The 55,046-nt window shown below is 68.4% G+C and carries 56 protein-coding genes and 1 pseudogene (1 of these 57 only partly in view); 19 read left to right on the forward strand and 38 right to left on the reverse strand.

Annotation, left to right across the window (positions count from 1 at the left end):
- From era to rpoZ, 8 genes are all read right to left on the reverse strand, one after another.
- Positions 1-404 carry the start of a GTPase Era gene (gene era / locus H0B54_RS06355; protein WP_094302565.1) on the reverse strand. The gene continues 613 nt to the left of window position 1, outside the view, so only the first 404 of its 1,017 coding nucleotides appear in the window; its start codon is at positions 402-404; its stop codon lies beyond the left edge, outside the window.
- The gene (rnc, locus tag H0B54_RS06360; protein ID WP_188259670.1) at positions 397-1,146 is read right to left on the reverse strand and encodes a ribonuclease III; all 750 of its coding nucleotides are present in this window, start codon (positions 1,144-1,146) and stop codon (positions 397-399) included. The genes era and rnc overlap by 8 nt, the downstream gene beginning before the upstream one ends.
- Positions 1,147-1,207: 61 nt before the next feature.
- Complete coding sequence (lepB, locus tag H0B54_RS06365) at positions 1,208-1,978, reverse strand: signal peptidase I (protein ID WP_094302567.1); 771 nt, start codon at positions 1,976-1,978, stop codon at positions 1,208-1,210.
- Positions 1,975-2,442, reverse strand: a complete 468-nt coding sequence (gene acpS, locus H0B54_RS06370; protein WP_188259671.1) for a holo-ACP synthase — start codon at positions 2,440-2,442, stop codon at positions 1,975-1,977. The genes lepB and acpS overlap by 4 nt, the downstream gene beginning before the upstream one ends.
- Positions 2,439-3,191: a pyridoxine 5'-phosphate synthase gene (locus H0B54_RS06375; RefSeq protein WP_188259672.1), complete on the reverse strand. Its 753-nt coding sequence runs from the start codon at positions 3,189-3,191 to the stop codon at positions 2,439-2,441. Before H0B54_RS06375 ends, acpS begins: the two co-directional genes overlap by 4 nt.
- Before the next feature lie 99 nt (positions 3,192-3,290).
- Positions 3,291-3,701, reverse strand: coding sequence for an HIT family protein (locus H0B54_RS06380; protein ID WP_188259673.1), 411 nt, complete (start codon positions 3,699-3,701; stop codon positions 3,291-3,293).
- A 54-nt stretch (positions 3,702-3,755) separates the two neighbouring features.
- Positions 3,756-5,927, reverse strand: coding sequence for a RelA/SpoT family protein (locus tag H0B54_RS06385; protein WP_094302571.1), 2,172 nt, complete (start codon positions 5,925-5,927; stop codon positions 3,756-3,758).
- Positions 5,928-6,032: 105 nt separating this feature from the next.
- Positions 6,033-6,479, reverse strand: a complete 447-nt coding sequence (gene rpoZ, locus H0B54_RS06390; RefSeq protein WP_094302572.1) for a DNA-directed RNA polymerase subunit omega — start codon at positions 6,477-6,479, stop codon at positions 6,033-6,035.
- A gap of 297 nt (positions 6,480-6,776) precedes the next feature.
- On the opposite strand from rpoZ, the gene H0B54_RS06395 reads away from it, so the two are divergent.
- Positions 6,777-7,358, forward strand: a complete 582-nt coding sequence (locus tag H0B54_RS06395) for a LabA-like NYN domain-containing protein (protein ID WP_094302573.1) — start codon at positions 6,777-6,779, stop codon at positions 7,356-7,358.
- A gap of 33 nt (positions 7,359-7,391) precedes the next feature.
- Here H0B54_RS06395 and H0B54_RS06400 read toward each other — a convergent pair whose 3' ends face one another.
- Positions 7,392-8,414: an esterase-like activity of phytase family protein gene (locus H0B54_RS06400; protein ID WP_188259674.1), complete on the reverse strand. Its 1,023-nt coding sequence runs from the start codon at positions 8,412-8,414 to the stop codon at positions 7,392-7,394.
- 244 nt (positions 8,415-8,658) lie between these two features.
- On the opposite strand from H0B54_RS06400, the gene H0B54_RS06405 reads away from it, so the two are divergent.
- The gene (locus tag H0B54_RS06405) at positions 8,659-9,351 is read left to right on the forward strand and encodes a sensor histidine kinase (RefSeq protein ID WP_094302574.1); all 693 of its coding nucleotides are present in this window, start codon (positions 8,659-8,661) and stop codon (positions 9,349-9,351) included.
- Positions 9,352-9,355: 4 nt separating this feature from the next.
- Here H0B54_RS06405 and H0B54_RS06410 read toward each other — a convergent pair whose 3' ends face one another.
- From H0B54_RS06410 to H0B54_RS06465, 12 genes are all read right to left on the reverse strand, one after another.
- Positions 9,356-9,760, reverse strand: a complete 405-nt coding sequence (locus H0B54_RS06410; RefSeq protein ID WP_188259675.1) for a NifB/NifX family molybdenum-iron cluster-binding protein — start codon at positions 9,758-9,760, stop codon at positions 9,356-9,358.
- Positions 9,761-9,838: 78 nt separating this feature from the next.
- Entirely contained in the window at positions 9,839-10,372 is a 534-nt protein-coding gene (locus H0B54_RS06415; protein WP_014198729.1) for a MarR family transcriptional regulator, read from the reverse strand.
- Between the two features lie 158 nt (positions 10,373-10,530).
- Positions 10,531-11,382 (reverse strand): DUF2076 domain-containing protein, encoded by an 852-nt coding sequence (locus tag H0B54_RS06420; protein WP_188259676.1) that lies wholly within the window; start codon positions 11,380-11,382, stop codon positions 10,531-10,533.
- 91 nt (positions 11,383-11,473) lie between these two features.
- Positions 11,474-13,891 carry an endopeptidase La gene (lon, locus tag H0B54_RS06425; RefSeq protein WP_246472359.1) on the reverse strand — a complete coding sequence of 806 codons (2,418 nt, stop codon included), beginning with the start codon at positions 13,889-13,891 and terminating at the stop codon, positions 11,474-11,476.
- An 11-nt stretch (positions 13,892-13,902) separates the two neighbouring features.
- A complete protein-coding gene (locus H0B54_RS06430) occupies positions 13,903-14,310 on the reverse strand; it encodes an Hsp20/alpha crystallin family protein (protein WP_188259678.1) in 408 nt (135 codons plus the stop codon).
- Between the two features lie 33 nt (positions 14,311-14,343).
- Positions 14,344-14,535 (reverse strand): DUF2934 domain-containing protein, encoded by a 192-nt coding sequence (locus H0B54_RS06435; RefSeq protein WP_094302578.1) that lies wholly within the window; start codon positions 14,533-14,535, stop codon positions 14,344-14,346.
- Positions 14,536-14,702: 167 nt separating this feature from the next.
- Entirely contained in the window at positions 14,703-14,954 is a 252-nt protein-coding gene (locus H0B54_RS06440; RefSeq protein WP_188259679.1) for a hypothetical protein, read from the reverse strand.
- A gap of 205 nt (positions 14,955-15,159) precedes the next feature.
- Positions 15,160-15,987 carry a universal stress protein gene (locus tag H0B54_RS06445; protein WP_188259680.1) on the reverse strand — a complete coding sequence of 276 codons (828 nt, stop codon included), beginning with the start codon at positions 15,985-15,987 and terminating at the stop codon, positions 15,160-15,162.
- A gap of 145 nt (positions 15,988-16,132) precedes the next feature.
- A complete protein-coding gene (locus H0B54_RS29665) occupies positions 16,133-17,920 on the reverse strand; it encodes an autotransporter domain-containing protein (protein ID WP_246472360.1) in 1,788 nt (595 codons plus the stop codon).
- Positions 17,921-18,194: 274 nt separating this feature from the next.
- Entirely contained in the window at positions 18,195-18,770 is a 576-nt protein-coding gene (locus H0B54_RS06455) for a cytochrome b (RefSeq protein WP_188259681.1), read from the reverse strand.
- Positions 18,771-18,974: 204 nt separating this feature from the next.
- On the reverse strand, positions 18,975-20,963 hold the full coding sequence (locus tag H0B54_RS06460; protein ID WP_188259682.1) for a PP2C family protein-serine/threonine phosphatase: 1,989 nt from the start codon (positions 20,961-20,963) through the stop codon (positions 18,975-18,977).
- Between the two features lie 159 nt (positions 20,964-21,122).
- Positions 21,123-22,127 (reverse strand): zinc metalloprotease HtpX, encoded by a 1,005-nt coding sequence (locus H0B54_RS06465; protein WP_188259683.1) that lies wholly within the window; start codon positions 22,125-22,127, stop codon positions 21,123-21,125.
- Between the two features lie 233 nt (positions 22,128-22,360).
- On the opposite strand from H0B54_RS06465, the gene H0B54_RS06470 reads away from it, so the two are divergent.
- Both H0B54_RS06470 and H0B54_RS06475 read left to right on the forward strand, forming a co-directional pair.
- Complete coding sequence (locus H0B54_RS06470) at positions 22,361-23,272, forward strand: DnaJ C-terminal domain-containing protein (RefSeq protein WP_188259684.1); 912 nt, start codon at positions 22,361-22,363, stop codon at positions 23,270-23,272.
- A gap of 1 nt (position 23,273) precedes the next feature.
- Complete coding sequence (locus tag H0B54_RS06475) at positions 23,274-23,642, forward strand: chaperone modulator CbpM (protein WP_094302585.1); 369 nt, start codon at positions 23,274-23,276, stop codon at positions 23,640-23,642.
- 1 nt (position 23,643) lies between these two features.
- On the opposite strand, the gene H0B54_RS06480 is transcribed toward H0B54_RS06475, so the two are convergent.
- Both H0B54_RS06480 and H0B54_RS06485 read right to left on the reverse strand, forming a co-directional pair.
- On the reverse strand, positions 23,644-23,835 hold the full coding sequence (locus H0B54_RS06480; RefSeq protein WP_094302586.1) for a hypothetical protein: 192 nt from the start codon (positions 23,833-23,835) through the stop codon (positions 23,644-23,646).
- 325 nt (positions 23,836-24,160) lie between these two features.
- The gene (locus H0B54_RS06485; RefSeq protein WP_246472361.1) at positions 24,161-25,162 is read right to left on the reverse strand and encodes an NAD(P)/FAD-dependent oxidoreductase; all 1,002 of its coding nucleotides are present in this window, start codon (positions 25,160-25,162) and stop codon (positions 24,161-24,163) included.
- A gap of 180 nt (positions 25,163-25,342) precedes the next feature.
- On the opposite strand from H0B54_RS06485, the gene H0B54_RS06490 reads away from it, so the two are divergent.
- From H0B54_RS06490 to H0B54_RS06500, 3 genes are all read left to right on the forward strand, one after another.
- Positions 25,343-25,657, forward strand: a complete 315-nt coding sequence (locus tag H0B54_RS06490; RefSeq protein WP_246472362.1) for an Hpt domain-containing protein — start codon at positions 25,343-25,345, stop codon at positions 25,655-25,657.
- A gap of 74 nt (positions 25,658-25,731) precedes the next feature.
- Positions 25,732-26,103, forward strand: a complete 372-nt coding sequence (locus H0B54_RS06495) for a response regulator (RefSeq protein WP_343068910.1) — start codon at positions 25,732-25,734, stop codon at positions 26,101-26,103.
- Between the two features lie 98 nt (positions 26,104-26,201).
- On the forward strand, positions 26,202-26,582 hold the full coding sequence (locus H0B54_RS06500) for a hypothetical protein (protein WP_040134170.1): 381 nt from the start codon (positions 26,202-26,204) through the stop codon (positions 26,580-26,582).
- 21 nt (positions 26,583-26,603) lie between these two features.
- Here H0B54_RS06500 and H0B54_RS06505 read toward each other — a convergent pair whose 3' ends face one another.
- Both H0B54_RS06505 and wrbA read right to left on the reverse strand, forming a co-directional pair.
- Positions 26,604-27,551, reverse strand: a complete 948-nt coding sequence (locus H0B54_RS06505) for a glutathione S-transferase family protein (RefSeq protein ID WP_188259687.1) — start codon at positions 27,549-27,551, stop codon at positions 26,604-26,606.
- Positions 27,552-27,618: 67 nt separating this feature from the next.
- Positions 27,619-28,221 carry an NAD(P)H:quinone oxidoreductase gene (gene wrbA, locus H0B54_RS06510; RefSeq protein ID WP_094302591.1) on the reverse strand — a complete coding sequence of 201 codons (603 nt, stop codon included), beginning with the start codon at positions 28,219-28,221 and terminating at the stop codon, positions 27,619-27,621.
- Between the two features lie 127 nt (positions 28,222-28,348).
- Between wrbA and H0B54_RS06515 the strand changes: the two genes are divergently transcribed.
- The gene (locus tag H0B54_RS06515; RefSeq protein WP_094302592.1) at positions 28,349-29,287 is read left to right on the forward strand and encodes a LysR family transcriptional regulator; all 939 of its coding nucleotides are present in this window, start codon (positions 28,349-28,351) and stop codon (positions 29,285-29,287) included.
- 30 nt (positions 29,288-29,317) lie between these two features.
- On the opposite strand, the gene H0B54_RS06520 is transcribed toward H0B54_RS06515, so the two are convergent.
- Positions 29,318-30,682, reverse strand: coding sequence for a tetratricopeptide repeat protein (locus H0B54_RS06520; protein WP_188259688.1), 1,365 nt, complete (start codon positions 30,680-30,682; stop codon positions 29,318-29,320).
- A gap of 522 nt (positions 30,683-31,204) precedes the next feature.
- On the opposite strand from H0B54_RS06520, the gene H0B54_RS06525 reads away from it, so the two are divergent.
- The 5 genes from H0B54_RS06525 to H0B54_RS06545 all read left to right on the forward strand — a co-directional run bounded on the left by H0B54_RS06525 (position 31,205) and on the right by H0B54_RS06545 (position 35,703).
- Complete coding sequence (locus H0B54_RS06525; RefSeq protein WP_247895033.1) at positions 31,205-31,849, forward strand: transglycosylase SLT domain-containing protein; 645 nt, start codon at positions 31,205-31,207, stop codon at positions 31,847-31,849.
- A 57-nt stretch (positions 31,850-31,906) separates the two neighbouring features.
- Entirely contained in the window at positions 31,907-32,746 is an 840-nt protein-coding gene (locus tag H0B54_RS06530) for a 23S rRNA (adenine(2030)-N(6))-methyltransferase RlmJ (RefSeq protein ID WP_188259689.1), read from the forward strand.
- Positions 32,747-32,856: 110 nt separating this feature from the next.
- On the forward strand, positions 32,857-33,852 hold the full coding sequence (locus tag H0B54_RS06535; RefSeq protein ID WP_188259690.1) for a hypothetical protein: 996 nt from the start codon (positions 32,857-32,859) through the stop codon (positions 33,850-33,852).
- 31 nt (positions 33,853-33,883) lie between these two features.
- Positions 33,884-34,885, forward strand: a complete 1,002-nt coding sequence (locus H0B54_RS06540) for a hypothetical protein (RefSeq protein WP_188259691.1) — start codon at positions 33,884-33,886, stop codon at positions 34,883-34,885.
- Between the two features lie 92 nt (positions 34,886-34,977).
- Positions 34,978-35,703, forward strand: coding sequence for a protein tyrosine phosphatase family protein (locus tag H0B54_RS06545; RefSeq protein ID WP_343068911.1), 726 nt, complete (start codon positions 34,978-34,980; stop codon positions 35,701-35,703).
- Positions 35,704-35,713: 10 nt separating this feature from the next.
- On the opposite strand, the gene H0B54_RS06550 is transcribed toward H0B54_RS06545, so the two are convergent.
- Positions 35,714-36,040 carry a hypothetical protein gene (locus H0B54_RS06550; RefSeq protein ID WP_188259692.1) on the reverse strand — a complete coding sequence of 109 codons (327 nt, stop codon included), beginning with the start codon at positions 36,038-36,040 and terminating at the stop codon, positions 35,714-35,716.
- Positions 36,041-36,542: 502 nt separating this feature from the next.
- Here H0B54_RS06550 and H0B54_RS06555 point away from each other — a divergent pair.
- Positions 36,543-39,143 (forward strand): hybrid sensor histidine kinase/response regulator, encoded by a 2,601-nt coding sequence (locus H0B54_RS06555; RefSeq protein WP_188259693.1) that lies wholly within the window; start codon positions 36,543-36,545, stop codon positions 39,141-39,143.
- Between the two features lie 35 nt (positions 39,144-39,178).
- On the opposite strand, the gene H0B54_RS06560 is transcribed toward H0B54_RS06555, so the two are convergent.
- Positions 39,179-40,963: an ABC transporter ATP-binding protein gene (locus H0B54_RS06560; RefSeq protein ID WP_211109230.1), complete on the reverse strand. Its 1,785-nt coding sequence runs from the start codon at positions 40,961-40,963 to the stop codon at positions 39,179-39,181.
- A 197-nt stretch (positions 40,964-41,160) separates the two neighbouring features.
- Between H0B54_RS06560 and H0B54_RS06565 the strand changes: the two genes are divergently transcribed.
- Entirely contained in the window at positions 41,161-42,177 is a 1,017-nt protein-coding gene (locus H0B54_RS06565) for a patatin-like phospholipase family protein (RefSeq protein WP_188259695.1), read from the forward strand.
- 6 nt (positions 42,178-42,183) lie between these two features.
- Here H0B54_RS06565 and H0B54_RS06570 read toward each other — a convergent pair whose 3' ends face one another.
- Complete coding sequence (locus tag H0B54_RS06570; protein WP_188259696.1) at positions 42,184-42,498, reverse strand: hypothetical protein; 315 nt, start codon at positions 42,496-42,498, stop codon at positions 42,184-42,186.
- A 390-nt stretch (positions 42,499-42,888) separates the two neighbouring features.
- On the opposite strand from H0B54_RS06570, the pseudogene H0B54_RS30395 reads away from it, so the two are divergent.
- Positions 42,889-43,050: pseudogene (locus H0B54_RS30395) on the forward strand (hypothetical protein); the annotation flags it as partial.
- 253 nt (positions 43,051-43,303) lie between these two features.
- On the opposite strand, the gene H0B54_RS06580 reads toward H0B54_RS30395, so the two are convergent.
- On the reverse strand, positions 43,304-43,483 hold the full coding sequence (locus H0B54_RS06580) for a hypothetical protein (RefSeq protein WP_014198692.1): 180 nt from the start codon (positions 43,481-43,483) through the stop codon (positions 43,304-43,306).
- Positions 43,484-43,622: 139 nt separating this feature from the next.
- Positions 43,623-44,459: a porin gene (locus H0B54_RS06585; RefSeq protein WP_188259697.1), complete on the reverse strand. Its 837-nt coding sequence runs from the start codon at positions 44,457-44,459 to the stop codon at positions 43,623-43,625.
- A gap of 190 nt (positions 44,460-44,649) precedes the next feature.
- On the opposite strand from H0B54_RS06585, the gene H0B54_RS06590 reads away from it, so the two are divergent.
- On the forward strand, positions 44,650-46,539 hold the full coding sequence (locus tag H0B54_RS06590) for a potassium/proton antiporter (protein WP_188259698.1): 1,890 nt from the start codon (positions 44,650-44,652) through the stop codon (positions 46,537-46,539).
- Positions 46,540-46,564: 25 nt separating this feature from the next.
- Here H0B54_RS06590 and H0B54_RS06595 read toward each other — a convergent pair whose 3' ends face one another.
- Both H0B54_RS06595 and rpoH read right to left on the reverse strand, forming a co-directional pair.
- Entirely contained in the window at positions 46,565-48,643 is a 2,079-nt protein-coding gene (locus tag H0B54_RS06595; protein ID WP_188259699.1) for a putative bifunctional diguanylate cyclase/phosphodiesterase, read from the reverse strand.
- Between the two features lie 344 nt (positions 48,644-48,987).
- Complete coding sequence (rpoH, locus tag H0B54_RS06600; RefSeq protein ID WP_188259700.1) at positions 48,988-49,863, reverse strand: RNA polymerase sigma factor RpoH; 876 nt, start codon at positions 49,861-49,863, stop codon at positions 48,988-48,990.
- Between the two features lie 253 nt (positions 49,864-50,116).
- On the opposite strand from rpoH, the gene H0B54_RS06605 reads away from it, so the two are divergent.
- Both H0B54_RS06605 and H0B54_RS06610 read left to right on the forward strand, forming a co-directional pair.
- A complete protein-coding gene (locus H0B54_RS06605; RefSeq protein ID WP_188259701.1) occupies positions 50,117-50,491 on the forward strand; it encodes a response regulator in 375 nt (124 codons plus the stop codon).
- A gap of 131 nt (positions 50,492-50,622) precedes the next feature.
- Positions 50,623-51,633 (forward strand): M23 family metallopeptidase, encoded by a 1,011-nt coding sequence (locus H0B54_RS06610; RefSeq protein WP_188259702.1) that lies wholly within the window; start codon positions 50,623-50,625, stop codon positions 51,631-51,633.
- 15 nt (positions 51,634-51,648) lie between these two features.
- Here H0B54_RS06610 and H0B54_RS06615 read toward each other — a convergent pair whose 3' ends face one another.
- The 5 genes from H0B54_RS06615 to H0B54_RS06635 form a co-directional block, all read right to left on the reverse strand.
- Entirely contained in the window at positions 51,649-52,101 is a 453-nt protein-coding gene (locus tag H0B54_RS06615; protein ID WP_188259703.1) for a hypothetical protein, read from the reverse strand.
- 190 nt (positions 52,102-52,291) lie between these two features.
- Entirely contained in the window at positions 52,292-52,780 is a 489-nt protein-coding gene (locus tag H0B54_RS06620; protein WP_188259704.1) for a YajQ family cyclic di-GMP-binding protein, read from the reverse strand.
- 125 nt (positions 52,781-52,905) lie between these two features.
- Entirely contained in the window at positions 52,906-53,442 is a 537-nt protein-coding gene (locus tag H0B54_RS06625; protein WP_094306974.1) for a hypothetical protein, read from the reverse strand.
- A 22-nt stretch (positions 53,443-53,464) separates the two neighbouring features.
- Positions 53,465-54,100 (reverse strand): hypothetical protein, encoded by a 636-nt coding sequence (locus H0B54_RS06630; protein WP_094306973.1) that lies wholly within the window; start codon positions 54,098-54,100, stop codon positions 53,465-53,467.
- On the reverse strand, positions 54,097-54,648 hold the full coding sequence (locus H0B54_RS06635) for a MotA/TolQ/ExbB proton channel family protein (RefSeq protein WP_246472363.1): 552 nt from the start codon (positions 54,646-54,648) through the stop codon (positions 54,097-54,099). The genes H0B54_RS06630 and H0B54_RS06635 overlap by 4 nt, the downstream gene beginning before the upstream one ends.
- Positions 54,649-55,046 lie beyond the last annotated feature (398 nt).

Raw genomic sequence — 55,046 nt, forward strand, 5'->3', positions numbered from 1 at the left:
CGCGACACGTCGAACAGCAGGCCGACCAGATCGGCGTCCTCCGCCCCCTGCCAAGCCGCCGCGACCATGGCGCGGTCCAGACGGCGCTTCGGCTTGAAGATGCCGGGCGTGTCCACGAAGATGATCTGGCTGTCGCCGGCGATGGTGATGCCGAGCACGCGCGTGCGGGTCGTCTGCACCTTGGAGCTGACGATCGATACCTTGGAGCCGACCATCGCGTTCAGCAGGGTGGATTTGCCGGCGTTCGGCGCGCCGACCAGGGCAACGAAGCCGCAGCGCGGATTTTCGGGCACATAGGCAGCCTCTTCGGCGCCTTCTTCGGCACCCTCGTCCACGCTCTCGCTCACGCCCTCGTCCTTATCGTCGAAATCGTCGTCTTCAAACTTGTCGCGGCCGTCAGTCATCGACCTGCACTCCCAATTGGCGCAGCAAAGCGCTGGCCGCTTTCCGTTCGGCGACCCGCTTGGACGGGCCTGTGGCCGTCACCGGCTCCATGCCCTTCAGCCGGACCGCGATGCGGAACACCGGCTCGTGCGCCGGGCCGCTCTGCTCGATCAGTTCATAGGTGGGAAGGGGCCGCTTGTTGCCCTGCGCCCATTCCTGCAACGCCGTCTTGGAATCCAGCGGCGGCGGGTCCGCGCGGTCGATCTGACCGGCCCAGGCGGAGCGGATGAAGTCCCGCGCCTTGTCCATGCCGCCGTCCAGATAGAGCGCCCCGATCACCGCCTCGCAGGCGTCGGCCAGGATGGTGTTGTTGCTGCGTCCGCCGCCCTGCGCCTCCGACGGGGACAGGCGCAGGTAGCGCCCCAGTTGCAAGGCGTCAGCGACACGGCTCAGCGCCTCCCGCCGGACCAGCGAAACGTGCCGCTTGGCGAGCGCGCCCTCGCGCTCGTTGGGGAAGCGTTCCAGAAGCCATTCCGCGATGACGAGGCCAAGCACCCGGTCGCCCAGGAACTCCAGCCGCTCATACGCCAGGCCGGGCCCCTGCTCGGGCCGTCCGCCGCGGACATTGCGCTCCAGCCCCATCAGGCTTGGATGGGTGACCGCGTCGGCCAGCCGCTGCGGGTCGGCAAAGCGGTGGCCGATGGCCGCGGCCAGTTCCGCAAGGTCGGCGGAATCGGCGCTCACGTCCAGATCGGACGCCATGGGGGTCCCCCGTTCTTCAGGGCTCACAATACAGTCTCCGCGCCCCAGTGCTGTGCGGGGCTCACTTCACGGCGTTGAACAGGCGGCTGAACCGCAGGTCCGCCGGCCAGCGCCACACCTCGAAGAAGCGCGTCCCGTCCTCCAGCGAGAAGAACAGGAATTCGGCGCGTCCGACCAGATTCTCCATCGGGACATACCCCACCTGCGACGGGACGCGGCTGTCCAGCGAGTTGTCGCGGTTGTCGCCCATCATGAACAGGTTGCCCGCCGGCACCTTGAAGGCCGGGGTGTTGTCGAGCGGACCGTTGTCCGACTCCTCGATGATGCGGTGGCTGCGTCCGCCCGGCAATGTCTCGACATACTGGGCGATGCGGACCTCGCGGCCCAGCGCGTCGCGGGACACATAGTCCTCGATGCGCTCGCGCTTCACCGGCTGGCCGTTGATGTGCAGCACGCCGCCGGTCACCTGGACGGTGTCGCCCGGCAGGCCGATGACGCGCTTGATGTAGTCGGTCTTGTTGTCGCGCGGCAGCTTGAACACGGCGACGTCGCCGCGCTCCGGCGCGTGGCCCATGATGCGGCCCTCGAACAGCGGCAGACCGAAGCCGACCGTGTACTTGCTGTATCCATAGGAGAATTTGGACACGAACAGGTAGTCGCCGATCAGCAGCGTCGGGATCATCGACCCGGACGGGATGTTGAAGGGCTCGAAGGCGAAGGTCCGCACGCCGAAGGCGATGATAACCGCGTAGAAGACCGTCTTCACCGTCTCGGCAAAGCCGCCTGTCTCTTTGGTTTTGCCGGTCAAGGCGGTCTCTCTGTTCATGGTCATGCGCGGGGTGCCGTGGAGGTGGTGATGGAGGTGGTGGCGGACGTGTCGGCCGGTTCGGCGCTGATGATGACGAAGGCCTCCGCCATCGGGTACTCGTCGGTCAGCGTCACGTGAATGCGCGCCTGCATGCCCGGCGGGGTGATCGCCTGCAGCCGCTCCAGCGCCCCGCCGGTCAGGCGCATGGTCGGCTGGCCGGAGGGCAGGTTCACCACCCCCATGTCGCGCCAGAACACGCCGTCGCGGAAGCCGGTGCCCAGCGCCTTGGAGCAGGCCTCCTTGGCGGCGAAACGCTTGGCGTAGGTCGCGGCCCGCGCGCTGTGCTTGCCGGCGGCGCCGGCTCGGCGCTCGGACTTGGCGCGCTCCACATCGGTGAAGATGCGGGCGACGAAACGGTCCCCGAAACGGTCCAGCGACTGCTCGATCCGGCGGATGTCGATCAGGTCGTTCCCGATGCCGAGGATCATGAGACGCCTCCGCTTGCCAAGCGGGCGTCCTTCATGACGGCGCGCATGCGCTGGAGCGTGTTGCCCAGCCCGACGAAGATCGCCTCGCCGATCAGGAAATGACCGATGTTCAGCTCGACGATGGTCGGAATGGCGGCGACCGCCCCGACCGTCTCGTAATTCAGCCCGTGGCCGGCGTGGCACTCCAGCCCGATGGCCTCGGCGTGGGCCGCCGCCCGGACGATGCGCTCCAGCTCCGCCGCGCGCTCCGTCCCGGCGGGCGCGTCGCAATAGGCGCCGGTGTGCAGTTCCACCACAGGCGCGCCCAGAGCCTTCGCCGCGTCGAGCTGTGCCGGTTCCGGGTCGATGAACAGAGAAACCCGGATGCCCGCGGCGCCAAGCTCGCCGACGTAGCGCTTCAGGTTCTCCATCTGCCCGGCGACGTCCAGCCCGCCTTCGGTGGTGACCTCGGTGCGCTTCTCCGGGACGAGGCAGCAGGCGTGCGGCTTGTGGCGCAGCGCGATCCCGAGCATCTCGTCCGTCGCCGCCATCTCCAGGTTCAGCGGCAACCGGATCTCCGCCATCAGCCGCGCGATGTCGGAATCGATGATGTGGCGGCGGTCTTCGCGCAGATGGGCGGTGATGCCGTCGGCCCCGGCTTCGGCGGCGAGCTTCGCGGCGCGCACGGGATCGGGATGACGCCCGCCCCGCGCGTTGCGGATGGTCGCCACATGGTCGATGTTCACGCCGAGGCGCAGAGGGCGGGGCATAGGCTCGAAACTCCGATGTCGCGCCGGCCCCGCATCCTGCATCCGGCGGGCACCGGTTCTCCCTGCTATATAGCGGTGGCGTGGCGTCGCGTCACGCCGTCATTCGACGGCGATCCTCGCGGCAAGCGCCTTCAACTCCTCGATGGGCGGGTCATGGCGCGGCCAGACCAGATCGGCGCCATCGTTCTCGTAGCGCGGCACCACATGCACGTGGATGTGTGGCACGGTCTGCCAACCCGCCGGCTTGTTCGTCTGGAGAAGCGTGATCCCCTCCGGCGAAAAGGCCGCCTGGACGGCGCGGGCGACCTTGTGGACGGTGCGGAACAGGGCGGCCGCCTCGACCTCCGTCACGTCGAGGATGGTCGGGGCCGGACGCTTCAGCGCCACCAGCACATGGCCGGGGTTGACCTGCCCGGCATCCATGAAGGCGAAGGTGTCCGCATCTTCGTAGACCACGGCGCAGGGCAGTTCCCCGGCGATCAGGCGGCTGAAGATGGTCGGGCTGGACATGCTTCCCTCGCTTCCGATAGGCGCTCTGGGCGGGCGCGACCGCGCGGGACACCCTTACCGCCCGCGGGCGCGCTCCACCGCGTTGATGGCGGGGGTGGCGCGCAGGGCCGCCATGATGTTGGTCAGATGCTTGGCGTCCTTCACGTCGATGTCGATCAGCAACTCGAAGAAGTCGGTGTTGCGGCTGGTGATCTTCAGGTTCGTGATGTTGCCGCCGTTCTTGCCGATGACCGTGGACAGCGTGCCGAGCGAGCCCGGCTCGTTGTTGACCACCAGCGAAATGCGCCCGACATGCTCCTCAGGGCTGTCCGGCCCGATGTCCCAGGCGACGTCGATCCAGCGCTCCGGCGACTCGTGGAAGCTCTCCAACGTCTCGCAATCGATGGTGTGGATGGTCACGCCCTTGCCGGTGGTCACGATGCCAACGATGCGATCGCCCGGCAGCGGATGACAGCAACGGGCGTAGTGGACGGCCATGCCGGGGATCAGGCCGCGGATCGGCAGCGGCGCGTTGTTGCCCTTCGCCTTCGGCTTGGGCTTCGGCACCGTGATGGCGTTCTTGTCGTCGCCTTCCTTGGGCGTCGCCACATGCGGCTTGTGGCCGGGGAAGACGGCGTGGAAGACCTCGCGGCCGGAATGCAGGCCGGACCCGACGCTGGCCAGCAGGTCGTCGGCGCTCGGCTGCTGGAAGATCTTGATGACGCCTTCCAGCGCCTTTTCCGAGAACTCGTAGCCTTCCGACTTGAACTGGCGCTGCAGGATGGCGCGGCCCAGCTCGATGTACTGGGTGCGCTGCTGGGTGCGCAGGAACTTGCGGATGCGCGCCCGCGCCTTGCCGGTGACGACGAAGCGTTCCCAGCCCGGAACCGGGGTCTGGGCTTTCGAGGTGATGATGTCGACCTGGTCGCCGTTTTGCAGCTGTGTGCGCAGCGGCAGCATCCGCCCGTTGATCTTGGCGCCGACGCAGTGGTCGCCGACCTCCGAATGAACGGCGTAGGCGAAGTCCACCGGGGTCGCCCCGCGCGGCAGCGCGATCAGATCGCCCTTCGGCGTGAAGCAGAAGACCTGGTCCTGGAACAGCTCGAGCTTGGTGTGCTCGAGGAACTCCTCGGGCTTCTGGGCGTGCTCCAGGATGTCCAGAAGCTCGCGCAGCCAGCGGTACTCGCGCCCCTGCTGGGTGCGCGGCTCGCCCTGCTTGTAGGCCCAGTGGGCGGCGACGCCGAGTTCGCAGATCTCGTGCATGTCGCTGGTGCGGATCTGCACCTCGATCCGGTTGCGCTCCGGACCGATCACCCCGGTGTGGAGCGAGCGGTAGCCGTTGGGCTTGGGCGTCGAGATGTAGTCCTTGAAGCGCCCCGGAACGACCGGGTAGTGGGCGTGGATGACGCCCAGCGCCTGATAGCATTCCGGCACCGTGTCCACCATGATCCGGAAGGCCATGATGTCCGACAGCTGCTCGAAACTGACATTCTTGCGCTGCAGCTTGCGCCAGATCGAATAGGCTGTCTTCTCGCGCCCGGTGACCCCGGCGTTGGGCAGCCCCTCCTCCGCCAGCGTGCCGCGGAGTTCCTGGATGATCCGCTGGACGCGGTTCTCGCCCTCGGTGCGCAGACGGGAGAGCTGGGCCAGGATGCTGTCGCGGGCGTCCGGATTCAGCTCCGCGAAGGAGAGATCCTCCAGCTCGTCCTTGACCTGATGCATACCGATGCGCTCGGCCAGGGGAGCGTAGATCTCGATCGTTTCGCGGGCGATGCGCTTGCGCTTGTCCGGGTTCTTCAGATGGAACAGCGTGCGCATGTTGTGCAGCCGGTCGGCCAGCTTGACCAGGAGGACGCGGATGTCCTCCGACATCGCCAGCACCAGCTTGCGGAAATTCTCGGCCTGCTTGGCCTGCTCGCTGTGCAGCTCCAGGCGCGACAGCTTGGTCACGCCGTCGACCAGACGGGCGATCTCCTTGCCGAAGTGCTTTTCGATGTCCTCCAGCGTGGCGACCGTGTCTTCGACCGTGTCGTGCAGCAGCGCCGTCGCGATGGTCCCGGCGTCCAGCTTGAGCTGGGTGAGGATGCCGGCGACCTCCAGCGGATGGAGGAAGTAGGGATCGCCCGAGGCGCGGGTCTGCGAGCCGTGCGCCTTCATGGAGAAGACGTAGGCGCGGTTGAGCAACTCCTCGTCCGCCGAGGGGTCGTACGCCTTGACGCGTTCGACAAGCTCATATTGCCGGATCATGCCACCCGACCCGGCGCAGCGTGCGCCATGAAGTTTCGCAAATGTCTTGGTTCTGGACGGAAAGGGGGGCCATCGCCCCCCAAGGCCGGTCGCTATCGGTCAGCGTCAGAGGTCTCCGTCCGCATCGCGGCCGACGACGTCGTCCTCGGTCATGCCGAAGGCCGCCGCCGGATCGCTCTCCATGTCGGACAGCAGGTCGTCGCCTTCGCCGACCTCCTCCGCCTCGCTCATCCCGTCCTCGTCCTCCAGCGACGTGTCGCCGCGGGCGGCCCAGTCGTGCTCGCCGGCCATCAGCTCAACGATCTCTTCTTCCGGCTCGTCCGGCTCGACATGCTTCTGGTGGCCCTTGATCAGGGCGTTCTTGAGATGCTCCAGCATCACCGTCTCATCGGCGATCTCGCGCAGGGCAACGACCGGGTTCTTGTCGTTGTCGCGGTCGATCGACAGCGGGGCACCGGACGCGATCTCACGCGCGCGCTGGGCCGCCATCATGACCAGTTCAAACCGGTTCGGAACCTTGAGGACGCAATCTTCGACGGTAACGCGGGCCATACCAAACCAACTCCGGGATCTGCGAAGGCAACCGAATATATTGATGCGTTCGCGCCTGCGCAAGCGCTTCGAGCCATGTCGGGTCCGCCCGCCGTACCCCACCCGCGGCGCGCCCGCGCCCGCGCGCCCCCTTGCTCGCACGTAGACGAACCCCTACGTTACTTATCTGGTGAATCGCAATTTCGCGTATGCCTGACATATAATTCAATCCATCGTAGAAGGATTACGGAATTGGATCGGAATACGACTTTGCCAAAGGATGTTACGAAGCTCTTTTATAAGGAAGAGCGTCTGGCGATGTTCATCGACGGCGCCAATTTGTACGCTGCCGCCCGGTCGTTGGGCTTCGATATCGACTACAAGCGTCTTCGCGACGGCTTCGCCTCCGAAGGACGACTGGTGCGCGCCTTCTATTACACCGCCTTGGTGGAGGATCAGGAATATTCGCCGATCCGCCCGCTGGTCGATTGGCTGGACTACAACGGCTACACCATGGTGACCAAGCCGACCAAAGAGTTCACCGACGCCTCGGGCCGGCGCAAGATCAAGGGCAACATGGACATCGAATTGGCCATCGACGTGATGGAGATGGCCGAGCGGGTGGACCACATCCTGCTGTTCTCCGGCGACGGCGATTTCCGCCGACTGGTCGAGGCGGTGCAGCGCAAGGGCGTGCGGGTCAGCGTCATCAGCACCGTGCGCTCCCAGCCGCCGATGGTCGCCGACGAATTGCGCCGTCAGGCCGACAATTTCATCGAGCTTCAGGACCTCGCCCCCAGCATCGCCCGCGTCCATCATCACCGCGAGCCGATGGGGAACCCGGGCGCTCCGGGCGCGCCCGACATGCCCGGCCAGGGCGGCCCCTACGCCAACTTCTGACCGGTGTTGTTCACCGCGGGGCGCACTTTCCGGTCAGCGCCCCGCAACGGTGGGTTTCAGGGCGCCGGCCGGAAGTTGGAACATCATCAGATAGGTCCGCTGGAGCGGGCTGCGGTTGTCGTCGGAGACGATATAGACCAGCAGATCGCCATCCGGACCGGGCCGCACCGACAGTCCTTCAAAGTTGTCGGTCGGCAGTGGCGGCTCCAGCCGGGCCAGTTCCACCCCATCCATCGTCGCGCCGCCGCGCAGCGAGTCCGCCGGCACATGGACGATGCGCGCCCCCCAACCGCCCAGCAGAGTGACCCGCCGCTCCAGCACCAGCACGCCGCCGTCTGGCAGAGGCGCTGCCGCCGTGGGACGGAAACGCGGTGCCGCGCGGTAGGTCAGTGGCTGCCAGTCCCCGCGCGCCTTCGGATCGGCGGGCGCGATCCAGGCGTGACGCTCCCGGACACCGTCGTCGTCCCCTTCCTCAATGGCCAGAATGCGGCCATCCGACAGCGCCGCCAGCGCCTCGACCCCGCCGTTCGACGACGCCCTCTCCAGGCCGGGAGGCACCGGAAGCTTCCGCGGCGTTCCCTCGGGCCGGACAGCGCCGCCGTAGCGCAGGATGCGGTGGGTGCGCTCGAACGGCACCAGCCAACCGCCGTCGGGCAGGCGGATGATGTCCTCCGAGTCATTGAGGCGGCCGCGGTAGCCCGCGTCCTTGTCGATGACCAGGCGCCGGACATCATAGTGTCCGGCGCCGACCAGTTGCCCCTGGGCGTCGTAGAACAGCCGCCCCGTGACGCTCTTTCCGTTGTCGGAGACCGCGACGAAACGGTCGCCCGAGTCGCTGACCCACAGGCCGGACAAGCCCCCCACCTCCGCGCCATCGGGCAGACGCAGGGCGCCACGGAGTCGCAGAGCGCCGACCTCCGTCAGAGACGGACGGTCCGGGTCCAGCGCAATCGGAACGGAGGACGCGGCCGGCCTGCCGTTTCCGGCCACCGCGGCGCAGCCGCCGGCCACAGCCAGCAGGGCGCAAATGGGAATCAGCAGGGTTCTCAAACGCATGGCGGCACTCATGCCACGACCGCGCGGCCGGGGAAACGCATTTTCCGGCTTGCCCCTCCTGCCCGCGATTCCGACCGTTCGTCCGCCGGGATCATAAGCCCTGCCTCTCCGTCCGAACGTGAACGAACGAATTGGATATGCGCAGAGGGTTACTTCCTCAGAACCAATTCGGGAGTGGGTTCAAGCGCATAAATTGTTCTGTACCTAAGTAAAACATTGCCCCGCCTCAGCCGAGAATTGCGTGATGCCCAATCCCCTCCGGTCCCAGCCGGTCGCCCTGCCTGCTGATCGCCCCGCCACCGGTTCGGGAGCGCCGGAGGACCCAATCGCGGAACGCATCCGGGAGCTGGAGGCCGAACTGCGCGAGCTTCAGCACCGGGCCAAGAACAGCCTTCAGCTGGTCATCAGCCTGCTGAAGCTGCAGACGGGCCGCATCCGCGACCCGGACGCCCGCGCCGCCTACGAGCAGACGCTGGTCCGCATCGAAGCGCTGGCGATCCTCTACCGCCAGCTCCACGAATCGGGCACCGGCACCCATGTGAATTTGGGCCGCTACATCGAATCCCTTGCCGACGCGGTGAAGCACGGGACTCCCGGCGGCCTCGCCAACGTGCCCATCGAGGTGAAGAGCGATCCCATCCAGATCGGCCTGTACGAGGCCATGCCCCTCGGCCTGATCACCGCGGAGCTGATCACCAACAGCCTGCACCATGCCTATCCGGAGCAGGGCTGGATACGCGTATCGGTGACGCAGGAGCAAAACGGCCGCGCCCGCCTGATTGTCGAGGACAACGGGCGCGCCCTGCCCGCCGGTTTCGACACGACGGCGGAAGACGGGCTGATGCTGGCCGAGGCGCTGGCCGCCCAGCTCGGCGACACGCTGAACACGGAAAGCGACGCCGCTGGAACGACCGCCAGCGTGTCCTTTCCTGTGTGACGACTCAGGCCGGCCCCCCGTGGCGCTCCTGCGGGGCGTCCTCGGGGCCGTGGTCGTGATGGTCGTGCGGATGCTGGGGCGGAGGGGCCGTCTTGACGGTTCCGGCGAACCAGTCGTGGATCGCCTGCACCGGGTCGGTCTCCAGCGTGGTCACCGGCTCGATGCCGCGGCGCTTCATGTGGTTGATGAAGCCCTCGCCGGAGGAGCCGGTGATGACCACCCGCACCGCGTCGATGGGGTGCGGGCGCCCGTCGCCGGCGAGGTGGAGCACCTCGTCCTCCGCCAGTTCGATCCGCGCGACCTCGACAGGGCGGCCGCCCGCCTCGGCCTCGAAGACCAGGAAGCGGCGGGTGCGGCCGCCATGGGTGGCGATGCTGCGGTAGTCCTGGGTGCCGACGGCGAACTTCATCCCACATCCCCCTCAAGGCTCTGCGGCCTTACCGTGGCACGGCGCATCGCCGCGCACACTGAGGGAGGTCAATGCGCGTTACAGGATTTCCGTTTCGTCGGAGCGGATGACGTCCGTCCATTTGCGCTCCAGACGGCGGAGCGTGCGGTAGGTGACCTCGAAGTCCTGGCTGTCGCCGTCGGTGCGGATCAGACCGTCGGAATGGACGGACGCCATGTGGCGCAGCCGCTCGCACAGCTCCAAGCCCCTGGCCGACAGCTTCAGCCGGGCGGCGCGCTTGTCACGCGGCGAGGCGGAGCGGTCCACATAGCCGCTGTCCACCAGTTGCTTCAGGTTGTAGGAAGCGTTGGAGCCGAGATAGTAACCGCGCTCAATCAGGTCGCGCACGCTGATCTCGCCGTTGGAGATGTTCAGCAGCATCATGACCTGCACCGGGCTGATGTCGTCGATGCCGATGCGGGACAGCTCGATTCGCAGAACGTCGAGAAACCGGCGGTGCATCCGTTCGATGATCCGCGCCACCTCATGGTACATCTGGGTGGCGGAGGCCTTGCGCTCAGCGTCGCTGCGCTCGGCGTCTTCGGTCGGCTGGGGCTGAACGAGCGTCGTCATGGGCCTCGGGTCTGCGTGGGGATCGGGAAAATGGCCTGCCTTGCCCAACGCACCGTAGGGACCTAACTGTTTAATTTATATTAACTGTGATGGCGGCGCGAAGGCGCACCGGACTTTCCCGAAGGGTTGGCGCGCCTTCCGCAAAGGACTGGATAAGGTCAGATCCAGCTGTCGTCCCCGCCGCCGTCGCCGCCGTCATCGAACGAGGAACCGTCCGTCTGATAATCGACGTTCTGAAGGTTGTTGTCCTCCGGCGGGAAGCCCTGGTCCGCGCCCTGGTCGGCGGAGTCGCCGTAGTAGTTGTTGATGACCGTCTCGCCATGGCTGGCCGTCTGGCCCGCAGCCGCCGCGGCCTCGCCGAACGGTCCCGGCGAATGGCTGAGCATCGAGGAGATGGCGCTGGCCGCCAGCATACCGCCGGCGACGCCCGCCGCGGTCTGGGCAGCGCCGCTCAGGAATCCTCCACCGCGCGGCGCGTAGCCCTGCGGGCCGAATCCGGGCTGCGGTGCGTAACCGGGCTGGGGCGCATAGGCGGGCTGGCCGTAGCCGGGTTGCCCACCGGCTTGCGGAGCGGCGCCCCACGGGCTGCGCGACGGGGCCGCAGGGGACGGCATCGGCGGCTGCATCGGGTTGTAGGCCGGCCCCTGGGGTGGCTGGGGCACCGGAGTGGGCCGCTGCTCCGCCGGACGGTTGCCGCCACCGGCCCACGGGCTGCGCCCCAGCCCGAGCGCGTTGGACAGGAAGCTGCCGCCGGACGGCTGGGGCTGGGTCTGCTGGGCGCGGGACTGCGCCTCCTTCACCTGCCGCTCCAGATCCTCGATGCGCTGCTGGGCGGCGGTCAGCGCCTGCTGCTGCACCAGGACCGACTGCGCCATGTAGTAGGCGGCGGCGGGCTGGCCCTGGATCATCTGCTGGATGAAGCGTTCCGCCTCCGGATCGCGGGGGTGGTTCTCCACCTCGCGCAGATGCGTGAACAGATCGGAAAGGAGGGTGCGTTCCTCGGGCGTCATGATCGTCTCCTGTGCGCGCTCCACGCGGGCGCGCTTTTCATGTGGCGCACCGCACCCCCGGTGCGCAAGGGTCCCGGCCCCGGCGAAGACGCTACCCGGCCTTGCGCTCCGCCGCCTCCGCGGAAGGCTCCGACGCCAGGGCTGCGCGGACGGCGTCGTCCACCCGCTCCAGCCAGACGAAGTTCAGCCGCTCGCGCACCGCCGCGGGAATGTCGTCGAAATCCTTGCGGTTGCGGGCGGGCAGCATGACCGTCTTCAGGCCGGCGCGCTGGGCGGCCACCACCTTCTCGCGGATGCCGCCGACCGGCAGGACCAGCCCACGCAGGCTGATCTCGCCGGTCATCGCCGTGTCGGAGCGGATGCAGCGCCCGGACAGGAGCGACACCAGGGCCGTGAAGATCGCCACCCCGGCGGACGGCCCGTCCTTCGGGATGGCCCCCGCCGGGACGTGGATGTGGATGTCGAAGCGATCCAGCCCCTCCGGGTCGAGGCCGAGGTCCTTCACCCGCGATTTGACGAGGCTGAGGGCGGCCTGCGCGCTCTCCTTCATCACCTCGCCCAGTTGGCCGGTCAGGATCAGCCGCCCCGAGCCGGAAAAGCGGCTGGCCTCGATGAACAGGATGTCGCCGCCGACCGGGGTCCAGGCGAGGCCGGTCGCCACGCCGGGCACGCTGGTGCGCATCGCCACGTCGTTCTCGAATCGCGGCGGCCCGAGAATCGCCGTCAGGTCCTCCGGCTCGACCCGCATCCGCTCGACCGCGCCCTCGGCGATGCGCACGGCGGCGTAGCGCCCGACCGCGCCGATCAGCCGTTCCAGATGGCGGTTCCCGGCTTCCCGCGTGTGGTCGCGGATGATGGCGCGCAGGGTGTCGTCCGGGATCTCCAGCTGCTCCCTCGTCAGCCCGTTGGCGGCAAGCTGGCGGGCCAGCAGATAACGCTTGGCGATCTCCAGCTTCTCGTCCTCGGTGTAGCCGGACAGCTCGATCACCTCCATGCGATCGCGCAGCGGGCCGGGGATGGTGTCCAGCATGTTGGCGGTGGCGATGAACATCACCTTCGACAGGTCGAAGGGCACGCCCAGGTAATGGTCGCGGAAGGTTGCGTTCTGCTCCGGGTCCAGCACTTCCAGCAGGGCGGCCGACGGGTCGCCGTGGAAGCCCTGCCCCAGCTTGTCCATCTCGTCCAGCATCAGGACGCAGTCACGCGTCCCGGCCTTGCGGATGGCCTGGACGATGTTGCCGGGAAGCGCGCCGACATAGGTGCGGCGGTGACCGCGGATTTCGCTCTCGTCATGGACGCCGCCCAGCGAGACGCGGGCGAAGGCCCGCCCGGTCGCCCGCGCGATGCTCTGGCCGAGCGAGGTCTTGCCCACCCCCGGCGGGCCGACGAAGCACAGGATGGGGCTGCGCCCCTCCGGGTTCAGCTTGCGCACGGCCAGGAACTCCAGGATGCGGCGCTTGACCTTCTCCAGCCCGTAATGGTCCTCGTCCAGGATGCGGCGGGCTTCGGCGATGTCGATTCGGGATTCCGACCGGCGGTCCCACGGCATCTCGATCAGCCAGTCCAGGTAGCTGCGGACCATCGAGTATTCCGCCGCCGCCTCCGGCATGCGCTCCAGCCGGCGCAGCTCCTTCTCGGCGTGCTCGCGCACGTCGGCCGGCATGCCGGCCTTGGCGATGGCATCCTGAAGCTCGCCGATCTCGGCCTGCCGGCCCTCGTCGGCCTCTCCCAGCTCCTTCTGGATGGCGCGGAGCTGCTCGCGCAGCAGATACTCGCGCTGCCGCTCGTCCATCGCCTCGCGGGTGCGCTCGCGGAGGTCGCGCGACAGCCGCAGCACCTCGATCCGCCGGGCGAGCAGGCCGCCGACCTTGTCGAGCCGCTCCGGCAGGTCGACGGTCTCCAGCACCTCCTGCTTCTCGGCGGGCTTCAGGTCCATGTAGCTGGCGGTCATGTCGGCCAGCTCGCCGGGGCTTTCGATCGCCTGAACGGCCGCCAGAAGCTCCTGCGGGGCCTGGGGCAGCAGTTGCAGCGCCTCCACCGCCTCGTTGCGCAGGTTCAGGAATCGGGCCATAACCTCCGGCGTGGCGGTGTCACTCTCCTCGATCATTTCCACGCGGGCGGCCATGAAGGGATGGCCGGGGACCCACTCGACAATGCGGAAGCGCTGCTGTCCCTGGCACACCAGATGGTGCGAGCCGTCGGGCGTGGTGACGTAGCGCAGGATGCTGGCCGTCGTGCCGACGCGGTGCATGTCGGCTCCGGTCGGGTCCTCCACCGCCTCGTCGCGCTGGAGCAGGATGCCGACCGGGCGCTCGGTGCGGGCCGCCTCCTGGGCCGCGGCGACCGAGCGCGCCCGTCCGACCGTCACCGGGAGAACCACCCCTGGAAACTGCACGAGGTTCCGGACGGGGATGACCGGGATCACATCCTCCGGCAGCCCGGAGGTGGACGGCGAGCTGGGCGGAGTCTGGGAAGTCGGCGTCGCTTCGGCAGCGTGCTCATCAGTCATTCGGAAGTCCTTCATCCCATCTTGTCGAGGGTCAGCACGAGGCATCCCGCGGACAGCTCGCGCCGTCCCATGCGGAAGGCCCCGGCGGGCAGCTCGATCCGCCGCTCGAAGCGGCCATGGGGAATCTCAAGCCGGTGGATGATCCCGTCGCAGCCCAGCGGCAGCGTCCGCTCCCCGGCAACCACCAGAACGCCGTCCTCGACGGCGACGTGAAGCTGGTCCGCGCCGACGCCGGGAAGGGCGACGACGATGGTCACAGCGTCCTCCGACTCGTAGACGTCGATGGGCGGGGTCCAGCAGGCGCGGCGCGGGCCGGGCGGGGCCGGACGGAAGAACTGGCGGTGCAACCGTTCGGCACGGTCCAGCAGTTCGACGGCCTCCGACCACATGAAGGAAGCGGGATCACGGCGGGGCGGCATGGCGTCTCCTTGGAGGAATGGGTGTGATGGACGTCAGATGCCGGCGCCGGAATCCGCGGGGGCTCGGGCGGGGTCACGCGGTTCGGAATCCTTCTCCTTCGCCCGCTCGTCCTCCTCCTGGAGTTCGCGGCAGGCCCGCTCCCAATGCTCGGCGCGGCGGCCTTCGGGGCGCCCCTCCTGCTCCCAGATCTCGTAGGCACGGTGGCGGATGCGGTGTTCGTCCATCGCGGCTTTTCCCTCCTTCCCGCCCCGGCCGCAGGCATGGCCCATCCGGCCGCAAGAACCGGGGCTCCTTCGTCCATTGAGCAACGGCAGGGGGTCGCAGGCGTTCCGCTGACCTTGCGGACATCAGACGGAAGAAAGGGGCAATGGCCCCTTTCGCGTTCGGGGCTTTAGAGCCGGTCCGGCCCGTCCGTCGGGTCTGGGCGGCCCGCCGCCTCGTCGTGGCCGCTGCGGTTGCTGAGGAAGACCAGGGCCATCAGCCCGATGGCGACGGCGCTGGTCAGCACGGCGCCGCCGACCAGGGCGAGCAGGCCCGGCAGGCTGAGGCCGAACAGGTCGAAGCCCGTCGCCGCCCAGGCGGCGAGCAGCGCCGCCAGGACGATGACGGGACAGGCGATCAGAAAGATGCGCAGCCAGGACATGCACGCTCTCCAGCCGGTGCCGGGACAGCCTCTACATGGCTGCCCGGCACGGCGGAGGAAAGCCCGCCGCCTGTTTGCGCCGACCGGACGGCGTTAAAGCGGATTGCACTCCGCTTTGGACCGCGACGGCGGTACCGGCCGCACATGCGGCCGAAGCCCACCGGCGATTGAGGCGATGTGAATCTAAAGCGAACGGAAGTTCGCTTTAGTGCGACAGCAGCAGCGGCACCGGGCAGGTGCGCAGGACATGGCGCGTCCCGCCGCCGCGGTGCAGGAAGGGGAAGCCGTAATGGCCGTGCGCTCCCATCACCAGCAGATCGGCCCCGGAATCGATGCTGCGGGCCAGAAGCGCGTCCATCGCGCCGATGTCGGTCACCGTGAAATGCGTCTGGTCGGCCGTCACGCCGTGGAGCGCCAGATGGTCGAGCAGGCCGATGCGCTGCGGCTCCGACCCGGCGGGCGGGGCGGCCTGGGTCAGCACGGTGATGACGGTGACCTCGTCGGCGGCCTGGAGGAAGGGCATGGCGTCGGACAGGGCGCGGGCGGCCTCGCGCTCGGCGTTCCAGGCGACGGCGACGCGCTTGCCGATCACCGGGAAGGTTCCGGCGAAGGGCAGCACCAGCACCGGGCGGCCCGAATTCAGCACCACCTGCTCGTTCAACTCCTCCGGCGCCACGCCATCGGCGGCGGCGCTGCGGTCGAACTGGCCGAGCACCGTCAGGTCGGCGAAGCGCGACCAGATGATGACCTCGCGGATGACGTGGTTGTGCTCACCGTGGGTCAGACCGTGCCACTGGCCTTGCAGACCCGACGCTTGGAGCTTGTCGCGGAACATCGCCTCGCTGCGGGCGGCGGCCTGCTCCAGATGGTCGCTGGAGCGGCGGGCGATGACGCTGGTGGCACTGCGGTCCGGCTGGGCGAACAGGCCGCGCAGGAAGGCGCCGCTGGTCTTCGCCAGCGCGATGGCCGCGTCGAGGCGGGTTTCCACCTGAGGACCGGAATCGAGATGCACGAGGATGTGCTTGTAAGCCATGAAACTCCCCCCTTTGTTTTGTCCGGGCCGTTGTTCTTGTTCGGGCGGGCGTGCCCGGGGGCGACGCACCGACTCCGATTGTTCCTCTTGCGGCGCCGCAACGCCAGCAGGAAAAAGCCTTCCGGAAGGTGGATTAGGCGTTCCGTCAGAAACGCATCCGCAAGCGGGCGGTGAAGGCGTGGTTGTGGCCGTCCGCCCCCGACAGTTCGCCGCGATAGCCGACCGCGGCGCTGACCGCCTGCCAGAGCTGGGCGGACAGTCCGGCGCCGATCACCAGGGAATCGCGGCCGTCGCCGCTGGGGCTGACGCTGTTGGCCGCACCGCCGGGCAGGCGGACGGTGACGGTGCGCGCGTCCTCCGCGAACTGGTGTTCCCAGGCCACTCCCAGACTGGGCTGGAGGATCGCGCCCCCGATCTCCACGACCGTGGAGGCTTCGGCGCCCACGCTGCTCTCCAGCGATTCGGCGCTCTGCCGCTCGACTCCGAGCGACAGCAGGCCGGCGCCGCTCTCCTGATAGCCGTCGATGCGCGTGTGGATGTAGCGCAGGCCCAGCCGCGGCCCCAGCGCCACCGGCCCGAGCTGCGCGGTGTAGCCGCCGGCGACCGACAGGGCGTAGGTGCGCCCGTCCGTCTCAGCCGAGGCGTTGGGGAACGGCGCGAATCCGGTGATCCGGTCGATGTCGCCGTAGCGGTCGAAGGAGACGCTGCCCGCCACGGCCAGCAGGAAGCCCCGCGCCTCGGTCACCGCGTGCAGGCCGACGATGGTGCTGGTCATGTCCAGTGTGCCCGCCCCCTCGTCCAGCTTGGCGTGGCCGCGCGACCCGCCGACCGACAGCCCGACGCGCGAGGCCGGCCCGACCGGCAGTTCGGCACCGACGCCGCCCGACTGGGTGTTGAAGCGGAAGCCCTGCCTCTCGGCCGTGCCGCCGAGACGGCCCCAGGCGGCGTCGCCGACCAGGAAGGCCCTCAGTTCCCCGGAGCCGAGCGGTGCCTCCACCCGCGTGGAGGCCGGACCGGCGATGGAGCCGAGCAGCGCGCGGTGCCAGCTCCGCGCCGCCTCGAAGGCGAGTTCCGGCTGCATCGCCACCGTCTCCGCCGCGTCGTTCAGGGCCAACAGGGCACCCTGCATGTACTGCGCGATCAGCAAATGGGCGGCGCGGGTCGGGTGGATCTCGTCCCAATAGACGGTCTGGTCGGCCTGCGCCTCGGTCCCGCAGGCGCCGGTCGGCGTGTTGTCCGACAGGCAGGGCGTCACGGTGTTGGTGAAGCCGTAGGCCGTCGGGTTGGCCGCCACCGCGCGGTACAGCGCGTTGACGTCCGCCACCACGACGGTGACTCCCAGCCGCTTTTCCACGTCGGCCATCGCCTGCGACAGCAGGCTGTTGTGGGAGACGGTGACCGCGTTCAGCAGCGCGGCGCGGTCGGAATTGCGGGTGTCCGGCACCGTGCCGAGGTCCGGCAGGTTCGGCACCAGGAAGGTCTTCCCGCCGAGCGCCGCCAGACGCTCAACCGTGGTGACGATGTTGCCGACCGTCTGGGTGACGAGGCCCGCGGGGTCCGACCCGGCGGCGACCCGGTTGAAATAGTCGTTGCCGCCCGCCCAGACCGCGAACAGCCCGCCGCCGGTGCCGCTCGGGCGGCTGAGCAGGAACTGCCCGACCTGTCCCTGGATGCCGGGAACGCCGGTCTGCGACAGGGTGCCGGTCTCCGCGCCGCCATAGGCGAAGTTGGTCTTCTGGTCGGGCTGGCTGCCGATCAACGGGGCCAGCCGCTCGACCCAGACGGGACCGTTGGAAAAGCGCCCGTCGTAATAGGGCGGGCTCTGCGGAATGCCGCCGCGCGTCAGCTCGTAGACTCGGCCGGTGTCGGACAGGCTGTCGCCGAAGACGAACACCCGGTCGAACGGCACCGCACCGACGGGCGCCGACGCCAACAGCGCGGCTCCCGCCGCCAAACGCATTCCCGCCAAACGAATCGCCCTGCCCGTCACCGCGTCACCTCCCCCGCCGGACAGCTGGAAAACAGGGGTGGCGCGCCAAAGCGGGGGGCGGTACCGCCATTGCGCCGGGAAGAGATGCCGCTTGGGCGGGTTCATCAGACCATGGGGGACCCGAGCATGGGTCCATCCATGGAGGAGGCAGGACCTCGCCACTCGGCGGGCGGCGCCCACCGGCATTCCGGTGCCGACGCCGCCCGCCCTTTTCCGCTCAGCGGTTTCCCCAGGGCAGCATGCGGCTCAGCGTCCCATCCTTCAGGACATACTGGTGGACCAGGGCCGCCGCCGCGTGCAGGCCGGCCAGCACGATGATGGCGGTGCCGAAAAGCTCATGCAGCTTCTCCAGCGTGTCGCCGAAAGCATGATTTTCTCCCACGAGCGTCGGCAGGGTGAACACGCCGAATACGGCCACGGGATGGCCATGGGCCTGGGTCATCAACACGCCGGCCAGCGGCACCGCGATCATCAGAGCGTACAGCGCCAGATGCCCGGCCTTGGCCGCCAGCAGGAGCAACGGCGCCGTGTCGGCGGGTATCGGCGGCGGCGGGCTGACGGCGCGCCAGACCATGCGCAGCGCCACCAGCGCCAGCACCAGGACGCCAAGCGACCGGTGAAGATCCATCAGGGCGGTCCGCTCCGGCCCGCGCGGCACCAGCCCGCGCCCCTGGGCGATGGCGAAGGCCACCAGGATCAGCAGGGCGACGCTCCAGTGCAGGAACACCATGACCCCGTCGTAGCGGGTCTTGACCGGAGGCCGGGCGGCCGCCTCGGAATAAGCGTTGGACATCGGAAGTCCCCTCATCGGCAGAAACAGGCAAGTCCTGCCGATCCTGTCCGGAGGCGACTGAACCGAAGCTGAACGGCGGAACCCAGGACAGAGATGGGGGTGCCGCACGGCTCCGCGCCGTGGTCGCTCGGGTGACCCAGCGGGCCAGCCGGGTCACCCCGATCAGAGGGGAACGTTGCCGATGCAAACCTTCGCCGAACGGCGTCACACCGCCGCTTCGGACTCCGGCGCCAGCTCGGCGGCGGGCAGCAGGCGGCGGACGGTCAGGCACACGATGTCGCCGGTCTGCCCTCCGGGCCCGACATGGGCCTCCACCGCGCGCAGCAGCAGTTCGGAACGGTCGCGCGCCGACAGGCCACGGCCCTGGTGCAGGACAGCGGCCAGACGCTCTTCTCCGAAGGGTTCGCGCGCGGCGTTCACCGCCCGCAACACGCCCTCGGTGCACAGGAACAGCGTGTCCTCCTGCTCCAGCCGGGTCACCGCCTCGCCATAGGGAATGCCCTTGCGCACGCCCAGCGCCGGGCCGCCGGCGTCGGCCAGGGTCAGGACGCTGCCGTCCGCACGGATGCGGCAGGGGGCGCGGTTGCCCGCGCTGGAGTGGCTGAGCGTCCCGGTCTCCCGGTCGTAGAGGGCGACGAAGGCGGTGGCGAAGCCGTCGAAGGGGCTCTGCCCGCACAGCCGGTCGTTGGCCGCCGCCAGGATGGCGGCGGGGGTCATGCCGGGCCGGGCCGCCGCCTCGCGGATCGCGCCGCGCACCAGCAGCATCAGGAAGGCCGCCGGCACGCCCCAGCCGGACACGCCGGCCACCACCAGCAGGCAATGGCGCTCGTCCAGCTCGATGACATCGTAGAAGTCGCCGCTGACCGCCGGGCCGGGGACCAGCAGGCCGAAGAACTGGCTGTCCCGCCCGGCGGGAAGCTGCTGCGGCAGCAGGTTCGCCTGCACGTCGCGGGCGGCGCGCTGCTCCTCCTCGATCAGGTTTTCGGCCGCGGCCAGCTTCTCCGTGCGGGTCTCCAGCTCGGCCGTGCGCATCAGGAGCTGGGCGTCCAGCGTCTCCTCGCGGTAGGACGCCTCAAGCGCCATGCTGCGGAAGACGCGGGCGAGGCGGCCCATCTCGTCGTTGCGCTCCATCGCCTCGTTCAGGGTGAAGGGGTTGAAGCGCCCGGCCTCGACGGCGGCGACGGCCTCGCCCAGCCGCTCGATCGGGGCCATCTGGCTGCGCGCGAAGCGGACGGCGCCGTAGACGCCCAGCGCCAGGGCGAGCAGCCCGACCAGCACGCCGATCTTCACATGGCGCCCGACCACCGAGGACAGGTCCTCCGCCGGCAGACGGACCACCGCGATCCCCGCCCCCTGCCCGGCCGTCCCCTGCCCGGCGACCGCCGGAACCGGGGCGAAGGCGGTCAGGCGGTCGCCCTCGCGCAGAAGACCGGTCTCGCCGGCCGCCGCGGCGGCCTTCGCCGCCTCGACCGCCCGCTCCGACAGCGGCCCGGCGCTGGGACCAGTGGCGTGCACGGCGAGGCGGCCGTCGCGCTCCAGCAGCCACGCACCCTCCACCGTGCCGCCGGCCAGCAGGGAGGCCATCACGCCGTCGATCCCGGCCTTGCGGGCGATGTCGCCCAGCCGGCGCACGTCGGCGCCGACCTGGACGATGCGCGGCTTGTCGACGCCGGCCACGCCGGCGAACTTCATCAGCTTGCCGCCTTCGGTGGCCGCGTCGGTTACCACCTTCTCCGGCGCGCGGTTCAGCAGGCCGTAATAGGGCGCCTGGCGCGGCTGCGCACGGACGTCGGGGCCAAAGGTGATGTCGGGACCCGGAATGTTGTGCAGATAGGCGCGGCCCCGGTTGTCGGTGACCCAGATCTCGTCCGGCCCGCCACCATCCGCAACGGCCTTCAGCCGGTCGGTCACCGCCTTGATCGGCGCCTTGCCCGCCTCCATCACCGCGACGAGGTGGGCGGCGAGAGTCGCCTCCGACAACAGCCGGTCTCCCAGCAGGGCCTCGACGTCGCGCGGGACCTCGCGCGCCAGCGTGGCGGTGCGGGCCAGCAGGGTCGCCGCCATGCGGCCGTCCGCTTCCACCCGCGACTGGATCGCCGAATGGGTCGTCCAGGCCAGCAGCACCGTGACAAGCACCACCGCCAGCGTCACCAGCCCGGAGATCAGGAGGACCAAACGCCCTTGAAAGGTCATGGAGGGGACCCGCCTTCTGTAGCCAACCGACCGCCGCGGGCTTTCCTCCTTGTTCCCCGGACAAGCCTGGGATTTGGGAAAATTGCCCGACCGCGCCCGTCGGTTCTACCCAGCCGGGCACCGCGAGTCCAGGAGAGGCGGACGCCGGCCCTGTAACCTTCAGTACCAGTAGCCGCCGATCCGGTAGCGCGGGCGCCGCAACGCCGTCGGCATGGCGAGGTGCGGTGGGGCATGAAGAGGGTGGGCGGCAAGCCCCGGCAGGACCGGCGGCGGGGTGCGCAACGCCATCAGGCGGCGCACCCGCTCCTCGGTGTCCGGGTGGGTGCGCAGCAGGGAGGGGATGTTCTGCGCCCGGCGGCGGCCGGGAAAGCGCAGCCCCTCCCACGGGCTGTGCTGCAGCCGCTCGATCCGGGCGAGCGCCGAGGCCACGCCCTCCGGATCGCCGGTCAGGTGAGCGGCGTCCAGATCGGCGTCGAACTCCCGCGTGCGCGACAGGGCGAGTTGCAGGAGCACGCCGATCCAGGGTGCGGCGATAAGCAGCAGCACCAGCAGCCAGGGAACCGCCTCCTGCCGCATCATCATCAGGGGCAGGTTGAGAATCAGCAGGGCCATGCCGAAGACCGACATCAGCCGGGTCAGGCTGGTCACCGTGTCGGCCAGCCCCATGACGGTCAGATCGTTGTTGCGCACATGGCTGACCTCGTGGGCCAGCACGCCGGCCAGCTCCCGCAGGCTGAGCGCGCGCAGCAGCCCGTCGGTGACCGCGATCGCCGACCGGCGGCGGCTGCCGACGGCGAAGGCGTTCAGCGCAGGGCTGGCGACGTACCACAGTTCCGGCACCGCCGGCAGCTCCGCCCGGCGGGCGATGGCGGCCAGCGCGTCGAACAGGACCGGGGCCTCCGCATAGGTCAGGCGGCGGGCGCCGAACATGCCCAGGATCATCCGCGGCGACAGGCGCGGGCTGAACAGCAGACTGATCGCGCCGCCGAGCAGCGCCCACAGCACCCCCTCCACCCCCGCCAGGATCATCCCGCACAGCGCCAGCAGCAGCACCATGCCGCCGAGCAGGACAAGGGACTGCAACACGTTCGCGGTCTTGTGGCGCCGCCGCAGGTCGGCGGCCGCCTGATCCGTGGGCATGAAGGACCGAGGCGTGTGCGGCATGACGGGGGCTCCCTCCCTGACCATCTCCCTTTGGAAGCGTTCAGCCGGAACCAAGTCCGGCCCGCCTCATATTGGCGCGCACCGCCCCTTCTTCATCCCGGCCGCAAGCACAGGCGCCGTGCGCCGGACGGAAGGGCAACCCTCTTGATTTGCGGGGGAGCGTTGAACACATACACGTCGAACGTGCTCACCCTTTTGCCGCTGACCCACGCTTTTCAATCACGGTCATCGCCATGAGCAATCCTTACGAGATTCTGGGCGTATCCCCCACCGCGTCGGACGACGAGATCCGCAAGGCCTACCGGAAGCTGGCCAAGAAGCACCACCCGGACCTCAACCCCGGCAAGGCAGAGGCCGAGCAGCGCTTCAAGGACATCAGCGCCGCCTACAGCCTGCTGTCCGATCCCGACAAACGCGCCCGCTTCGACCGTGGGGAGATCGACGCCTCGGGCCAGGAACGTCCGCAGCGCCAGTATTACCGCGACTTCGCGGAAGGCCCGGCGGGCGCCCGTTACGCCCATGCCGAGGGCTTCGCGTCGGACGATCTGGAACACATCTTCGCCGATTTGTTCGGCGGCGGGCGCGGCTTCGCCCGCGGCGGCGCCATGCCGATGAAGGGCGGCAACCTCAGCATGGCGCTGACGGTCGACTTCCTGGCGGCGGCCAAGGGCGGCAAGCGCCGCGTCACCATGCCGGACGGGAAGACGCTGGACGTCGACCTGCCCGCCGGCCTGGAGGACGGCGGGACCATCCGCCTGAAGGGCCAGGGCCTGCCCGGCAGCAACGGCGGTCCGCCCGGCGACGCACTGGTGACGGTCAAGGTCACGCCCCATCCCTGGTTCCGGCGCGACGGCGACGACATCCAGCTCGATCTGCCGGTGACGCTGGCCGAGGCGGTGCTGGGCGGCAAGGTGCGCGTCCCGACCATCGACGGGCCGGTGATGCTGTCCGTTCCGAAGGGGGCGAACAACGGCACGCGGCTGCGGTTGAAGGGCAAGGGCCTTCCCGGAGCGAACGGGGCGCGCGGCGACCAGTATGTGACCCTGCGCATCGCCCTGCCCGACCCGCCCGACCCGGCGCTGGAGGCGTTCGTCCGGGACTGGAAGTCCGACCACAACCCGAGGCGGGATATGGAGGCCGCGTGAGATGGTCCAAGACGACAGGAAACCGGACGGCGCGGGGTGGCGGACCGAAGAGGTGCTGGCCACCTGCCGGCGCGTCTCCTCCGCCCAGCTGACGGTCTGGGTGGAGCGGCACTGGCTGAGGCCGCGGCATGAAGGGACCGGTTTCGTCTTCAGCGCGGCCGACGTGGCCCGGCTGGAACTGATCTGCGATCTGCGGGAGGATCTGGCGCTCGACGACGAGGCGATGCCGGTCGTGCTGTCCCTGCTGGACACCGTCTATGGGCTGCGGCGTCGCCTGCGCGTGTTGGCCGAAGCCATCGGCGATCTGCCACCGGAGGCCCGCTATCTCCTGCAGGACGAACTGCGGAAGCGGGAGGAAAAGGAAGGGTAGGTCAGTTCCGGACGCCGAAGGCCCGTCCGCTCAGCGCGATGTCCTGGTTGAAGCCTTCCGCAACCCGGTCGTTGCCGCCGGACTGCATGCACAGCGTCACGTTGATAGCGCTGAGGATGGCGTGGTCGATCTGCTCCGGCTTGGCGTTGTGGCGTTTGATGGCTTGAAGCGCGCGGGTCACGGATTGGGCCATGGAGCAGGTTCCGTTCGTTCTGGCAGGCTGGCCGGGTTGATTGATGGCGTCATCATGCCGCCCCTTCGCTCGTCCCGCTGTGCACCGGGCCACACCCCGACGCACGGACCGCCTTTCGCAATGGCGAGAGTCCTAAGGCGCAAATTCTTAATCAGGTGTAAACGTCCGGCCGAGCCCAAAAGGCATAACCCTTTATGCCATTCCTGGAAGGCTCATCAAACCAATAGCATAGCTCAAGCCATTGGTTTGGTATTACCACTCATTAATGCCAAATGCGACATTTTGCCCGGCGCCGCAGCGGCGCCGGACGGGAACGCAAGGGTCGTCAAATATCCCCGTCCTCCGTCAGGAGTCGGCGGTGGATGGCGGTGGCGGCGATCGCAGCCTGCCCCATGGCGACCGAGATCTGATTCAAGCCCTCCACGATGTCGCCCGCGGCGTAGAGGCCCTCGATCCCCGTCTGCTGATGCCCGTCGGTGACCAGCCGCCCGTCCGGGCCGATGCGCACACCCAACCCCTTCACCGGCTCGACGCGGGGGTGGCAGCCGAGAGCGGAGTACAGCGTGTCGAAGGTCAGCCGCTCGCCGGACGCCGTGGTCAGAGCGGCGATCCGCCCGGCTTCGGTGTGGATTTCCACCACGGGTTCCTCAACGGCGCGGAGGCCGGCCTCGGCCATGCGGCGCTCCTCGGCCTCCTCCAGATTCATCGGTTCGCCCAGCGTCAGGACGGTGATGTCGCGGGAATAGGTGCGCAGGAACAGCGCCTCTCCCAGAGCCCCGGTGCCGTGGCCGATGACGCCGATGCGGTGGCCGGTCACCTCGAACCCGTCGCAGATCGGGCAATGGCGGACCAGCCCCCGCTGCACCGCCTGATAGAGGTTGGGCAGTTGCGGCTCGCGGTCGATCACGCCGGTCGCGGCCAGCACCGTGCGGGCGCGGAACAGCCGCCCGTCCTCCGTCCGCACGTGGTAGCCATCATCGCCCCGCTCCACCGAGGTCACCGTTCCCGGCACGATCCGGGCGCCGTAGCGCTCCGCCTGGGCACGCATGCGGGCCAGCAACTCGTCGCCGGTCACCCCATCCGGAAAGCCCGCGTGGTTGTGGGACAGCGGAATCCAGGAGGCCCGGCTCGCCCCCGAATCCACCACCAGGAAGCGGCGGCGGTAGCGCGCCAGATAGATCGCCGCGGTCAGACCCGCAGGGCCGCCGCCGACGATCAGGGTGTCCAGACGCTGTTCTTCGGTTGCGGCGGCCATCGCTCGGGCGTTCCAGCGGTCGTTGACGACGTTGAGGAACAGACGGCGCGCCACGCGGTTCCGTGTCCGCATGTTGCGGCGCCGAAGCGTCCATTCGCCGCGCCAGCCTCAGCTTGACCGGGTTGAATTTCCACGCGCACTTTACGGCCATATCGTGCCCTGCCGGGAGCAGCAGCCATGCCCCAGCCACCGCCCAGCCTATCCGAAACGTGTCTCGCCACCGCGGTTCCCTGCGATCGGGACATCCTCGACATGGAGCCAATGTTCCGCAACTTCGGCGGCCCCGGCCCAACCGTCACGATGCTCTACGGCCTGTTTCTGGAAAACGCCGACGAGTTGTCGCGCGTTCTGAAGGATCGATTGGCGTTCGGCGACCTGGACGGCGTCCGGCTGGCCGCCCATTCGGCGGCGGGAGCCGCCCGCACCGCCGGGGCCGGACGGCTCGCCGACCTCTTCGGCTCGGTGGAAGAGGCGGCCCTGTGCGGCGACGCGGCGGTGGCGCGCCGGGAAGCGGCGGCCCTCGACCGGGCCCTGGCCGACGTGAAAATTCTGATCGCACGCATTTGAGTTTCTTTCGCGCTGATATATCATCCCTATGCAACCCCTATGGGTAATTCACGGGACGAAGCGCGAGGGTGGCCGTGTCGTTCAGTTCGTGCGCAGTGCTGGTCGTCGAGGACGAGGTGGTGACCCGCAGCGTCTCGGTGCGGCTGCTGAAGCAGTTGGGCGTCGGCACGGTGATCGAAGCCGCCGATGGGGCGGAGGCTCTGGCCCGCTGCAACCGCGTCGCGTTCGACGCGATCTTCTGCGACGTGGACATGGCGCCGATGGGCGGTCTGGCCTTTCTGGAGGCCTTGGATGGGCGGGCGCCGGTGATCATGCTGACCAAGCACGACGGGTCCGACGTCGTCCTGTCGGCCCTGCGCTCCGGTGCCACCGGCTATCTGGTCAAGCCGCTGACACCGCTCGGCCTGCGCGAGAAGTTGGAAAAAGCGCTGACCGCGAAGGAGTAGAACCTTGACCGCGACATTATACTTTTCGTAACCACGGCGGAATTATTCTGTACACGGTGCATTGCTGCACCCTTGTGCGGATTGCCGGGAGATTCCGCATGCCCATGAATGTTCTGGAAGTGGCGATCTACGCCATGGTGCTCACCGCGTCGCAGCCGCGCCCCTATGAGTGCGTCGCGGTGCAGCCGGAAGGGGTGAACTGCACGAACGGCCTCGCCGTGGCGTCCGAGACGCCGAACGGCGTCATGGCCTTCAACACCGGCGTGCAGGTCATCAAGGACAACCAGGGCCGCGTGCGGCTGAGCAACGGGATCACCACCCATTTCGATTCCTCGGCCTGGGTGGCGTTCAAGAACCCCGGCGGACAGACCCTGGTCAGCGTGCGCAAGACCGGGCCGTTCCGCTTCAAATTCTCCAACAGCTTCCAATGCGAGATGATCGGGCCGAACCAGGACATGGCCCGCTGCTACAAGCCCTGACGCCCGGTCACCCCACCTGAGTTATCCAACCGAGTCCCGTCCATGCGGCGCGTCGAGGTCCAGCGCCGGCCCCTTCGGTACGACGCCGGTCGGGTTGATCATGGTGTGGCTGGCGTAGTAGTGCCGCTTGATGTGGTGGAAATCGACCGTCTCCGCCACGCCGGGCACCTGATAGAGGTCGCGCAGATAGCCGGACAGGTTCGGATAGTCGGCAATGCGGCGCAGGTTGCACTTGAAGTGGCCCACATAGACGGCGTCGAACCGCACCAGCGTGGTGAACAGGCGCCAGTCGGCCTCGGTCTGCCGGTTCCCCAGCAGGTAGCGCCGCCCGGCCAGCCGCTCGTCCAGTTCGTCGAGCGCCGCGAAGAGGGCGTCGAACGCCTGCTCGTACTTCTCCTGGCTGGTCGCGAAACCGGCCTTGTAGACGCCGTTGTTCACGCGGTCGTAGACGAAGGCGTTGAGCCGGTCGATCTCCTCCGCCAGTTCCGCCGGGTAGAAATCCAGCGAGGCGTCGCCGAAGGCGTCGAATTCCCGGTTCAGCATGCGGACGATCTCCGCGGACTCGTTGCTGACGATGGTCCCGGTCGTCTTGTCCCACAGCACCGGGACGGTCACGCGCCCCGAGTAGGTGGGATCGGCCTTGGTGTAGACCTCGTGCAGACGGGTGGAGCCGGTGATCGGATCGGGTTCGGGGAAGGTCCAGCCCTCCTCCCGCATCAGGGGATCGACCACGGTGACGCCGATGGCGTCCTCCAGCCCCTTCAGCTTGCGCAGGATCAGTGTGCGGTGTGCCCAGGGGCAGGCCAGCGACACGAACAGGTGATAGCGCCCGGCCTCCGGCTGGAACGGGGTCGAGCCGTCCGCCCGCACCCAGTTGCGGAACTGGGTTTCCGGACGGACGAAGGCGCCGCCGCTGTTCTTGGTGTCGTACCACTGGTCGTGCCAGCGGCCGTCGATCAACAGGCCCATGCCCTGAACTCCCCTCTATCCGGTGCCACCTCTCCCGCCCGGACGGCGGGAGAGGGACGCCCCGCCTTTAACCGTGCAGCTTCTTGGTGATCTCCGCGACATGCCGGCCCTGGTAACGGGCACCGTCCAGTTCGACCGCGCTCGGCTGGCGGGAGCCGTCGCCGCCCGCGATGGTGCTGGCGCCGTAGGGGCTGTTGCCCATCACCTCGTCCACGCCCATCTGGCCTTGGAAGCTGTAGGGCAGGCCGACGATCACCATGCCGAGGTGCAAAAGCACGGTGTGGGTGGTGAGGATCGTGCTCTCCTGCCCGCCATGCTGGGTGGCGGAGGAGGAGAAGGCGGCGCCCACCTTGCCGACCAGCGCGCCCTTCGCCCACAGACCGCCCGTCTGGTCGAGGAAATTCTTCATCTGGCCCGGCATGTTGCCGTAGCGCGTCGGAACGCCCAGGATGATGGCGTCGTAGTTGGCAAGCTCGTTCGGGTCGGCGATGGGAATGTTCGGCTCTTCCTTGAAGTGCGCCTTCTGCCGCACCTCTTCGGGGACCAGCTCCGGCACGCGCTTCACCGTCACCTCGGTTCCCGGAACCGAGCGGGCGCCCTCGGCCATCGCCTGCGCCATGGTGGAGATGTGGCCGTAGCTGCTGTAGTAGAGCACCAGAACCTTCGCCATGTCTCGTCTCCCCTCTGTCGTTGCGGCCGCGCTGGAGGCTGCGGCGTCCCAAAGAGATAGCGCGTTGCCGCGCTCCAGCAAATCCAGGGCGCTGGAACTTCATTGTTCCCGGGTGTAGAACAATGGCATGGATCGCCTCGACGACATGATGGCCTTTATCAAGGTCGTGGACACCAAGAGCTTCACCACCGCGGCGGAGCGCCTGAACCTGTCCAAGTCCGTGGTTTCCCGCCGCATCGCGGAGCTGGAGAACCGGCTGGGGGCGCGGCTGCTGAACCGCACCACCCGCAAGCTCAGCCTGACCGAGGTCGGGCAGGCCTATTACGAGCGCTGCACCCGCATCATCGCCGACCTGGAGGAGGCGGAGCAGGCCGTCGCCGACCTTCACGCGGCGCCGCGCGGACGGTTGAAGGTCAACGCGCCGGTGTCCTTCGGGCTGCTGCATCTGGCCAAGGCGGTGGCCGAGTTCCTGGAGCGCTACCCGTCCATCGAGATCGAGATGGACCTGAACGACCGCTACGTGGACCTGATCGACGAGGGCTACGATCTGGCGGTGCGCATCGGGCGGCTGCGCGACAGCTCGCTGATCGCCAAGCGTCTGGCGCCCAACCGGCAGGTCGTCTGCGCCAGCCCGGCCTATCTGGAGAAGCACGGGATACCTCAGACGCCGGATGAGCTGTCCAACCACAACTGCTTGATCTACACCAACATCCCGACCGCCGAGCAGTGGCAGTTCCGCGTCGGTGACGCCATGCGGTCGGTCCGCGTGTCGGGGTCGCTGCGCACCAACAACGGCGACCTGCTGCGCGAGTCCGCCATCGCCGGCGTCGGCATCATCGTTCTGCCCACCTTCCTGTGCGGCGAAGCCCTGTCCAACGGGCAGCTCCAGTGCCTGCTGCTGGACTATTACATGGCGGAATCGAACGTCTTCGCGGTCTACCCGCAGAACCGGCACCTGTCCCCGAAGGTCCGCGTCTTCGTCGATTTCCTGGCCGAACGCTTCGGCCCGCGTCCCTATTGGGACTGCGCCCTGCTCAGCCTGCAGCCCTTCCGGGCGGAGGCGTGACGGACGCCCCATCCCGAAAAGCCGTTTTCGTCAGGCCACCGGCTTCTCCACTATAAAGAGAAGACCCGGCACGCCCACGCCCTTCTCCCGGCGGGGGGAGCAGGGCTCCATCAGAAGCACCGTCAGGCCCGCCGCCGCCGCCGTCTCGCGCAGATAGGCTTCGCTGTGGGCGTAGCGCCGCGACGGGCCAAGCGCGTAGCCAGAGGCCGCCGCCTCGCCGTCCAGACGCTCCACCGTCGCGGCGAAGCGGCCCGCCGGACGCAGGGCCTTGGCGGCGCCTTCGAACAGCGCGGTCAGGTTGCCGAGATAGACCAGCACGTCAGCGGCGACCAGCAGGTCCCAGGCGCCGGGCACCGCCTCCACCGCCGCGACCACGTCGCCGACCGACAGCTCATCATACAGAGCGCGGGCGCGGGCCTTTTCGACCATGCGCGGGGCCAGATCGACCCCGGCGAGATGCGCCGCCAGCGGGCGGAACGCCACGCCCGCCAGCCCGGTGCCGCAGCCGAGGTCCAGAACGCGCAACCCCGCCGCCGTGCCCAACCGGTCCACCGCCTCGCGGAGCAGAGCCGGCGCGGAATAGCCCAGCTTGCCCACCAGATCCTGGTCGAAGCGGTCGGCGTAGCGGTCGAACAGGGCGCGCACATAGGCCGCCGACAGGTCCTCCCCCGCGCCGCTTTCCAGAGCGGCGATCAGCGCCGCGCAGCCGAGTCGGCCGTCCGGGTCGAGCCCTTGGGCACGGCGCAGCGCGGTCAACGCCTTCGCCGGTTCCTGCAGCGCGATCCAGGCCCGCCCGATGGCGGTGTGCAGGTCGGCATCCTCCGGGTCCCGGCGGGACAAGGGCTGCAGCAGTTCGACCGCACCCAGCGCGTCGCCGGCCTCGACCAGCAGGGCGGCCAGTTCCAACGCCGCCTCGCGGTCGCCGGGGCGCAGGGCCACGGCCTCGCGGTATTCCTCCAACGCGGCGTCGCTCCGGCCCGCCGCCGCCAGGGCGCGGGCAAGACCGAGCCGGGCCGTGGCGGAGTCTGGCCGTTCCGCCGTCAGCATCTGCCCGGTGGTCACGGCCTCCTCGAACCGGCCCGCGGCGCGTAGCGCCTCGGCCAGGGCGAGCCGCCAGGACCACACGCCGGGGTCGAGCGCCACCGCCCTCCCGCAGGCGGCCAGCGCCCCGGCGGCCTCGCCCGCGTCCCGCGCGCTGTCGGCCAGGGCACCCCAGGCCTCCCCCGACGCCGGGTCGGCGGCGCAGGCGAGCCGGAAGGCGCGCGCGGCCCCCGCCGCGTCGGCGGCGTAGAGGCGGTCATAGCCAGCCTGGAACAGAATGCCCGGAACGTCTCCGGGTTGGACGAGGGGGCCTGCCCCCTCCCGGTCGGCTTGAGCCGTCGAATCGCGATCCACGATCACTTCGCTATGGGAGATGCGCTGTCGCCGACCCCGCTCCGGGAGACTCCGGAAAACGAGAGAGGACACGAACTCCTGCACCAGCTTTCATCCGCGCGCAAGAGGGCTTCCGAAGGTGGTTGTCCGTGACGAATCGAGCGTCAGACCGTCGCATTAGGTCGATTGGACGCGCTTGTACGCCTTTTGCGCAATCCACCTCTTTCGATTTTTCAAACGGCTTCGGAATCAGTGCCTTAATGGATAAGGCCGAGACCACGAGTGGGGTTTTCCCGTCGCCTTGTGACATCGTTCGATCGAAAGGCGTGGTATTACCGGGCAGCAAATAGATTGACGCTGTATAAAATTTTTGGAAGTGTGGCTTCGGCGCCCGATGGTGGGCGCTGAACTTTCGGGTAGGAGGCGGTCACCGTAAGCGACTCGGTGACCGGTAATGGCGGCCCCGCGCGGGGGGCCAAAACGAAGCCGGATGAACCCGGCAACGAAGAGGGGACCGAGGATATGCAGGATCGAACTCAGCGCGTGCGACGCACGTATGGCGGCTGGATCGCTCTTGCGCTGGGCTTAGCCGCCGCTCCGGTCCTCCTCGCCAAGCCCGCCGCCGCCCAGGACAGCAGCTGCGTCTCCCACGCCGTGGAGGCCGAGCGCAAGTTCAACATTCCCTCCGGTCTTCTCGTCGCCATCGCCTTGGTGGAAAGCGGTCAGGACGGCGCTCCGACCCCCTTCGCAATGAGTGTGGAGGGCCGTCCTGTCTACGCCCGCAACGCCAACGACGCCGCCCGGCACCTCCGCGACAAGCGCGGCCAGATCCGCCAGAACGTCTATGTCGGCTGCATGCAGATTTCGCTGGGCACCCACCGCGGCGAGTTCCAGCCGGTGGAGCGGATCGTCGATCCCCGCGAGAACGTCTACTACGCCGGCCGCCTTCTTCTCCGCCTCCATGGCGAGCAGGGAAGCTGGAAGACCGCCGTCGCCCGCTACAACGGCGGCTCCACCCGTCAGGCCCAGAACTACGTCTGCAAGATCTGGCAGCACCTGAACGAACTGGACGCGAAGAGCGCCAAGCTGCTGGAATCCGCCCGCTGCGGCGACTCCGAGCCCGCCAGCATCGCGCCGAGCACCCGCCGCACCTTCCGCAACGCCCAGCAGGTCGCTTCCCTCGACTGATAACCTGGCTTCGCAGGGGATGGCGCGGAACGCCCCGATGGGCTAAATCCCTGCCCCATGAACTACCGTCACATTTTCCACGCCGGCAACCCCGCCGATGTGATGAAGCACGCCGTTCTGGCGCTGATCATCGATCATTTGCGCGCCAAGCCGGCGCCCTTCTGCGTGCTCGACGCCCACGCCGGCATCGGGCGCTACGACCTGGACTCCGAACCGGCGCGCAAGACGCTGGAGTTCCAGGACGGAATCGGACGGCTGTTCGGCCAGCCGGCGCCGCACCCGGCGCTGCGGCCCTATCTGGACGCGGTGTCCGCGTTGAACGCGGATGGGCGGCTGCGCTGGTATCCGGGGTCGCCGCGGCTCGCGCGGGCGCTGCTTCGTGAGCAGGACCGGCTGCTCCTCAACGAGCTTCATCCCGACGACTGGCAGACCCTGAAGGCCGAGTTCGCCGGAGACCGTCAGGTCTCGGCCTTCAAGACCGACGCCTATCAGGCGCTGAAGGCCCATCTGCCGCCGCGGGAGAAGCGCGGCCTCGTCCTGATCGACCCACCCTTCGAGCAGCCGGACGAGTTCGCCCGCATGGCCGAGGGGCTGAAGGCGGCGCACAAGCGCTGGTCCACCGGCATCTACGCCCTGTGGTACCCGATCAAGGAACGCCCGGCCGTCTGGCGCTTCCAGGAGGCGGTGGAGAACACCGGCATCCGCAAAATCCTGACCGTCGAGCTGACCTGGCACCCGGAGGACACGCACCTGCGGCTGAACGGGTCCGGCCTGCTGATCGTCAACCCGCCCTGGACGCTGGACGACACGCTGCGCGACCTGCTGCCCGCGCTGCACGCCACCCTGCCCTCAACCGGCGGCGGCTGCACGGTCGATTGGCTGGTTCCCGAGGGGTAAAACCGCACATTTCAACGGGAAAGCGGCAACCGGTCACAGAGGTTGCCGTTGCATCGCCCCCGCCACTCGCCCTAGGCTGAACGGGATTACCCCGTTCCGGCAAGGCCACGATGTCCCGTTCCAACGAATTCGCCAGCAGCTTCGCCAAGGCCCACGCCGATGCCGGGCTGGAGCGCGTGTCGGTCGCCCACATCCTCCAGACCATCCAGAAGGACCCGGCCTTCCTGTTCAGCGAGGAGTTGCGGCGCGGCGGCGGCCAGTGCCCCATGCACGCCGCCCCCAACGCCGACGACGCGGACAAGGTGACGGTCAACACGCTGCTGGCCTATCTGTTCGAACGGCTGCGCGACCATGTGGCGTCCAAGCTGCCGCTGGACGAGCGCGGGCAGGTGATGCTGCCGATCCCGCCGCGCTCCCCGCACGGAATCAACCCGGCCGACCGCGCGGCGATGGCGGCCGCGCCGCTCGACGTGATGGCCTCGGTCCTGCGCGACGCCACCTGCCATCTGCTGGACGGCCTCATCACCGGCTGGGCCGCCGATCTGCTGACGGAGGAGGAGCATTACCGTGCCCAGGGCACGGGCGAAATCTCCGCCGCCGCCGCCGCCACCTTCATCCTGCGCACGACGCTGGAGGACTCGCCCCTCTACCAGCGCGCCGGCTACGACATGCTGTCGATCACCAAGACCGGCAGCCACACCGCCATCCACATCTGCTGGGCCATGGTGGAGGCCGCCCCGCTGCTGGTGCCGAAGCAGGAAGCGGCGGCCTACGACGACCTCGTCCGGCGAAGCCTGAAGCAGGTGGTGCCGCTGTCCATGGCCAGCCTGGGCATGCTGGTCCATTACATGGAGGCGTCGGGGATCGAGCCCCATGACGGGCTCGCCATCCATCTGCTGCCCAAGGACCAGACCGCCTTCGTCCTCGACGAGGCCGGGCTGATCTGCCTGAACCCGGAGCCGATCACCCGCTTCGCCAAGCCCGAGGAGCGGCACTACACCGGCTGCCCGGCCTTCTACACGCCCGGCTTCATCAAACTGTATCTCGACATCGTGGCCAGCATCGCCATGGACTACGGCGTCTACGACCGGCTTCGCGACCGCTGACCGTCCTCATTCACGAGATTGACGCCCCATCATGGCCCGCTCTAACGACTTCGCCCTGTCCTATCTCGCCGCGCATGAGGAGGCCGGGATGACCCGGATCAACCTCGCGCCGATCCTGCACCGCATCACCGAGGACCCGAACTACCTCTTCACCGAGGAGCTTCAGCGCCTCGCCGGCCACTGCCCGGCCCATGCGGACACCCGCAAGGAGGACTACGAGAAGGTCGCGATCAACGCGCTGCTGGCCTTCCTCTACAACGACCTGCGCGACCACATCACCAACCGCATGCCGCTGGACGCCGACGGCCATCTGCTGCTGTGCAACCCGCCGGACTCGCCGCACGGGCTGGACGTCGCCGACGCCGCCGGGCTGGACGCCGCGCCGGCGGAGACGCTGATCGGCTTCCTGCGCGACAGCGTATGCCATCTGCTCGACGCCATCATCAAGGACTGGGCGATCAAGGTGACGCTGGAGGAGGAGCGGTGCCGGGCGGAGGGCGTTATCACGCCGCTCGCCGGGGCCAGCTTCGTCCTCGCCAACACGCTGGAGGCGTCGGTGCTGCACGCACCGTCCGGCTACGACATGCTGTCGATCACCAAGACCGGCAGCCACACGGCGCTCCACGTCTGCTGGAACCTGTGCGAGTCGGCGCCGATGCTGAAGCCCGGCCTGACCCCGGCCGAGTATGACGACCTGTCGCGCCGCAGCCTGAAGCAGGTGCTGCCGCTCGCCATGGGCAGCCTGGGCATGCTGTGCCAGTTCATGGGGGCCGGCCACATCGAGGCCGACGACCACCAGGCCATCCACCCCCTGCCCCGCCACCAGACCGCCTTCGTCTATGACGCGGAGGCGCCGGGCGGCATGATCGTGCTGAACGCCGACCTGATCGAGCCGACCGCCCAGGCGGGAGAGCGCCATTACACCGGCTGCCCGGCCTTCTACGCCAACGGCCTGATCAACCTCTACATGGAGATCGTGCTGTCGCTGGCCGCGCGCTACGACATCTACGGGCGGGTCCTGCGGGCCGGATGACCAAACCGCCGCACTGCCCGGCGGCGCGGCGGCCTTGACGCCACGAGAAGTGTGCCTATCTTGGCGGCCTTGTCGATTTGGAGACTGCTTGCGTGGCCACCACCAGGAAGATGTTGCGCCGTTACACGACCACCGCGCTGGCCGACGGGATCAAGCGCGCGCGCGGGCGCATGATCTCCCCGCTGCAGCGGGCGCTCGGACATTTCGAGAGCGTGTTCATCGACCACGCCTGCTTCCGGCTGGTCTATTCGAACACCTACCGCATCTCCCCCAACATGTACCGGGCAAGCCAGCCCTCCCCCTCGCACATCCGTGAGGCGGCGCGGCGCGGCGTCAAGACCATCCTGAACCTGCGCGGCAGCCGCGACTGCGCCTCCTACATCCTGGAGGCCGAAGCCTGCCGGGCGGCCGGGGTGACGCTGGTGGATTTTCCCGTCAACTCCCGCGACATGCCGAAGAAGGAAACGCTGCTGAAGGCCCGTGACCTGTTCGCGACCATGCAGTACCCGGCGCTCCTGCACTGCAAGTCGGGGGCGGACCGCGCCGGTTTCATGTCGGCGCTCTACCTCTTCATCCACGAGGGCCTGCCCTTGGAGCGTGCAACCAAGCAGCTTCACTGGAAGTACGGCCACTTCAAGCAGGCGAAGACCGGCATCCTCGATTATTTCTTCGAGTTGTACGCGGCCTACAACGAGAAGCGCCCGATCGCCTTCTGGGACTGGGTGGAGCACGTCTATGACCCGGTGGAGGCCAAGGCCAGCTTCCGCTCCCGCGAGTGGGCCGACACGGTGGTCGACCGGGTTCTCGGGCGGGAGTGAGCGCGCCGCGTCACTTCGCCCCAACGAAGTGGCAGTAAGGAAAGTTCAGGAAGTCGAAGCGGCGCACACGGATCGGCTCATGCCGGTTCAGCCAGTCGAACGCCGCGTAATGGGCCATCTGGTCCAGCATCCAGTAGACCTCCGCCCCCGCCAGGAAATGCCCGATGGAGGAGCCGAGCAGCGACAGGAAGCGGTCGCCGCCCGGCGTATTGCCGTAGACATTGAAACAGACGGTGATTTCCCGCGACGGTCCGCGGCGCCGGCTCGATGCGGCACTCCAGGGACGCCATGCGCTCCAGCACCGCTTCAACCGGTGGCAGGGCGCGGAAGAAGGCATCGTCGGCGCGCAGCATGGTCCACAGGCCCAGTTCATGCTCCCGCGCAATGTCCGCCGCGGTGAAACGCCGCTGGAAGCGTCGGCTCAGCCAGGAGGCGAAGACGAGCCGACCCCGACGCCAATCGCCGTCCGCAGACGCACGCCGAAGCGATCCGGGAAAGCGCTTTGTGCGATTGTGCCGTTCCCAACCGCTCTTTCACGAGCGAATGGATAGATGGTCAATCAATTATTGCGCGGTATGATACAGTCTGGTTTAGAGATGCCCGCAACCGGTTACGCCAGGAATGGTCTGCGAAATGCCTCGGTACGCTCAGACCGGACACGCCTTCTCGGTCGACCGCTCCGCCAAAGCCATGCTCCGTCAGCCGTGCCAAAGAGTGCAGGCACGCGCTCCTGCGCCGTCTGGGCGCGCCAGGGCCGCCGGTAAGAGCGGTGCCAACCGAATCGACCGTTTTCCTCAAGCGATCCGGCATAGGGCGGCTTTCAATTTCAGGCCCATTCGATGATTGCCAATTCCGAGAAGCCGCGGCGTCTGACGTGGCACCTGCAGCCGCAACGGGTGCGGGGCTGGCTCGTCCTGCTGGTCATGGCGGTCGCGGTGCCGCTGGTCCTCTTCTCGGTGTTCCTCCTCATCCGCAACGTCGACGCGCAGGCCCAGCAAACGGAACAGCTCGTGCTCGACCGGACGCGCCTGCTGGCCGAGGACGTGGAGCGTGAAGTTGGCCGCCAGATCGCCGCTGCGGAGGTGCTGTCCACATCGGAAAGCCTGACGACGGATGATCTGGCCGCGTTCTACCGGCAAGCCGCCGGCGTGCGCGACCGGCTGGGCACCAACGTGGTTCTCCGCGACCCTCAAGGCCGGCAACGCATCAACAGCCGGATGCCCTGGGGCGCGGATCTGCCGGACAACACCGTGCTCGAAGCCGACCAACGGGTGATCGACACGGGAAAGCCGCAGGTCACCGGCCTCTTCATCGGCGACGTGAGCCAGTCACCTATTCTGGCGGTGATCGCCCCGGTGATCCGCGACGGCCAGATCCGCTATCTGCTGAGCCTGAACATCCCGCAGGAGCGGCTTCAGGCGATCGTGTCGCCGGAGCGCATCCCGGCGGGCTGGCGGGCCGGGGTGATCGACCAGGACGGGGTTGTTATCGCCCGCTCGCATCTGACCGAGCAGTTCGTCGGCAAACGGCTTCCCGCCTCGCTGTGGACCGGCATGCAGAACGTGCCGGACGGAATCCATCGCGCCGTCAATCTGGAGGATGTGCAGGCGATCCAGGCCTACAGCCGATCCCGGACCTTCGGCTGGGTGGTCGCGATGAGCGTCCCCACGACCCTGGTGGCGTCCCCGGCGCGCCACGCCCTCCTGCTCTTCACCGGCGGCGGACTCTTTCTTCTGCTGGTCGGGATCGGGGCGGCGGTTCTGCTTGGGCGGCGCCTCACGCGCTCCGTCTCCCAGCTGGCCGGAGCAGCCGAAGCGCTGGGAGCGGGATATCCGGTGCCGCCGCCCGACGACGGCGTGGCCGAGATCGCGGCGGTTGGGCGCGCCATCCGCAGCGCCGCGGACCTCATCCGGCGGCGCGAGGCGGCGCTGGCGGAAAGCGAGGCCCGCCACCGGGCTATCGTTCAGACGGCGGTGGACGCCATGCTGGTCATCGACGCGACCGGCACGATCCAGAGCTTCAACCCTGCGGCGGAGCGCATCTTCGGCTACGAGGCCGGCGAAGCGGTCGGCCGGAACATCCGCATCCTGATGCCGGAGCCGTACCACTCCGCGCATGACGGCTATCTGCAGACCTACCAGCGCACGGGGGACAGGAAGATCATCGGCATCGGGCGTGAGGTGGAAGGACGGCACAAGGATGGTTCGATCTTCCCGATCGAACTGGCGGTCGCCGAATGGACCGCCGGGGGGCGCCGCCACTTCACGGGCATCGTCCGCAACATCACCGAACGCCGCCGTGCCGAGGACGCCCTGCGCGCCTCCAAGGCCGAGGCCGACCGCGCCAACGTCGCGAAGTCCAAGTTCCTCGCCGCCGCGAGCCACGACCTGCGGCAGCCGGTCCAGGCAATGATGCTGTTCCAAACCGCCCTGGCGGAACGGCTGGACGGGCACCCCGCGGCGCCGCTTCTCGACTCCATGGGGCAGGCCATGGATGGGCTGCGCATGCTGCTCGACAGCCTGCTCGACGTGTCCAAGCTGGACGCCGGACTGATCGTTCCCCAGTTGCAGGATCTGGCGATCGGCCCGGCCATCGAGCAGTTGGGCGCCGAATACCATCCCCAGGCGGAGGCCAAGGGGCTGCGGCTGCGCGTGGTTCCCTGCACCCTGACGATCCGCAGCGATCCGGCCCTGCTGATGCGCATCCTGCGCAACCTCGTGGAAAACGCGCTGCGCTACACCGAACGGGGTGGTCTGCTGATCGGCTGTCGGCGCCGGGGAGACCGCCTGCGCATCGAGGTGATGGATTCCGGAATCGGCATCCCGTCCGACAAGCAGGAAGAGATCTTCGAGGAGTTCTTCCAGGTCAGCAACCAGGAGCGGGACCGCAGCAAGGGGCTTGGGCTTGGTCTGGCGGTGGTGCGTCGCCTCGCCCGCTTGCTCGGTCACAAGGTGCACCTGCGCTCAAGGCTGGGAGCCGGCTCCGCCTTCTGCATCGAGGTGCCGTTGATCGCCCGCCACGCCACCCGCTCCGAGCCGGCGGACGCCCGGCCGGTGCCGAGCGACGGGCGGGGCATGATCCTGGTGATCGACGACGAACCGCTGATCCGCCTCGGCCTGCAGGCGATGCTGGAGGGCTGGGGTTATCGGGTGCTGACGGCGGGCTCCATCGAGGACGCGGTTCAGCACATCGAGAGCGGGGAATGGCCGAGCGCGATCCTGGCCGATTACCGCCTGCGCGACGGGAAGACGGGGCTGGACGCCATCCGGGCGGTGTGCGAGCGGCTCCGGACGCCGGTTCCGGCGACGATCATCACCGGCGACACCGCCCCGGAACGCCTGGCGGAAGCCCGCGCGGGCGGCCACACCCTGCTGCACAAACCCATAGCCGCCCACGAGCTGCGCAACGCCGTGGTGGAGATGGTGCCTGCGGCCGATTGACCGCGGGTCTGGACGCACGATCTCGGTTTGCCGGATCAGGGCGCCAGCAGGGCGGCCTCCCCGTCCTCGCCGAACTGGAGCTTGCACAGGCGGGCGTAAGTGCCGTTCTGCGCGATCAGGGCGTCGTGGGTGCCCTGCTCCAGAATGCGCCCGCCCTCCATCACGACGATCCGGTCGGCGTTGCGCACGGTGGCCAGCCGGTGGGCGATGACCAGCGTCGTGCGCCCCTGGGTCAGCCGCTCCAGCGCGCCCTGCACCAGTCGCTCGGACTCGCTGTCCAGCGCGCTCGTCGCCTCATCCAGCAGAAGGATCGGCGCGTCCTTCAGGAAGGCGCGGGCGAGCGCGAGGCGCTGCCGCTCACCGCCCGACAGCTTCACGCCGCGGTCGCCGATGACCGTGTCGTAGCCCTCCGGCAGTCTGGCGACGAAGTCGTGCGCGGCGGCGGCCTTCGCGGCGGCCACGATGTCGTCGAAGGGAGCGTCCAGCCGCCCGAAGGCGATGTTGGCCCGCACCGTGTCGTTGAACAGCACCGTGTCCTGGCTGACCAGCGAGATCACGCCGCGCAGGCTCTTCAGCGTCACCGCCCGGACGTCCTGCCCGTCGATCAGCACCTGCCCGCCGGTCGCGTCGTAGAGGCGCGGGATCAGGTTGAACACGGTGGACTTGCCGGCCCCGCTGCGCCCGACCAGAGCCACTGTGGCCCCCGCCGGAACGTCCAGGTCGATGCCCTTCAGCGTCTCCGTCCCCTCCTCGTAGGCGAAGCGGACGCTGCGCAGCGACACGGCGGCGCGCTCAACCGCCAGAGGCTTGGCGCCGGGCTGCTCGGTGATGGTCGGCTTCTCGTCCACCAGTTCGAAGATGCGCTGGGCGGCGGCCAGACCTTCCTGCAGCACGGCGTTCAGCGTGCCGATGGCGCGCACGGGCTGCGCCGCCATCAGGAGCGCGCCGACGAAGCCGGAAAAGGCGCCGACCGACCCCTCGCCCATCGCCATCCGGTAGCCCGCGAAGGCGATCACACCGGCCACGGCGGCGCCGCCCAGCACCTCCATCATCGGGTCGATGCGCGAGCGGGCTCGGGTCGCCTTCATGGTCAGGGCGAAATTGTCCTCGAAGGCGCGGGCGGCGCGAGCGCGCTCGTAGTCTTCCAGGGAGTAGGTCTTGACCATGCGGGCGCCGGCCAGGCTTTCCGTCAGCAGGGCGGTCATGTCGCCCATCTGCGCCTGGGTGTCGCGCGACACGCGGCGCAGCCGCTTGCCGATGTTCACGATGGGAATGGCGGCGATCGGGTAGATCAGGAAGACGATCAGCGACAGCACCCAATCGAGATAGAACATCGACCCGACGAGCGCGATCACCGTCAGGATGTCGCGCACCAGCCCGGTCAGGGTCCGCGACAGGGCGTTGCGGATCAGGTCCACGTCGCTGATGAAGCGGGAGGTCAGCGTGCCTGTGGGGGCCGCGTGAAGCTGGGCGGTGTCGGACCTCAGCAGATGGTCGAACATCGACAGGCGCACGTCGGTGATGATCCGCTGCACGATGTCGGTCGTCACCACCGTCTGCGAGTACATGGACAGCGCCTTGACCGCCGTGACCACGATGATCAGGAGCGGGATGACCAGCAGCATACCCCGGTCCTGCTCGGAGAACATCGAATAGGCCTGATCGATCAGCAGCGGGTAGGCGCCGGTCGCCGCCGCCACCACGGCCATCAGCAGGAAGGACAGCATCAGCTTGCCGGTGTAGGGGCGCACCCATTCCCGCAGCATGCGGCCGACCAGCCGCTCCGTCGCCGCGTCGAGGCGCAGCCGTTCTCCGCTCATCTTGCTCACGTGCACGTCTTCCTGTAGCGCGATCGCGATGGCTTAGCCGATGGCGCCGGTGCTTGTCCATCAAGCCTTGGTCACTGCGCCTCGCCCACCGGGACTTGTCCGCCGGGCCGGAACCGATCAAGCTTCCTTGACCGGCCGGTGGCACCATACCGACCGGCACGCGCTCCACCCTGTGCAAAGGAGGCGCCATGGCGGCGGACGGTGGAAACGGACAGGGTCCCGGCAATCGATACGGCCAGCAGCACCACCGGCCGCGCATCGGTCTGGCGCTGGGCGCCGGGGTGGCACGGGGCTGGGCGCACATCGGCGTCCTGCGGGCGCTGACGCGCTACGGGATCGAGGCCGACATCGTCTGCGGCAGTTCGGTTGGGGCGCTGGTGGGCGGAGTCCATCTCGCCGGCAAGCTCGACGCGCTGGAGGAGTGGACGCGCAGCCTGACCCGGATGAAAATCGTCGGCTATCTGGACCTGCGGCTGCGCCAGGGCGGCGGCCTCATCGGCGGGGACCGGCTGGTCGCCGAGATGCGCCACCATCTCGGCGACATCCTGATCGAGGAACTTCCCAACCCTTTCGCCGCCATCGCCACCGATCTGGTCACCGGGCACGAGGTGTGGATGCGCAACGGCCCGCTGGTGGACGCCCTGCGCGCTTCCTTCTCCCTGCCGGGGGTCTTTCCGCCGGTGCCGTTCGAGGGGCGCTGGATGGTCGATGGCGCCCTGGTCAACCCGGTGCCGGTGTCGGCCTGCCGGGCCCTGGGGGCGCAGATGGTGATCGCGGTGAATCTTGCCGCCGACATCATCGGCAAATCGCGCCGCCCAGGCGCCGCCGTGCCGACCGCGGCAGGGTTCGATCTCCTGAAGCTGATCGACGAGGAGCAAGGCCCGGATGGCGAGTCCAAGCCCCGCGCCGGCTTCCGCGTGCCCATCGGCGCGCTGAGCCGCCGCATCTTCCGGCGCGATTACGAGGGGCCAAGCCTGTTCGGCGTCATGATCTCCTCGCTGGGCATCGTCACCGACCGCATCGCGCGGTCCCGTCTGGCCGGCGAGCCGCCGGACGTGCACATCACGCCGCGGTTGGGCCACATCGGCCTGTCGGAATTCGACCGGGCCGAAGACTGCATCCGTGAAGGGGAAGCGGCGGTCGAGCGCGTCCTCCCCGACCTTCAGGACGCGCTGAGGGTTTTCGGCTACGCGCCCCCGGTCTGAGCGGCGTCAGGCGGTCAGGTCGACCGCCGCGCCGCGCCGGTCGTTCTCGCCGGCCAACTGGCGCTTCAGTTCTTCGGCGATCTGCTTTTCGACGGCGGCCCGCTTTTCCGCCGGCATGGACGCGAGGGAGTCTTCGTCCAGCTTCATGCGGGCGAGAATCTGGTCCCGGATGCGTTGGGCCGGCGACTTCCGCGCCTCCTTGAGGAAGGCGTCGGCAGCGCTGACTCCGCTCGCCTCCTTCTCCGGTTCGGCCTTCCCGTTCTGCGTCGTGAACTTGGCGACGACGCGGGAGACGTCGCTGAAATAGTTGGAGATTTGCATGACGGCTTCTCGTGACCGATGGGCTGGAGATCCGACACGCAAGTTTTGTGCAACCTAAAATATTCTTGGCAATCAACCGCATAAGTGGGATTTCTGATGGCGTGTATGTGCCGGGCGGCAAAAATGACCGGCTCATGATCTGCCGGCTTCCGGTTCCGGCCCCTTCCGCCGAGACGACGCATGGCCCCATCACCACCGACCGCCTGACCCTGAGGCCCTTGCGGGAGGGGGACGCGCCCGACCTGCTCGCCGATCTGCGTCACCCCCGGGCAAGCTGCTTCCTCGCGCTCAAACTGGACAACCTCGACGCCGCCGCCGCCGAGGTGGAAACGCGCAGCCGAAGCGACGAGCACATCGCCGTATGCCTGCGAAGCACCGACCGGGTGATCGGTGACGTGTTCCAGGTGCCCGAGCCGCCGGACATACATACCGTCGGCTGGTGCCGTCGGCTGGAACTTCAACGCGGATTTTGCCGGGGCCGAATACGCCGCGGAGGCTGCGCGGGCCCTCTTCGACCATTTGTTCACTTTGAGGCAGGCCCGCCGCCTCTACGCCTGTGTCGAGGAGACCAACGTCGCGTCGCAGCGCCTGTGCGAAAGGCTCGGCATGAGGAAAGAAGGGCTCTTCGTGGAGTTCATATCCTTCGAAACGGATGGCGACGGGCAACCCATCTTCGAGAACACGATGCAGTACGCCATCCTGCGCAAGGAATGGCGGGCCTGAAAAAACGAAAGCGCGCCGCGCCCGGTCGGCGCGACGCGCTTGTCGTCATCGGCAACGGATCGCACGGACCCGTTGCGTCCGGTCAGCGATCCAGAGCCGTGCCCAGCGCGGCACCGCCCAGGCCACCGATGATGGCGCCACGCTTGCCGTCCACCGCGTAGCCGCCCGCGGCGCCAGCCGTGCCGCCCACCACGCCGCCGGTCGAACAGGCCGCGAGCGTCAACAGCGCAATGGCGGTCCCGATCAGGCGCAAACGAGACATGTCCAAACCCTCCTTGTGGTGCTTCTCGCTCCTGTAAACAGGCGAGAAGGCCATTTGCTTCCACGACACCGCGATTCCATCGGGAAACCACCCTTGGATGAGGGCGAAAGAGGGATATCAGGCGCGTTTGGGCCGCCGGTCAGAACAGAACGCGGGTTCCAACGCGCAACATCGTGCTGTCGGACGGGTCTCCGCTGTAGGTCATGGTGCCGAGATCGGCGGTGACGCTGACCTTCGGCGACATGCGGAACCGCAGACCCGTGGACCAGGCGTCCTGTGGGGCCTCGGCGCCGACCTGCGTGTGGGCCAGCCGCCCCATGACCGTCCAGCCCCGCGACGGCGTGCCCTGCTCCAGATAGAGGCCGGCGTTGAGCGTTCGCCGCGCGGCGCCGTCGTCGGGCTGCTGCTCGCGGTAGCCGGCGCCGACCGTCACGCCGGGCAGCGTCACCTGCCCGCCGACCACCCAGGACCGGCGGGGCGTGCCGCGGTCCTTGGCGACGGCGGCCTTGCCCACCCCCGCGGTGATCCGCAGACGGGCCTTGCCGAGCCGGCCGTCATGACGCACCACGCCTTCCACCACATGGCGGGCGAGCGGATCGGCCGCTCCCAGCTCCGTGCGCACGGGGGTGTAGCCGAGGCCGATGTTGAAGCCGTGCAGACGCGGCGAATAATAGGTTGCCCGTGCGTCCGGTCCACCAAACGCGCCGTCGTTCATGAAGACGGGATCGGCGAACCATTGGTCGCGCACCGGCGTGGTCACCACCATCCGACGCGACGCGCTTTCCGTCTGGCCAACCTCAAGGGCGCCCCAGCCGCCGAGGTCGATGGCCTTCTTGTCGAACCGGATCGGCGTGGCGCCGCCACCCGCCGCCGGCCGGTCCAGGCCGGGCAAAGCTCCCGCCATCACCGCTGGGGAGGACAGAACAAGCGTCAGGGCTGCGAGGGGCAGTGCCGAAATGCGCCGTGTACGAAACATGAAATGCCCCTCGCCCGTTGCATTAACCCGGAAGGATTGTAGCTCGCCGCAATGCTGCATTGCGGGAGACATTTCTGCATTATTTTAGGAACATTGGGAAATTTTGGTCGCTGCGTTGCACTCGCGCCCAAGAATTGCCAAAATCGGGTGTACCGCGAAGGCGGCATCTCCCCTATCCGGCGCGAGGACTATGGAGACGGCGAGCACCATTATCCTGATCGGATCGTCGCTGCTGATCGTCAGCATCCTGACCAGCTATCTGGCGCTGCGGATCGGCACGCCGCTGCTGCTGATCTTTCTGGGCGTCGGGCTGCTGGCCGGGATCGACGGCGTCGGAGGCATCAGCTTCAACGACGCGGACAGCGCTTTCCTGATCGGCTCCATCGCGCTCGCCGTGATCCTCTTCGAAAGCGGCCTGGACACCAAGCTGTCCAGCTATCGCGCCGCCGCATGGCCGGCGCTCAGCCTCGCCACCTTCGGGGTCGCCATCACCTCCGGGGTCATCGGCGTCGCCGCGCATGGTCTGCTGGGCCTGCCCTGGATCGAATCCTTCCTGGTCGGCGCCGCGGTCAGTTCCACCGACGCGGCGGCGGTGTTCTTCCTGCTGCGGGTCGGCGGCATCACCATCCGCGACCGCGTGCGCTCGACGCTGGAGATCGAGTCCGGCAGCAACGACCCCACCGCGATCCTGCTGACCGCCATGCTGGTGGAGGCGGCACTGCACGGATGGGGAACGCCGTTGGAGCTGGCCGGCTTCCTGGTCAAGCAGATCGCCGGCGGGGCGGTCCTGGGCATCCTGGGCGGGGCCGGGCTGGCCGCCTTCATCAACAAGGCCCGCCTCGACCCTGGCCTGAATCCGGTGGTCACCCTGGCCTTCGCGCTGTTCCTGTTCGCCGGCACGAACGAGCTGGGGGGCAGCGGCTTCCTCGCCGTCTACGCCGCCGGCCTCGTCGCGGGCAATGTGAAGCTGCGCGGGGCGCTGGGCCTGCGGCAGTTCCACTCGGGCCTGACCTGGCTCAGCCAGATCGTCATGTTCGTCATGCTGGGGCTGTTCGCCACCCCGCATGATTTCGGAGCGATCGCCCTGCCCGCCCTGGCCCTGGCCGTCCTTTTGATCCTGCTGGCCCGCCCGCTGGCGGTGTGGTTGTGCCTGCTGCCCTTCCGCTTCTCGGCCAACGAGAAGACCTTCATGGCCTGGGTCGGGCTGCGCGGCGCGGTGTCGATGCTGCTGGCGCTGGTGCCGATCCTGGGCGAACTGCCGGGCGGGCAGGTGATCTTCAACACGGCTTTCCTGGTGGTGATCGTGTCGCTGGCGGTGCAGGGCTGGACCATCGGCCCGATGGCGCGCTGGCTGAAGTTGATCGTCCCGCCGCGGCGCGGCCCGGTCGAGCGGTTCGAGCTGGAACTGCCCGGCGGGGCCGACCAGGAGATGGTCGCCTACACCGTCCACCCCAAGAGTCCCGCCGCCCGCGGCCAGCGGACGCCGCGCTTCGCCCGCCCCTCCCTGGTCATCCGCGAGGGGCGCGTGGTGCCGCTGCACAAGGCGCGGACGCTGCAGGCCGGGGATATGGTCTATCTGTTCACCCCTCCCAGCCAGTTGCCGCTCATCGACAAGCTGTTCGCCGAGAGCCGCCCGCTGGATCAGGACGACCGCGAATTTTACGGCGATCTGGCGCTGAACCCTGACGCGACGGTGGAGCAGATCGCCGAGATGTACGGCCTGCCCCTGTCGCTGGCCAACGCCCAGTGGTCCCTGCGCGATCTGCTGCGCAACGAATTCGGCGGCGGTTGCGAGCTGGGCGACCGGATGCGCATGGGCGGCGTCGAACTGATCGTCCGCGACATGCAGGACGGGCAGATCACCTCGGTCGGCCTCGCGCTGGAGCCATCGGCGATGGACAAGGCCCGCGTGCCGCTGTTCCAGGGTCCGGAACGGTTCTGGCAGACGATCGAATCCTGGTGGTCGGAACGCTCCTTCCGCCGCTGGCAGCTCCGGGAAACCCGCCGCGAGCGCGTGCCCACCCGCGCCGTCGAACCGCCCGCCTTGGCCGGGAAGGAACCGGAACGGCTGGAGGGGTGACCCTGTCCGGGCGCTCGCCGGACGCTCAGGCCATCGCGGGCTGTTGGGCGCGGATCATCGCGGCGAAGGCGTCCGGGGCGACGGGCCGGCCGAACAGATAGCCCTGCAGCAGGTCGCAGCCGACGGAGACCAGAAAGTCCCGCTGCTCCTCCGTCTCGACTCCCTCGGCCACGGTGACAAGACCGAGGCCGTGCGCCATGCCGACCGCAGCGCGGACCAGCGCCCCGTTCTTCAGGTTGTCCGGGATGTCCGCCATGAAGGCGCGGTCGATCTTCAGCTTCGACACCGGAAGCTGCTGCACATAGCTGAGCGACGAATAGCCGGACCCGAAGTCGTCGATGGCCACTTGGACGTCGATGGCCTCCAGTTCCGTCAGAGTCTGCACGGCAGCCTTCAGATCGCGCACCGCCGCCTGCTCGGTGATCTCCAGACCCAGCCGCCCGCGCAGCGCCGGGTGGCGGCCCAACAGCTCCTCGAGGCGGGTGCTGAGGTTGCCACGCAGGAACTGTGGACCGGAAATGTTGATGAAGATCTGGTTCGGCAGGGTACCCGCCTGCTCCCACACCGCCATTTGCTCGACGACGGCGTTCAGCACCCAGTCGGTGATGGGAACGATCAGGCCGCTTTCCTCGGCGACCGGGATGAACTCGCCGGGAGAGACCGGCCCCAGCGTGTGCTGGTTCCAGCGCAGCAGCGCCTCAGCCCCCACGATCCGGCCGGAGCGGGCCTCTACGATGGGTTGGTAGGCCATGTGCAGCTCATTCCGCTCGATGGCGTGGGCGAGATGCATGGTCAGGAACATCCGGCGGGTCGCCGCCGCGGCCATTTCCGGGGTGTAGAAGCAAACGGCGTTGCCGCCGTTGTGCTGCGCGGCCTGAAGCGCCAGCTTCGCCTTGGCGTTCAGCTCCTCCAGCGTGCGGATGTCGGCGTCCTGCACCGCGGCGCCGATGGACAGCCGCAGCCGCACCCAATGGCGATCGGCGTAGATGGAGGCGGTCAGCCGGTCATGCAGCAGATCGGCGAGCGTCTCCGCCTGCTCCGCGCTGTCGACGCGGGACAGGGCGGCAAACTCGTCGGCGGCGATGCGGCAGACGTAGGTCTGTTGCGGCAGCACCTCGGTCACCCGGCTGACCATCGCCTTCAGGGCGGCGTCGCCGACGTGGAAGCCGAACGCCTCGTTGATGTCGCTGAACTGGTCGACGTCGAGCGCGTAGAGCGCGAACAGGCCGCCTTCCTGGCCGGGAAAGGGCGCGGCGAGCACGGCCTCGCACTCCTCCAGAAAGGCGGTGCGGGTCAGAACCCCGGTCAGCGGATCGTGTCGGGCCAGATAGGTCGCCCGCTGCTCCGCCGCCAGCCGCTCGGAGATGTCGCGGATGATGCCGACGAACACGACCTCGCGCGCCAGCCGGGCCTCACCGACGCTGAGATGGATCGGGAACACCGCGCCGTCCTTGCGCCGGCCGAGCGCGTCGCGCCCTATGCCGATGATCTTGGCGCGTTCCGTCTCCAGGTAGCTGCCGATGTACTTGTCATGATCGCGGGAGAAGGGCGGCGGCATCAGGACGGAGACGTTCCGCCCGATCAATTCCTCCTCGTCGTAGCCGAACAGGTCGCGGCAGGACCGGTTGACCGTGCGGATGATGCCATGGCGGTCGGCCACCACCACACCGTCCACCGCCGCGTCGAGCAGCGTCGTCACGAAGGGGTCACGGCGCAGGACGAAATCGGCGATGCGGGCCGGGTCGGTCACATCCTGGAACAGGCCAAGAAAGCCATGCCCTCCGTCGCCAGTGCGGTGGGGCAGGACGCAGCCGGTCAGCACGCCGCGCCCGCCGTTCGCACGCTCGACCTCGCAATCCACCGGAGCGGCTTCCCCGGTCTGGCGGGAGCGGCCCAGCGCCTGCGCCACGGCGCGCGCCAGCGGATGGTCGATTTCGGCCAGCGGACGCCCCGCCAGATCTTCGGGTGACGTTCCCAACACGGCGGCGAGGACCGGGTTCGCGAACAGGCAACGCCCACCGGCGTCGGCATAGACCAACGCGAAGGACGCCTGGTGCATGAGGCTTTCGGCCAGCGACGCCAGGAACGCCGATGTCGTCGGCATTGCCGGTGCGGACGGGCTGTCAGGCCCCTGATGCTCTGCCGGAGACACGTTGGACAAAACCGTACCCGCTCACCAAGGCGCCCGCTGGGCGCTCGACACGAGGCCCGTTACCCAGGGGTGCACAGAAACCGAGTTGTCATTATGACGGCTTGCGGAGCATTTTCCAACAAATTGCGGCGAAATCACAACATCTGTTGCACCCACCGCTCCCCGTACCACAACCCTGGGCAGGAGAACGCCGCCCCGTCTCATCCGGAGGAACGGCGCCGATGGCGGAACCCAACCTCTCAAGATCTACGCCTTTCGGCATACACCAAAGAGAAGCGCGAAGCAACAATCCCTCCCTATGCCGCCGCGGCGAGCTCCCGCACCCGCTGCGACAGCTTCTGGAACGCACGCTCCTCAATCTGGCGGATGCGTTCGCGGCTGACGCCGTAAACGGCGGCCAGATCCTCCAGCGTCTTGGGCGACGGGCTGAGGCGACGGGCCGTCAGGATGTCGCGCTCACGATCCTTCAGCACGGCCATCGCCTCGCGCAGCATGGCGCTGCGATGCATCGCCTCGTCGCGCTCCAGCAGGCTGTCCTCGGCGTTCGGGCGCTCGTCGGGCAGGAAGTCCTGCATCTCCGCGGTCCCCTCCCCGGCGGAGAGCGGCGCGTTCAGCGAGGCGACCGGCTGAACGAAGCGGCGGTTCACCGCCACCACGTCGCTTTCCGGGACGTCGAGTTCCTGGGCGATGCGGGACACGCTTTCCGGCTTCAGCTCACCGTTGCCGAATTCGCCCAGCTTGCGCTTCAGGCGGGACAGGCCGAAGAAGAGCTTCTTCTGGGCGCCTGTGGTGCCCAGCTTCACGAGGCTCCAGGAGCGCAGGATGTATTCCTGGATGGACGCCTTGATCCACCACATCGCGTAGGTGGACAGGCGGAAGCCGCGGTCCGGCTCGAACTTGCGGACGGCGGTCATCAGGCCGATGTTGCCCTCGCCGACCAGATCGGTCATCGGCAGCCCGTAGCCGCGGAAGCCGGTGGCGATCTTGACGACCAGACGCAGATGGCTGGTCACCAGCTTGCGGGCCGCCTCCATGTCGCCATGCTGGCGCCACGCGGTGGCCAACACATACTCCTCCTCCGCGCCCAGAACGGGGAAGCGATGGACCTGCTCAATGTAACGGGACAGCGACTCGCCGGGAAATGGCGTGGTCAGTGCCAGTGCGGTGCTCATGTCACATCCTCTTGAAAGCGATATGACCCAATCCGCCGGTCCCCGCGATGGGCGGCCGGCGCCCTCTCCGTGAAGGCACCTCCAGTTTACGCGGACGGAACGCCAAGTCAACGCCGTGAGGGCGCGAGTGCCCGGTGCCCTGACAGGGATGCATGGCCGCCCCCACTCATAAACGGGGCGCAAACCACCCCGGCCTTATTCATGCCGCCAAAAGGCCGAACCCAAAACACCGCACCAGGAGAGGGCAGCCCCGATGGCCGACATACTCGTCGTCGATGACAACCCGGTGTCCCTCAGCATCGTCCGCAAGCTTCGGGAGCAGGAAGGCAACACCGTGACCGGCTGCACCGACGCGCGGGCGGCCATCGAATCATTGACCGTCCATGCGTTCGACCTGCTGGTCACCGACCTCCTCATGCCGGAGCATGACGGCTCCGAAGTCATCCAGGCGGCCAAGAGCATTCGCCCGAACTTACGGATCATCGTCCTGTCCGAAATCGATGAGCGGGTGCCGCCGGAGCTGACCATGCAGGTCCTGGCCAAGCTGGGCGTCGCCCGGATGGTCCGCAAGCCGATCAAGCCCGCGGTCCTGGCCTCCGAAGTGCTCGCGGTGCTGATCGCCGGCTGACGGGCTCTGGCGGGAGGGCAGTGGCGGGAGGGCGGTGGCTAGGCGGCGTATGGCTCCCTCACGGTTGCATCGGGACGGGGCTTGCCTCACCCTGCCCTCGCACATCCGCCCCTCTTCCCTGGGAAGCCCGCATGATCCGCGCCGCGCTCGCCACTTTCCTGTCCGCAAGCCTGTTCGCGGGCGCGCTCGCCTTCGCGGACCCCGCGGCGGCGGACGCGCCGGCCTTCGGGCTGCCGATCGAGTGCCGGGTCGGGGAAACCTGCTTCATCCAGAACTACGTCGACGAGGACGCCGGTCCCGGCTGGCGCGATCATGCCTGCGGCCGGCTGAGCTACGACGGCCATGACGGCACGGACTTCCGCCTGCCCGACTACACGGCGATGGACAAGGGCGTCGCCGTGCTGGCCGCCGCCGCGGGCACCGTCCTGCGGGTGCGCGACGGCATGGAGGACGTGAACGTCAACGTCATCGGGCGCGACACGGTGATGAAGGTCGGGGGCGGCAACGCCGTCATCATAGACCATGGCGACGGCTGGCAGACCGCCTACCTGCACATGAAGCGCGGCAGCGTCGCGGTCACCCCCGGCCAGCGGGTGGAGGCGGGGCAACGGCTGGGCGAGGTCGGGCTGTCGGGACTGACCGAGTTCCCCCACCTGCATTTCGGCGTGCGCCACAACGGCGCCGTCGTCGATCCCTTCGTCGGCCAGCAGCCCTTCACCGCCTGCGGCCAGCCCTTGACGCCGCTGTGGAACGCCGCCACGGCCAAGGCGCTGGCCTACCGCCCGACCGCCGGCCTCAGCGTGGGCTTCGCCACCCGCCGCGTTCCGGAGGCCGAGCCGGCCCGCCACGGCGAGTTCGCCGGGGAGGTGCTGAGTCCGGACTCGCCCATGCTGGTGCTGTGGTCCGACATCATGGGAGTCCGCGACGGCGACATCCAGCGAATCCGCATTCTCGACGGCGATGGCCGGACCCTGTTCGACAACAGCAAGGGCATCACCGGGGACAAGGCCGTCTGGTTCGCCTATCAGGGGCTGAAGCGTCCGGCATCCGGATGGCCCAAGGGACCCTACAAGGGCATCGTGACGCTGACCCGCGACGGCAAGACGGTGGTCACGCTGGAACGCCGGCTGGAGGTTCGCTGACGCCCCGCCGCCCCATCACCGGGTCGACCCCGACGTCATGCGGTCGGGGACGCCTTGGGTCAGCAACGTGGTCAGCCAGCGGAAGTTCGGCGCGCTTTCGGCCTGGAGCGCGCTCTGCACCACCTGCATGGCCTCCTCGGCGTCGGGTGCCCGCATGTCGGGAGTTTGGCCTTCGGCGGTCTGGCCCGATGCCTCGTCCGCCCCGCTCTGCGCGAAGACGCTGACGGCGCCGACCCCCAGCCGGTGGGCGATCGCGGAACTTCCCGTCACCGGACCCACCGCGGAGGACGCCATCAGGCCGGCCCCGCCATCCTCGCCGCCGACGCCGTTCAACTGCTCCAGCATCGCGGCGAACTGGCCGGCGAGTTCCCCCGCCTGCCGGGGCGCGCCCGTGCCTTTGCGCTCCAGAAGCTCTTCAGCCCGGATGCGCATCAACTGGGAAGCGTCGGCGTTGGCCGGTATCGACATGGCGCGTGGACCCTGCGGCGTTCGGCTACCGGTTCAGGGCAAGCAAGGGACGGGCCATCATCGGGACTGGCGGCCAGCCGGGCGGTTCGGCTTTCTCGTCACCCGCGCACCCGGCAAAAATTTCCGCTCCACCCGGCAAGAATGACCCGCCATCCGGCAAAAACTGACCACGCGGCGCCCTCGCCGCCCCTCAGTCCCGGAAGTTCACGTACTGCAGGGGCTGCTCGATCTTCAGCCCGCGCACCAGGGCGATGGCGTCCTGGAGGTCGTCGCGCTTCTTGCCGGTGACGCGCAGTTCGTCGCCCTGGATGGAGACCTGGACCTTCATCTTGGCGTCCTTGATCGCCTTGACGATGGTCTTGCCGAGGTCCTGGGCGATACCCTGCTTGACGGTGACGACCTGGCGCAGGGCGTCGCCCGCCGCCCGCTCCGGCGGCTTGGAATAGTCCAGGGCGCCGGCGTCCAGCTTCCGGCGGGTCACATAGACCCGCAGCAGCTCCTGCATCTGGTCCAGCTTGGCGGCGTCGTCGGCCAGCAGGGTGATGTCGTTCTCGGTGCGCTCCACGGTGCAGCGCGAGCCCTTGAAGTCGAAGCGGGTCTCGATTTCGCGGCGCATGCCGTTCAGCGCGTTGTCGATTTCGTGGATGTCGGTCTTGGACACGATGTCGAAGGACGGCATGGGACTCTCTTTGCTCAGGCGGACGGAATCGCGGAACCGTAGACGAGGCCGCACCCCGCCTTCAAGGGGCCAGCAAGGGGGCTGCGATGGAAAGCGGCCAGCAGGCCCCCCGCCCATCCGGATTTTCAGGTCGGCTGGCCGGGGTGCTGGAACTCGATACCCGGATTGCCGCCCGGCCCGCCGTTGCCCGGGGCGTTCTCATAGGGCTTGTCCGGCATCTTCGGCTGAGGCTGCGCGTAGAAGCGCGGTTCCCGGTCGTCCCAGGACCGCTCGAAGGGCAGCCGCATCATCGGGTTGGTGCCGTTGCGCTGGGCCTCGCGCTGGGCTTCCTGCAACTGCTCCGCCATGCGGCGGTCCCAGGGCAGGCGGTAGAGGTTGGGCGCCTGTTCCCAGAGGAGGGTGAGATAAATTGCTTCGTTCTCCACCAACGTGGCGCTGAGCACCTTCGCCTCGCGGACGTTGGCGCCCATCCATTCCAGCGTGACCGGCTTCGCCCGGCCCAGCAGCGCCGCCGGTGCGGCGTAGGCCGCCGGCAGCAGCAGGGCAAACAGCAGCAGGATCACCACGCGCGCCATCCGATTGCGCGTCCAGCGCAGGGCCGACAAGACGAGCAGCAAGGTGACGACGGCGACGAAGCCGAAAATGACGGTCAGGCTTTCCATGGCGCACTCTCGATCCGACGTGTCAATTTTTCGCCGAGCGCAACGGCTTGAACACGGCGTTCAAGGACCCCGGCACCAGCTCGCCCCGTTCGGTCAGGTTGAAGCGGAAGGCGGTGATTTCCTGCCCTTCGTGGTCCAGCCGGACGCGCGTGGCGGCGACGGTGGCGGCCCCCGACTCATGCTCCGCCTTGACGCGGGCAACCACCCTGACCCAGATGGGAAACACATTCTCCAGATTGCGGAACATGTGCACGTTGACGGTGTATTCCCCCGGAGGAATGCCACGCGAATAGGACGTTTCGAAATTGATCTCCGTGGGATCGGCGTAGGCGCCCAGATCGTCGCGCAGCAGGTTGAAGATCAGCCCCGACTTGTTCGAGTAACCGACCGGAACGTCGCCCGGCGCCTGCACCCAGAGGTCGATGTCGCTGCGCAGCTTGTCGTCCCAGCGCGCCTCGATGATGACGTTTCCCGGCGGCTCCATGCCCGCCGCGGCGGACGAGGAGGACTCGTTCTGCTGGTTGGCCTCGGTCTTCTTGGCCTCGTTGATGAAGGGCACCGCCAACACCGCGCAGGCCACGAAACCGCACAGCAGCAGCGTCAGCAGGTCCCGCGCGACGAGCACACCGGTTTGGTCCTCGCCCAGGAAGTCGTTCATGGTGTGGCCTCGCCGCGCAGGGCGCCGTAGGGAGCCGCTTGCGGCGCGGCGAAGTCCGGCGTCCCCGTCCGCGGAGCCAGTCGCGAACGGGCGTGGGCCTCGTCCATGATCAGCGCGCACAGCGAGGCCGTCGCCCCGCGCAGGAGCTGGAGGTTGCAGGTGGTCCACAGGCACAGGGCGCCGCCGAGCATCGTGGCGTAGATCGCCACGCCCAGCCCGCTCGCGAGCGTGGTCACCATGGCGCCGGCCGACGCGGCGTTGCCCACCATGTCCGGGGTGATGTTCGCGGCGAACAGGCTGAAGCCCCAGGCCGTGCCGATCAGGCCGAGCATGCCCAGCGCATTGGCGATGTGCTGAAGGTGCGAAATCCGGGAGAACAGGCGGATCTCCAAGGCGCGCTCGCTCTCGACCTTCATCAGCCGTCCGCCACCGAGCTTGGCCCGGTCCAGCTCACCGCCGATCTTCCACACCCGATAGGCCGACATCACAAGGCCGACCAGGAAGACGATCCCGATGATCGCGGTCGCCACGGCGATGTGCCCGGTCAAAACCCGGTCCAGCCACCCCTGCGCGTACAGGACGAAAACGAATGCCGAAATCGTCAAATTGAAGGCTACGAATTTCGCCTTGAGGAGCCACTGTTCTTCCATGGTTTTGACCCTGTGACGGTTGCGTGTGTCTCCGGATCGTCATGTTCAGACGGCGATGGCGCGTAATGGCGGCGCCGCGGAAAGCCGGGCGGCGATGGTGGGATCGGGAGAGCGGAAGAGGAGTGTGCGGCGGCACGCGCCGGCGGCGCCCGCGCAGTTGGCCTGGGCGCTGGTGGCGGGACGGCTCCGTGTCGGCCATCGGATCATCGGCGCACCTTCGCCGGAATTGCGCGACGACGGAGCCATTCAGGAGTCATCCGTCACCTCATGAACCCCGGCCCCGGCCAAGAGTTCCC

Source organism: Azospirillum tabaci (genome assembly GCF_014596085.1).
Taxonomy (GTDB): Bacteria; Pseudomonadota; Alphaproteobacteria; order Azospirillales; family Azospirillaceae; genus Azospirillum; species Azospirillum tabaci.

Bases quoted from the DNA above. Each gene is read 5' to 3' on its own strand.
- rnc (WP_188259670.1), bottom strand. From the start codon at position 1,146: ATGGCGTCCGATCTGGACGTGAGCGCCGATTCCGCCGACCTTGCGGAA.
- lepB (WP_094302567.1), bottom strand. From the start codon at position 1,978: ATGACCATGAACAGAGAGACCGCCTTGACCGGCAAAACCAAAGAGACA.
- acpS (WP_188259671.1), bottom strand. From the start codon at position 2,442: ATGATCCTCGGCATCGGGAACGACCTGATCGACATCCGCCGGATCGAG.
- H0B54_RS06375 (WP_188259672.1), bottom strand. From the start codon at position 3,191: ATGCCCCGCCCTCTGCGCCTCGGCGTGAACATCGACCATGTGGCGACC.
- H0B54_RS06380 (WP_188259673.1), bottom strand. From the start codon at position 3,701: ATGTCCAGCCCGACCATCTTCAGCCGCCTGATCGCCGGGGAACTGCCC.
- H0B54_RS06385 (WP_094302571.1), bottom strand. From the start codon at position 5,927: ATGATCCGGCAATATGAGCTTGTCGAACGCGTCAAGGCGTACGACCCC.
- rpoZ (WP_094302572.1), bottom strand. From the start codon at position 6,479: ATGGCCCGCGTTACCGTCGAAGATTGCGTCCTCAAGGTTCCGAACCGG.
- H0B54_RS06395 (WP_094302573.1), top strand. From the start codon at position 6,777: ATGTTCATCGACGGCGCCAATTTGTACGCTGCCGCCCGGTCGTTGGGC.
- H0B54_RS06400 (WP_188259674.1), bottom strand. From the start codon at position 8,414: ATGCGTTTGAGAACCCTGCTGATTCCCATTTGCGCCCTGCTGGCTGTG.
- H0B54_RS06405 (WP_094302574.1), top strand. From the start codon at position 8,659: ATGCCCAATCCCCTCCGGTCCCAGCCGGTCGCCCTGCCTGCTGATCGC.
- H0B54_RS06410 (WP_188259675.1), bottom strand. From the start codon at position 9,760: ATGAAGTTCGCCGTCGGCACCCAGGACTACCGCAGCATCGCCACCCAT.
- H0B54_RS06415 (WP_014198729.1), bottom strand. From the start codon at position 10,372: ATGACGACGCTCGTTCAGCCCCAGCCGACCGAAGACGCCGAGCGCAGC.
- H0B54_RS06420 (WP_188259676.1), bottom strand. From the start codon at position 11,382: ATGACGCCCGAGGAACGCACCCTCCTTTCCGATCTGTTCACGCATCTG.
- lon (WP_246472359.1), bottom strand. From the start codon at position 13,891: ATGACTGATGAGCACGCTGCCGAAGCGACGCCGACTTCCCAGACTCCG.
- H0B54_RS06430 (WP_188259678.1), bottom strand. From the start codon at position 14,310: ATGCCGCCCCGCCGTGATCCCGCTTCCTTCATGTGGTCGGAGGCCGTC.
- H0B54_RS06435 (WP_094302578.1), bottom strand. From the start codon at position 14,535: ATGGACGAACACCGCATCCGCCACCGTGCCTACGAGATCTGGGAGCAG.
- H0B54_RS06440 (WP_188259679.1), bottom strand. From the start codon at position 14,954: ATGTCCTGGCTGCGCATCTTTCTGATCGCCTGTCCCGTCATCGTCCTG.
- H0B54_RS06445 (WP_188259680.1), bottom strand. From the start codon at position 15,987: ATGGCTTACAAGCACATCCTCGTGCATCTCGATTCCGGTCCTCAGGTG.
- H0B54_RS06455 (WP_188259681.1), bottom strand. From the start codon at position 18,770: ATGTCCAACGCTTATTCCGAGGCGGCCGCCCGGCCTCCGGTCAAGACC.
- H0B54_RS06460 (WP_188259682.1), bottom strand. From the start codon at position 20,963: ATGACCTTTCAAGGGCGTTTGGTCCTCCTGATCTCCGGGCTGGTGACG.
- H0B54_RS06465 (WP_188259683.1), bottom strand. From the start codon at position 22,127: ATGCCGCACACGCCTCGGTCCTTCATGCCCACGGATCAGGCGGCCGCC.
- H0B54_RS06470 (WP_188259684.1), top strand. From the start codon at position 22,361: ATGAGCAATCCTTACGAGATTCTGGGCGTATCCCCCACCGCGTCGGAC.
- H0B54_RS06475 (WP_094302585.1), top strand. From the start codon at position 23,274: ATGGTCCAAGACGACAGGAAACCGGACGGCGCGGGGTGGCGGACCGAA.
- H0B54_RS06480 (WP_094302586.1), bottom strand. From the start codon at position 23,835: ATGGCCCAATCCGTGACCCGCGCGCTTCAAGCCATCAAACGCCACAAC.
- H0B54_RS06485 (WP_246472361.1), bottom strand. From the start codon at position 25,162: ATGCGGACACGGAACCGCGTGGCGCGCCGTCTGTTCCTCAACGTCGTC.
- H0B54_RS06490 (WP_246472362.1), top strand. From the start codon at position 25,343: ATGGAGCCAATGTTCCGCAACTTCGGCGGCCCCGGCCCAACCGTCACG.
- H0B54_RS06500 (WP_040134170.1), top strand. From the start codon at position 26,202: ATGCCCATGAATGTTCTGGAAGTGGCGATCTACGCCATGGTGCTCACC.
- H0B54_RS06505 (WP_188259687.1), bottom strand. From the start codon at position 27,551: ATGGGCCTGTTGATCGACGGCCGCTGGCACGACCAGTGGTACGACACC.
- wrbA (WP_094302591.1), bottom strand. From the start codon at position 28,221: ATGGCGAAGGTTCTGGTGCTCTACTACAGCAGCTACGGCCACATCTCC.
- H0B54_RS06515 (WP_094302592.1), top strand. From the start codon at position 28,349: ATGGATCGCCTCGACGACATGATGGCCTTTATCAAGGTCGTGGACACC.
- H0B54_RS06530 (WP_188259689.1), top strand. From the start codon at position 31,907: ATGAACTACCGTCACATTTTCCACGCCGGCAACCCCGCCGATGTGATG.
- H0B54_RS06535 (WP_188259690.1), top strand. From the start codon at position 32,857: ATGTCCCGTTCCAACGAATTCGCCAGCAGCTTCGCCAAGGCCCACGCC.
- H0B54_RS06540 (WP_188259691.1), top strand. From the start codon at position 33,884: ATGGCCCGCTCTAACGACTTCGCCCTGTCCTATCTCGCCGCGCATGAG.
- H0B54_RS06550 (WP_188259692.1), bottom strand. From the start codon at position 36,040: ATGCCTTCTTCCGCGCCCTGCCACCGGTTGAAGCGGTGCTGGAGCGCA.
- H0B54_RS06555 (WP_188259693.1), top strand. From the start codon at position 36,543: ATGATTGCCAATTCCGAGAAGCCGCGGCGTCTGACGTGGCACCTGCAG.
- H0B54_RS06560 (WP_211109230.1), bottom strand. From the start codon at position 40,963: ATGAGCGGAGAACGGCTGCGCCTCGACGCGGCGACGGAGCGGCTGGTC.
- H0B54_RS06565 (WP_188259695.1), top strand. From the start codon at position 41,161: ATGGCGGCGGACGGTGGAAACGGACAGGGTCCCGGCAATCGATACGGC.
- H0B54_RS06570 (WP_188259696.1), bottom strand. From the start codon at position 42,498: ATGCAAATCTCCAACTATTTCAGCGACGTCTCCCGCGTCGTCGCCAAG.
- H0B54_RS06580 (WP_014198692.1), bottom strand. From the start codon at position 43,483: ATGTCTCGTTTGCGCCTGATCGGGACCGCCATTGCGCTGTTGACGCTC.
- H0B54_RS06585 (WP_188259697.1), bottom strand. From the start codon at position 44,459: ATGTTTCGTACACGGCGCATTTCGGCACTGCCCCTCGCAGCCCTGACG.
- H0B54_RS06590 (WP_188259698.1), top strand. From the start codon at position 44,650: ATGGAGACGGCGAGCACCATTATCCTGATCGGATCGTCGCTGCTGATC.
- H0B54_RS06595 (WP_188259699.1), bottom strand. From the start codon at position 48,643: ATGCCGACGACATCGGCGTTCCTGGCGTCGCTGGCCGAAAGCCTCATG.
- rpoH (WP_188259700.1), bottom strand. From the start codon at position 49,863: ATGAGCACCGCACTGGCACTGACCACGCCATTTCCCGGCGAGTCGCTG.
- H0B54_RS06605 (WP_188259701.1), top strand. From the start codon at position 50,117: ATGGCCGACATACTCGTCGTCGATGACAACCCGGTGTCCCTCAGCATC.
- H0B54_RS06610 (WP_188259702.1), top strand. From the start codon at position 50,623: ATGATCCGCGCCGCGCTCGCCACTTTCCTGTCCGCAAGCCTGTTCGCG.
- H0B54_RS06615 (WP_188259703.1), bottom strand. From the start codon at position 52,101: ATGTCGATACCGGCCAACGCCGACGCTTCCCAGTTGATGCGCATCCGG.
- H0B54_RS06620 (WP_188259704.1), bottom strand. From the start codon at position 52,780: ATGCCGTCCTTCGACATCGTGTCCAAGACCGACATCCACGAAATCGAC.
- H0B54_RS06625 (WP_094306974.1), bottom strand. From the start codon at position 53,442: ATGGAAAGCCTGACCGTCATTTTCGGCTTCGTCGCCGTCGTCACCTTG.
- H0B54_RS06630 (WP_094306973.1), bottom strand. From the start codon at position 54,100: ATGAACGACTTCCTGGGCGAGGACCAAACCGGTGTGCTCGTCGCGCGG.